Source organism: Metasolibacillus sp. FSL K6-0083 (assembly GCF_038630865.1).
Taxonomy (GTDB): domain Bacteria; phylum Bacillota; class Bacilli; order Bacillales_A; family Planococcaceae; genus Metasolibacillus; species Metasolibacillus fluoroglycofenilyticus.
Genome location: NZ_CP152046.1, coordinates 1,614,801 through 1,672,471, shown reverse-complemented (window position 1 = coordinate 1,672,471; position 57,671 = coordinate 1,614,801). Strand labels below are relative to the sequence as shown.

General features: G+C 38.3%; 44 protein-coding genes and 1 pseudogene (2 of these 45 cut by a window edge). 34 read left to right on the top strand and 11 right to left on the bottom strand.

Translation table 11 applies throughout. The features are described 5' to 3' along the window. The 5 genes and pseudogenes from MHB51_RS07945 to MHB51_RS07925 all read left to right on the top strand — a co-directional run. Nucleotides 1–537, top strand: partial view of an ABC transporter permease gene (locus MHB51_RS07945; protein ID WP_342472963.1) — the 3' portion only. 474 nt of this gene lie to the left of the window's left edge; only the last 537 of its 1,011 coding nucleotides appear in the window; the start codon falls outside the window, past its left edge; the stop codon is at nucleotides 535–537. Between the two features lie 154 nt (nucleotides 538–691). Beyond that, complete coding sequence (locus MHB51_RS07940; protein WP_342559339.1) at nucleotides 692–3,760, top strand: efflux RND transporter permease subunit; 3,069 nt, start codon at nucleotides 692–694, stop codon at nucleotides 3,758–3,760. Nucleotides 3,761–4,037: 277 nt separating this feature from the next. Further along, complete coding sequence (locus tag MHB51_RS07935; protein WP_066169483.1) at nucleotides 4,038–4,802, top strand: TerC family protein; 765 nt, start codon at nucleotides 4,038–4,040, stop codon at nucleotides 4,800–4,802. Between the two features lie 207 nt (nucleotides 4,803–5,009). Continuing rightward, nucleotides 5,010–6,359: a TrkH family potassium uptake protein gene (locus tag MHB51_RS07930; RefSeq protein WP_066169486.1), complete on the top strand. Its 1,350-nt coding sequence runs from the start codon at nucleotides 5,010–5,012 to the stop codon at nucleotides 6,357–6,359. A 305-nt stretch (nucleotides 6,360–6,664) separates the two neighbouring features. Continuing rightward, nucleotides 6,665–7,249: pseudogene (locus MHB51_RS07925) on the top strand (transposase); the annotation flags it as partial. A 210-nt stretch (nucleotides 7,250–7,459) separates the two neighbouring features. Here the strand turns inward: MHB51_RS07925 and MHB51_RS07920 are convergent. Continuing rightward, entirely contained in the window at nucleotides 7,460–9,199 is a 1,740-nt protein-coding gene (locus MHB51_RS07920) for a B12-binding domain-containing radical SAM protein (protein WP_107942181.1), read from the bottom strand. A gap of 472 nt (nucleotides 9,200–9,671) precedes the next feature. Here MHB51_RS07920 and MHB51_RS07915 point away from each other — a divergent pair, with 472 nt between their 5' ends. Next, on the top strand, nucleotides 9,672–11,075 hold the full coding sequence (locus MHB51_RS07915) for an ATP-binding protein (protein ID WP_066169490.1): 1,404 nt from the start codon (nucleotides 9,672–9,674) through the stop codon (nucleotides 11,073–11,075). 385 nt (nucleotides 11,076–11,460) lie between these two features. Further along, nucleotides 11,461–11,907, top strand: a complete 447-nt coding sequence (locus MHB51_RS07910) for a MarR family transcriptional regulator (RefSeq protein ID WP_066169493.1) — start codon at nucleotides 11,461–11,463, stop codon at nucleotides 11,905–11,907. Between the two features lie 248 nt (nucleotides 11,908–12,155). Here the strand turns inward: MHB51_RS07910 and MHB51_RS07905 are convergent, their stop codons facing one another. The 3 genes from MHB51_RS07905 to MHB51_RS07895 all read right to left on the bottom strand — a co-directional run bounded on the left by MHB51_RS07905 (nucleotide 12,156) and on the right by MHB51_RS07895 (nucleotide 13,909). After that, nucleotides 12,156–12,845: a hypothetical protein gene (locus MHB51_RS07905; RefSeq protein ID WP_342472961.1), complete on the bottom strand. Its 690-nt coding sequence runs from the start codon at nucleotides 12,843–12,845 to the stop codon at nucleotides 12,156–12,158. Between the two features lie 64 nt (nucleotides 12,846–12,909). Then, nucleotides 12,910–13,521: a type II CAAX endopeptidase family protein gene (locus MHB51_RS07900; RefSeq protein ID WP_066169498.1), complete on the bottom strand. Its 612-nt coding sequence runs from the start codon at nucleotides 13,519–13,521 to the stop codon at nucleotides 12,910–12,912. Between the two features lie 211 nt (nucleotides 13,522–13,732). After that, entirely contained in the window at nucleotides 13,733–13,909 is a 177-nt protein-coding gene (locus MHB51_RS07895; protein WP_066169499.1) for a DUF2187 family protein, read from the bottom strand. 235 nt (nucleotides 13,910–14,144) lie between these two features. On the opposite strand from MHB51_RS07895, the gene MHB51_RS07890 reads away from it, so the two are divergent. From MHB51_RS07890 to MHB51_RS07765, 26 genes are all read left to right on the top strand, one after another. Beyond that, nucleotides 14,145–14,333, top strand: a complete 189-nt coding sequence (locus MHB51_RS07890) for a hypothetical protein (RefSeq protein ID WP_066169503.1) — start codon at nucleotides 14,145–14,147, stop codon at nucleotides 14,331–14,333. A gap of 36 nt (nucleotides 14,334–14,369) precedes the next feature. Next, the gene (locus tag MHB51_RS07885; RefSeq protein ID WP_066169505.1) at nucleotides 14,370–14,555 is read left to right on the top strand and encodes an aspartyl-phosphate phosphatase Spo0E family protein; all 186 of its coding nucleotides are present in this window, start codon (nucleotides 14,370–14,372) and stop codon (nucleotides 14,553–14,555) included. A 346-nt stretch (nucleotides 14,556–14,901) separates the two neighbouring features. Further along, complete coding sequence (locus MHB51_RS07880; RefSeq protein WP_107942184.1) at nucleotides 14,902–15,774, top strand: NAD(P)-dependent oxidoreductase; 873 nt, start codon at nucleotides 14,902–14,904, stop codon at nucleotides 15,772–15,774. Between the two features lie 371 nt (nucleotides 15,775–16,145). Then, nucleotides 16,146–16,919, top strand: a complete 774-nt coding sequence (locus MHB51_RS07875) for a DeoR/GlpR family DNA-binding transcription regulator (RefSeq protein ID WP_107942185.1) — start codon at nucleotides 16,146–16,148, stop codon at nucleotides 16,917–16,919. Beyond that, nucleotides 16,913–18,205, top strand: coding sequence for a four-carbon acid sugar kinase family protein (locus MHB51_RS07870; protein ID WP_342559338.1), 1,293 nt, complete (start codon nucleotides 16,913–16,915; stop codon nucleotides 18,203–18,205). Before MHB51_RS07875 ends, MHB51_RS07870 begins: the two co-directional genes overlap by 7 nt. Before the next feature lie 313 nt (nucleotides 18,206–18,518). Then, the gene (gene pdxA / locus MHB51_RS07865; RefSeq protein WP_342559337.1) at nucleotides 18,519–19,532 is read left to right on the top strand and encodes a 4-hydroxythreonine-4-phosphate dehydrogenase PdxA; all 1,014 of its coding nucleotides are present in this window, start codon (nucleotides 18,519–18,521) and stop codon (nucleotides 19,530–19,532) included. Nucleotides 19,533–19,646: 114 nt separating this feature from the next. Then, a complete protein-coding gene (locus tag MHB51_RS07860; RefSeq protein ID WP_107942187.1) occupies nucleotides 19,647–21,032 on the top strand; it encodes a gluconate:H+ symporter in 1,386 nt (461 codons plus the stop codon). Between the two features lie 250 nt (nucleotides 21,033–21,282). Beyond that, entirely contained in the window at nucleotides 21,283–22,185 is a 903-nt protein-coding gene (locus MHB51_RS07855) for a chemotaxis protein (protein ID WP_066169515.1), read from the top strand. A 472-nt stretch (nucleotides 22,186–22,657) separates the two neighbouring features. After that, entirely contained in the window at nucleotides 22,658–24,202 is a 1,545-nt protein-coding gene (locus MHB51_RS07850; RefSeq protein ID WP_342559336.1) for a Ppx/GppA family phosphatase, read from the top strand. Between the two features lie 26 nt (nucleotides 24,203–24,228). Continuing rightward, nucleotides 24,229–26,373 carry an RNA degradosome polyphosphate kinase gene (locus MHB51_RS07845; protein ID WP_154098236.1) on the top strand — a complete coding sequence of 715 codons (2,145 nt, stop codon included), beginning with the start codon at nucleotides 24,229–24,231 and terminating at the stop codon, nucleotides 26,371–26,373. 42 nt (nucleotides 26,374–26,415) lie between these two features. Then, nucleotides 26,416–28,059, top strand: a complete 1,644-nt coding sequence (locus MHB51_RS07840) for a bifunctional diguanylate cyclase/phosphodiesterase (RefSeq protein WP_066169524.1) — start codon at nucleotides 26,416–26,418, stop codon at nucleotides 28,057–28,059. Between the two features lie 448 nt (nucleotides 28,060–28,507). Further along, complete coding sequence (gene fadH / locus MHB51_RS07835) at nucleotides 28,508–29,275, top strand: 2,4-dienoyl-CoA reductase (RefSeq protein WP_066169526.1); 768 nt, start codon at nucleotides 28,508–28,510, stop codon at nucleotides 29,273–29,275. A gap of 90 nt (nucleotides 29,276–29,365) precedes the next feature. Then, nucleotides 29,366–29,608, top strand: coding sequence for a short-chain dehydrogenase (locus MHB51_RS07830; RefSeq protein ID WP_066169527.1), 243 nt, complete (start codon nucleotides 29,366–29,368; stop codon nucleotides 29,606–29,608). Nucleotides 29,609–29,768: 160 nt separating this feature from the next. Continuing rightward, nucleotides 29,769–30,212 carry a cyclic-di-AMP-binding protein CbpB gene (gene cbpB / locus MHB51_RS07825; protein WP_066169530.1) on the top strand — a complete coding sequence of 148 codons (444 nt, stop codon included), beginning with the start codon at nucleotides 29,769–29,771 and terminating at the stop codon, nucleotides 30,210–30,212. A gap of 78 nt (nucleotides 30,213–30,290) precedes the next feature. Continuing rightward, a complete protein-coding gene (locus MHB51_RS07820) occupies nucleotides 30,291–31,178 on the top strand; it encodes a LysR family transcriptional regulator (protein WP_066169532.1) in 888 nt (295 codons plus the stop codon). Between the two features lie 345 nt (nucleotides 31,179–31,523). Next, entirely contained in the window at nucleotides 31,524–31,835 is a 312-nt protein-coding gene (locus MHB51_RS07815; RefSeq protein ID WP_342559335.1) for a hypothetical protein, read from the top strand. Nucleotides 31,836–31,944: 109 nt separating this feature from the next. Then, nucleotides 31,945–34,416, top strand: a complete 2,472-nt coding sequence (locus tag MHB51_RS07810) for a hypothetical protein (RefSeq protein WP_342559334.1) — start codon at nucleotides 31,945–31,947, stop codon at nucleotides 34,414–34,416. Then, nucleotides 34,416–35,282 (top strand): ABC transporter ATP-binding protein, encoded by an 867-nt coding sequence (locus MHB51_RS07805; protein ID WP_342559333.1) that lies wholly within the window; start codon nucleotides 34,416–34,418, stop codon nucleotides 35,280–35,282. Before MHB51_RS07810 ends, MHB51_RS07805 begins: the two co-directional genes overlap by 1 nt. A gap of 439 nt (nucleotides 35,283–35,721) precedes the next feature. Then, nucleotides 35,722–38,121 carry a hypothetical protein gene (locus MHB51_RS07800; RefSeq protein ID WP_107942192.1) on the top strand — a complete coding sequence of 800 codons (2,400 nt, stop codon included), beginning with the start codon at nucleotides 35,722–35,724 and terminating at the stop codon, nucleotides 38,119–38,121. Beyond that, complete coding sequence (locus MHB51_RS07795; RefSeq protein ID WP_066169538.1) at nucleotides 38,121–39,056, top strand: ABC transporter ATP-binding protein; 936 nt, start codon at nucleotides 38,121–38,123, stop codon at nucleotides 39,054–39,056. The genes MHB51_RS07800 and MHB51_RS07795 overlap by 1 nt, the downstream gene beginning before the upstream one ends. Next, complete coding sequence (locus MHB51_RS07790; RefSeq protein WP_082799091.1) at nucleotides 39,053–39,898, top strand: ABC transporter permease; 846 nt, start codon at nucleotides 39,053–39,055, stop codon at nucleotides 39,896–39,898. The genes MHB51_RS07795 and MHB51_RS07790 overlap by 4 nt, the downstream gene beginning before the upstream one ends. A gap of 12 nt (nucleotides 39,899–39,910) precedes the next feature. Further along, complete coding sequence (locus MHB51_RS07785; protein WP_342559332.1) at nucleotides 39,911–41,389, top strand: hypothetical protein; 1,479 nt, start codon at nucleotides 39,911–39,913, stop codon at nucleotides 41,387–41,389. A gap of 11 nt (nucleotides 41,390–41,400) precedes the next feature. Further along, the gene (locus MHB51_RS07780) at nucleotides 41,401–42,396 is read left to right on the top strand and encodes a MoxR family ATPase (protein WP_066169544.1); all 996 of its coding nucleotides are present in this window, start codon (nucleotides 41,401–41,403) and stop codon (nucleotides 42,394–42,396) included. After that, nucleotides 42,393–43,268, top strand: coding sequence for a DUF58 domain-containing protein (locus MHB51_RS07775; RefSeq protein ID WP_342559331.1), 876 nt, complete (start codon nucleotides 42,393–42,395; stop codon nucleotides 43,266–43,268). Before MHB51_RS07780 ends, MHB51_RS07775 begins: the two co-directional genes overlap by 4 nt. 10 nt (nucleotides 43,269–43,278) lie before the next feature. Further along, nucleotides 43,279–45,024 (top strand): VWA domain-containing protein, encoded by a 1,746-nt coding sequence (locus MHB51_RS07770; protein ID WP_342559330.1) that lies wholly within the window; start codon nucleotides 43,279–43,281, stop codon nucleotides 45,022–45,024. Then, nucleotides 45,008–47,602 carry a VWA domain-containing protein gene (locus MHB51_RS07765; RefSeq protein ID WP_342559329.1) on the top strand — a complete coding sequence of 865 codons (2,595 nt, stop codon included), beginning with the start codon at nucleotides 45,008–45,010 and terminating at the stop codon, nucleotides 47,600–47,602. Before MHB51_RS07770 ends, MHB51_RS07765 begins: the two co-directional genes overlap by 17 nt. Before the next feature lie 223 nt (nucleotides 47,603–47,825). On the opposite strand, the gene MHB51_RS07760 is transcribed toward MHB51_RS07765, so the two are convergent. From MHB51_RS07760 to MHB51_RS07750, 3 genes are all read right to left on the bottom strand, one after another. Further along, on the bottom strand, nucleotides 47,826–48,338 hold the full coding sequence (locus MHB51_RS07760; protein ID WP_342559328.1) for a hypothetical protein: 513 nt from the start codon (nucleotides 48,336–48,338) through the stop codon (nucleotides 47,826–47,828). Nucleotides 48,339–48,377: 39 nt separating this feature from the next. Continuing rightward, nucleotides 48,378–48,710 carry a redox protein gene (locus MHB51_RS07755; RefSeq protein ID WP_342472936.1) on the bottom strand — a complete coding sequence of 111 codons (333 nt, stop codon included), beginning with the start codon at nucleotides 48,708–48,710 and terminating at the stop codon, nucleotides 48,378–48,380. Nucleotides 48,711–48,878: 168 nt separating this feature from the next. After that, nucleotides 48,879–50,066: an MFS transporter gene (locus MHB51_RS07750; RefSeq protein WP_066169556.1), complete on the bottom strand. Its 1,188-nt coding sequence runs from the start codon at nucleotides 50,064–50,066 to the stop codon at nucleotides 48,879–48,881. Nucleotides 50,067–50,272: 206 nt separating this feature from the next. Between MHB51_RS07750 and MHB51_RS07745 the strand changes: the two genes are divergently transcribed. Further along, nucleotides 50,273–54,775, top strand: coding sequence for an S-layer homology domain-containing protein (locus MHB51_RS07745; protein WP_342559327.1), 4,503 nt, complete (start codon nucleotides 50,273–50,275; stop codon nucleotides 54,773–54,775). Between the two features lie 46 nt (nucleotides 54,776–54,821). Here the strand turns inward: MHB51_RS07745 and MHB51_RS07740 are convergent, their stop codons facing one another. The 4 genes in view from MHB51_RS07740 to MHB51_RS07725 are tightly spaced (at most 3 nt apart) and all read right to left on the bottom strand, a layout consistent with a single transcriptional unit that may run on beyond the window. Continuing rightward, complete coding sequence (locus MHB51_RS07740; protein ID WP_342559326.1) at nucleotides 54,822–55,898, bottom strand: ABC transporter substrate-binding protein; 1,077 nt, start codon at nucleotides 55,896–55,898, stop codon at nucleotides 54,822–54,824. Between the two features lie 3 nt (nucleotides 55,899–55,901). After that, nucleotides 55,902–56,696, bottom strand: coding sequence for an ABC transporter permease (locus MHB51_RS07735; protein WP_066170293.1), 795 nt, complete (start codon nucleotides 56,694–56,696; stop codon nucleotides 55,902–55,904). Further along, nucleotides 56,696–57,502: an ABC transporter permease gene (locus MHB51_RS07730; protein ID WP_066169564.1), complete on the bottom strand. Its 807-nt coding sequence runs from the start codon at nucleotides 57,500–57,502 to the stop codon at nucleotides 56,696–56,698. The genes MHB51_RS07735 and MHB51_RS07730 overlap by 1 nt, the downstream gene beginning before the upstream one ends. Then, on the bottom strand, nucleotides 57,492–57,671 hold the final stretch of the coding sequence (locus MHB51_RS07725; RefSeq protein ID WP_066169566.1) for an ABC transporter ATP-binding protein. It continues 927 nt past the right edge of the window; 180 of the gene's 1,107 nt are visible here — the last part of the coding sequence; its start codon lies beyond the right edge, outside the window; the stop codon is at nucleotides 57,492–57,494. The genes MHB51_RS07730 and MHB51_RS07725 overlap by 11 nt, the downstream gene beginning before the upstream one ends.

The window sequence follows — 57,671 nt, the reverse complement described above, 5'->3', positions numbered from 1 at the left end:
GCTCCATTTCCAGCAAGCTTTAGTTTTATAGGTAGTGGATTTATTGGTTCAATTCCATTTGTTGTGATTTTAATGGTTTTACTCTACGTGATATTTTACTTTGTTTTGGTGAAATTCCCATTTGGTCGATATGTATATGCGGTTGGAAGTAATATTAAGGCTGCTCAATTATCAGGTATTAACGTAGCACGTGTAAAAACATTAGTATTTGTTATTACTGGTATGTTGGCTGCTTTAGCAGGTATTATTTTGTCCTCACGTCTAATGTCTGGAAACCCAACTGTTGCAAACGGTTGGGAACTAGATGTTATTGCTGCTGTTATTATTGGAGGGACTAGCTTAGCGGGGGGAAGAGGTTCAATTGTTGGAACATTTATTGGTGCTTTATTTATTGCAATTTTAAGTAATGGAATGGTATTAATCGGCGTATCTTCCTACATGCAATTAGTTGTAAAAGGGTCGATTATCGTCATTGCCGTAATTATAAATGCAATTCAAATTTATGGTGTCAGAGGAATGCAAAAAGATATTAGTTAATAAATCAAACTAATCAAATACTTTTCTTTTTATTAAAACTAAGCACGGGCATAATTGCCTGTGCTTTTTTAGACAGGTAATCACGCACATCATGTCGAATAAATACGAAACAAGAAGGTGAAAATAGAGTAACTGAGATGAAGGAGTATTATGCATGAGAATAACTGAGTTTTCTGTGAAACGTCCTGTTTTTACCATAGTAACGATGGCGCTCGTTATCATTTTAGGATTTGTTTCACTGTTTAAAATACCTGTAACCCTTATACCTAATTTGAATCCGCCCATTGGTGTTGTAGTGGCAAGCTATCCTGCTGCTAGCCCGCTTGAGGTGAGTGAAAAAGTGACGAAGCCTTTGGAGAGTAGCTTGGCAACATTACCTGGTATTAAGCGGCTACAATCTACAGCGCAAGAAGGGGCTAATTTAACGATTATTGAATTTAGCTGGACGACTGATATGAATGTGATGCAGATGGAAATCATGCAACGTTTAGAAATGGTAACACTACCAGATGGGGTTGGAAAGCCGAGCTTTATGAAGTTCGACCCATCGCAGTTTCCGATTATTCAATTAGGCTTACAGGCAGAGAGCGCGGATGTCGATATACGACAAATGGCGGAGGCGTTAGAGCAGGAGCTGAAGCGAACAGAAGGCGTAGCGAGCATTAATGTATCAGGGAAAATTGTAGAGGAAATTAGCATTGTATTAGATGCTGGACAATTGGAAGCAAAGGGATTAACGCAAACAGATATTATCCAGCTTATTCAGGCTAATAATATTTCTTTGCCTGGTGAAACAGTATCTATAGATGGACAGCAATTAACAACGCGTATTGTTAGTTTGTTGACTTCCCCTGAACAAATAGCCGAGCTTATTGTTTCGGTGAATCCGTTGACAGGTGAAGCATTACTGCTGCGAGATATTGCCACAGTAGCGCGAAGCGAACAGCCGCAAACGACAATTACACGCGCTAATGATTATCCAGCACTATTAATTTCAGTACTCCAACAATCGGATGCCAATACGGCGCAAGTATCGGACGCCTTTCAAGAGGCTTTAGAAAAGCTATTGGCACAGCCTCAATATGCGGATGTTACAGCACATTTATTATTTGACCAAGGTGATTATGTGAGAATTGCCATTGATAATATCGCATCATCGCTATTATTTGGTGGTATCTTTGCAATGCTCGTCTTATTTGTTTTTTTACGAGGCTTGATTAGCCCTTTAATTGTCGGTATTGCAATTCCTTACTCAGTGATTGTGACGTTCGTTCTCATTTATTTTGCTGATTTTACGTTGAATATTATGACACTCGGGGCTCTTGCGTTAGGCATCGGGATGCTTGTGGATAACGCTATTGTTGTTATTGAAAATATTGAGCGTCATATGGCACTAGGCAAATCACCGAGAGAGGCGACTTTATATGGAACGAAGGAAGTAAGCCTTGCTATTATTGCATCGACATTAACGACGGTAGCTGTTTTTTTACCAGTTGTCTTTATTTCAGGCTTAATTGGGCAAATTTTCACCGAGTTTGCCTTGACGATTGCCTTTAGCTTATTTGCTTCGTTAGTTGTTGCATTAACAGTTGTGCCGATGCTAGCTAGTCATTTATTAAAGCCGAAAATGACGAACTTAATAGAGCGACGTCAGCAATCGAAATTTTATCAAGCTTATGAAAAACTTATTCGCTGGGGCTTATATAACCGAGCGCTCGTATTAATAACGACTGCATTATTATTTGCAGTGACTAGCTTTATGCTTTATCGTACGGGAACAGAATTTATACCTTCAACGGATGAGGGCTATGTTTCATTGCAAGTACAGTTGAAAAATGGCGCTTCTATCGAACAAACCGAGAGTGTCGTAGCGGATATTGAAGATTATATACAGCCGCTTCAGGAAGTGGATGTTGTCGTCAGCGTAATTGGTGGCAATCAGCAATCTATATCGCGCGGTACAGTTAGGGCAAACGAGGCAGAGCTTTACATTAAGCTTGTGCCAATTGCTGAGCGCAACAACTCAATTTTTGAGCTTGTTGAAGTGATGGAGCAGGATTTAGCAGCTATTATAGGAGAGCGTGCAGAAATGAAATTTTCATTAGCCTCATCCTCTGGTTCAACCCCAAATACATTGACATTTCGTGTTACCGATACAAATGAGGCGCGATTACAGGAAGCCGTGCTAGCGATTCAACAAGCTGTAGGAGAAATTGATACAGTGAGCGAAGTGACGACAGATTTAGATAGCATTGTAGAGGAGGTTCAGATAGAGGTAAACTCGAAGAAGGCAAAGGATTATGGTCTATTACCTGCTCAAATTGCACAGGCGGTAGGCAGCATGACACGCGGTCTTTATACGACGCAAATTATTGCAGAGGATGGCGTTGTACTACCTGTGACAACAGGTTTCGGTGATGCATTTAATACGAATATTGAAGCGTTAAAAAACATGAAGCTACGCACCCCAGCAGGTCTTTTTGTCGAATTAGAAGATGTTGCGACGATTGAGCTAGCGCAAAGAGCGACAGCTATTAGACGTTCAGACCAAGCTTCGGCTGTAGCCTTTTTCGTTAAATATGCAACGACGGAATCATTAAGTGGCATTTCATCAAAGGTTGATAAAGCAATCGCCACTGTAGCATTGAATGACGCAACACGCATAATATTTAGTGGAGATAGAGAGTTATTTGATAGTGCAAAAAACGATATGATATTGGCAATACTACTTGCGGTTGTTTTAGTGTATATCGTTATGGCAGCACAATTTGAATCATTGAAATATCCGTTCGTTATGCTATTTAGTGTGCCATTAATGGTGATAGGAGTCGCTCTCGCTCTATTTATGACAAATACGCTGCTTGGTATAACAGCAATTATTGGTATATTAGTGCTTGTAGGAATTGTTGTGAATAATGGCATTGTACTTGTAGATTATATTAATCAGCAAAAAGAGCAGGGACAGCCATCTTTTGAGGCGATTTTAAGCGCTTGTCGTGACCGCTTACGTCCGATTTTAATGACCGCTTTAACAACAATGCTTGGCTTAATTCCGCTTGCATTAGGTATAGGAGAGGGAACAGAGCTAAATCAGCCAATGGCGATTGTTGTGATTGGTGGATTATTCGCATCGACACTGCTCACTTTATTAATTGTACCGATTATTTATAGCCTAATGGATAAAGAAACACGCCATTTAAAGAAATCTGTTGCAAAAATATAGTATTTCACTTATACTAAGTACACATTAAAATATCCATTGACATTATGTCAAAGGGGAGTAGCTATAAGTATTGATAGGACTGTTGAATCTAACAGCAGCCTACAACTAACTTACTTCACATTCGTCATTACATGGCTCTGCCATCGGGTGTGATAGCAATGAAATTTGCTTAGCAAGACCTTTGCCTGCTTTTTAGGCATAGGTCTTTTTTGTTGCCTTAAAAAGGTATTCGAAGTGCATGAAAATGGGTATACAATAACTAGAGGAGGAACTGATGATGGAAGCAATCTTATTAGAATATGCATGGGTACTTTTAGTCCTTGTCGTATTAGAAGGTTTACTTGCAGCAGATAACGCAGTGGTTATGGCGGTTATGGTCAAACATTTACCACAGGAACAACAAAAGAAAGCACTATTTTATGGATTATTTGGAGCGTTTATTTTCAGGTTCGCAGCATTGTTTTTAATTACAGTTTTAGTGAACTATTGGCAAATTCAAGCGCTTGGTGCAGCATATTTATTATTTATCTCATTCAAACATATTTATGATGCGAAGTTTAAGAAAGATAAGGATGAGGAGCAGGTAAAGGAAAAGAAAGGCTCTGGCTTCTGGATGACTGTTGTGAAAGTAGAGCTAGCCGATATTGCATTCGCTATCGATTCAATGCTTGCAGCAGTAGCAATTGCAGTAACATTACCGCATTTAACAGAATATCACATTGGCGGTATCAATGCGGGGCAGTTCTCTGTTATGTTCCTAGGTGGTCTAATCGGTTTAATCATCATGCGTTTTGCAGCACAATGGTTTGTGAAAATCTTGAACAAGCTCCCATCACTTGAAACAGCCGCCTTTTTAATTGTTGGCTGGGTAGGAGTAAAATTAGTCGTGTTAACATTAGCGCATGAAAAAGTGGCATTAATCCCTCATGATTTCCCTCATTCAACGGTGTGGAAGGCGACATTCTGGATTGTGCTAGTTGCGATTGCAGCAGGTGGCTATTTCTTCAGTGTAGCAAAAAACAAAAAACAACAAATTTCTTAAACAATAAAAAGCAACTGTCGAGCAAAGAACAAAAACTTTACGGCAGTTGTTTTTTTATTGTTAGAATAGTTAATGAAAATTGCAGATAACTCACCAGTGAACATTTTTGAAAGAAGTTGAAATATACCATCACTTTCCTATTGCCCCTTTTCTTTTTTCGTTACATTGTCTATACTAATGACTACCTAAAGAAGGAAGGGCATTTAGATGAAAAAGAAAAAAAAGCAACTAAGATTAGTTACGCCATTCCAATTGCTTGTGTCGTATTATTTTATAGCAATTGCTACATCGTTTTTTTTGCTGCGACTCCCGGGGGTACATCGAGAAGGGATAGAGGTAGCTTATTTAGATACATTATTTACAGCGGTTAGTGCAGTAAGTGTTACGGGTTTAACTGTTTTTGATATTTCGGAAACATATACGACATTTGGACTTGTTATGCTTCTTATCGTTTTGCAGTTGGGTGCTATTGGCATTATGTCACTTGGGACATTTATTTGGCTGCTTGTTGGGAAGCGCATTGGTATGCGTGAAAGACAGTTGATTATGATTGACCATAATCAATACAAATTATCTGGGGTTGTTCAATTAATTCGTGAGATTGTAAAAATATTATTTTTCATTGAAGCTGCTGGTGCGATAATTTTAACTTTGCACTTTCAACGTTATTTTGATACGTGGCAGGAAGCTTTAATACATGGTGTTTTTACATCGATTTCAGCAACGACAAATGGCGGCTTTGACATTACAGGTATGAGTTTGCAGCCGTTTCATTTAGATTATTTCGTTCAATTTGTAACCATGCTATTAATTGTGCTTGGAGCAATTGGCTTCCCTGTTTTAATTGAATTAAAGATTTTTTTAACAAAAAAAGACCGGACATTCCGATTCAGTCTGTTTACTAAAATTACGACAGCGACATATGGGATATTATTTATTATCGGCTCATTAGGCATTCTAGCGCTTGAGAGCTTTCACTCATTTAAAGGGATGACTTGGCATGAGGCTTTATTTTCCGCCATGTATCATTCGGTATCGACACGCTCAGCAGGCTTGACAACCTATGATGTGCAAACATTCGGTGAGGCGACAGACCTTTTTATGAGCTTTTTAATGTTTATTGGGGCATCCCCTAGCTCTGTTGGTGGAGGAATTCGTACAACCACTTTTGCTATAGCTATTTTATTTTTAATTACGTATGCAAATGGTCGAGAAGAAATTCAAGTGTTTGGGCGGGAAATTCATATGATTGATGTATTCCGTTCCTTTGTTGTGATTACATTGGCGCTTTTCATGGTGTTTTTGGCTGCCATTATGCTGCTTATTTCGGAGCCTCATGCAACGGCTACACAGCTAATTTTTGAAATTACATCAGCGTTCGGGACATGTGGAATGTCACTTGGCATTACGAGTGATTTATCGACATTTGGAAAAATCGTTATTATGATTTTAATGTTTATTGGTCGTGTTGGGTTAATTTCATTTTTATATACTTTAGGTGGCAATACGAAGAAATTAAAATACCATTATCCCAAGGAACGCGTAATAATTGGCTGAAAAAAGGCTAGCCAGATTTTTCTAGGCCACTGAAAAAGTCCCCATGAATCGGTATTACGCTAAAACGGTTGATTTCCGTTCCGGGCGCACGCTTTCCGTGGGGCGGGCGGTGAGCCTCCTCGGTCGCTTCGCTCCACTGCGGGGTCTCACCTGTCCCGCTAATCCCACAGGAGTCGGCGCCCTACACTCCAATCAACGAAATAGCTTTCATAGAGATAAAATAATACTTTAAAAACAGCGACTCATTCCTAATTTAAATTGGGAATACATCGCTGTTTTATTATATAGTAGCGTTATCAAATGTAAAGAGTCAGGAAACAGGTATGGAAATTGACACAGTGATTGGGGATGCAGCTTATTCAGAGAAGGATAATATTCGCTATGCGAAAGAAAACGAGCTTCAATTAGTATCGAAATTAAATCCGCGAATCACACATGGAAGTCGTGCTAAAGAAGATGAGTTTGAATTCAATAAAGATGCAGGGATGTATGTTTGTAAAGCAGGGCATATGGCTATTCGAACAGCACGGACAGGAAAGAAAAACCAAGGGCAAAACCAAGCACAAACTTACTACTTTGATATTGAAAAATGTAAGGTTTGCCCGTTACGTGAAGGTTGTTACAAGGAAGGTGCGAAAAGTAAAACCTATTCCGTAACGATTAAATCAACAGAACATGAAGAGCAGGAAGCGTTTCAAAATAGCGATGAATTTAAAGAAAAAGCAACATCGCGCTATAAAATTGAGGCGAAAAATAGTGAGTTGAAACATAGACACGGGTATGAAACAGCCAATTCCGCGGGTCTATTTGGTATGCAGATACAAGGAGCAACAACCATATTCGCCATGAATCTCAAAAGAATTATAACCTTAATGAAGGGAGCAGAGTAAGAAATACCACTGAAAAAGGAGTTAATTCGTTCAAATTTGAACGAATTAACTCCTTTTTAACATTACATTCACTTATAAGTTGAAAAAACGTAAGTTTTTCAGTGGCCTAGATTTTTCTGGTTAGCCTTTTTTGAAGTTGCTAATAGAACAAAAAAGTTACCTAATAAATGATGAACATTTCAATCAAACAGCAGCGCGACAGCCTTTTTTCTACAGTGCCTTAATATCTGCAAAATAGGGTTGCTGACCTTGACGGAAATAAGTGAATAAATAGCCCTTGTGCTTTGTGATTTGACCATTAACGAAATCGCCATAAGAAATCGTTGCTGGAATGATGAGCGAGTGCTTGAATAAATCACGCTCGGTTATTCCCATTGCCGCAAACTCTTGTCCTGCGATAGCAGGGTTTTGGCGGAGCTGTGCATAAATATTTTTTTGCTCTACGTCATCTACTCGCTTATTCCACCAAATTTTACGCGGTTGGAATTGCTGCTCCTGTAAGTAATCAAGCTGCATAATATTTTGTACAATATCTAAATCGACGTTTGGTACTGTTTGTAAAAATTCTAGCAAGCGGCGGAACAGATCTTCTAGCTGATGCCCGATACGAGACCAGCCACGTGTTTCCCAATATGTACCGAAGCTTTGGAAAAAGTCAAACGGAGTTTCGAACACTTCAGTTACTAAATATTCAATTGTGAAATCCATACGATGAGCATTCCAATATTTCTCAAGTACGTCCTCGGCATGCTTAATACGAACGATATCATCAAACGTTAGCACATTATTTGAAAAAATTTCGTATGGGGCAATGTCGACGTATGTGTAACCGTATTTTTTAGCTTCTAGGCGTAGACCGGTCCCACGTAATAGCTTTAAAAACCCTAATTGCAATTCTTCGGGGCGCATGGCAAAAACATCGTTAAATGTGTCGCGGAAGGAAGCGTAATCCTCCTCTGGTAGACCAGCAATTAAATCTAAATGTTGAGCGATTTTGCCGCCTTCCTTGACCATCGTAACAGTGCGTTTTAATTTTTCAAAGTTTTGTCGACGTTTGACAAGCTCATTTGTTAAATCGTTTGTCGACTGTACACCGATTTCAAAACGGAACAAGCCTTTTGGCGCATTGTCATTTAAAAATTGAATTACTTCTGGACGCATAATATCCGCCGTTATTTCAAATTGAAACACAACGCCAGGCTTGTGCTCATCAATTAAAAATTGAAACATTTCCATTGCGTAGCTACGGCTAATATTGAAGGTACGGTCTACAAATTTAATTGTTTTCGCACCATGCTCCATTAAAAAGCGAATATCCTCTTTTATTTTTTCGCGATTAAAATAACGCACACCTACTTCGATGCTCGATAAACAAAACTGGCATTGGAAAGGGCAACCACGACTTGTTTCAATATATTGGATACGCTTGCCAAGATGAGGTAAATCTTCAGCAAAGCGGAATGGTGATGCGAGCTCACGCAAATCAATTTTTGCTGGTTGTGCGTGGATTTTTACTTTGCCTTCTGCTAAATAGCAAATACCACGTACATCTTCTAAAGGAATTTTGCCATTGAAATAATGCATTAATTCCTTAAAGGAAGTCTCCCCTTCCCCCATAACGATGAAATCAATTTCAGTATGATTTTTTAGCCAATGATGCACGTCATAAGATACTTCAGGTCCACCTAAAATAACTTTCGTATTAGGCAAAACAGTTTTTAACATTTTCACTACATGCAGCGTTTCTTCAATGTTCCAAATATAACAACTAAAGCCCACGATATCAGGCTGCTTTTGGAATAAATCTGAAACGATATTAAATGCGGGGTCTTTAATTGTATATTCAGCAAGCTCTGGTATAAATTCAGGGTAGGCACTTGCTTTTAAGTAGCGAATTGCTAAATTCGTATGAATATATTTGGCGTTTAATGTTGCTAATACAATTTTCATAATTTCTCTCCTCTTCACATTTATCCTTGTATTAACAGGCTGTAAGATTCCCACATAAAAATATGAAGTGGGAGGACGGTCTGTAAAACTCGAATAGTGAAGCTTCCAATCCCTACGGACAGAAGATTCACTTTATCATTGTAGCAGTGTATCAAAAAGGCGACAACTTACTAGTTTTTTGAGATATGTAAGTGAAAAGTTATTTGTTCAATTACAACTCTGTACCATCAAAACTTTTGAAAGATTCAATTTAATTTAGTTAAAATTTGGACACTTGCTCAATTAAATGTTAAATTAGTATTTAACTATAAGATAAAAAATATTTGCTAAATTAAAATAAAATGTCTTTATTGCTAAATAATTTTTCGGAAAATATAGAATATTAGGTAATAAAAATGTAATATAGTTAATAGGATATAAATAGCATACTAATTGATAGCGCGATTACTTTACAACAGGAGGTTCGTTTTCTTTGAGTTATATTGATATTTCTAAGCTTGATAGACTCTTTGACGAGTGTAAAGAGTCGATGATTGTCATGCACGAATCAGGTCAAATTCAAAAAATGAATCAAGAAGCAGCGCAGTTATTAAGTTGGAATCATATGGTAGAGCAGCTGATGCTTGATGAAATGTCCAGTGCAACATGGGATGCTTTTATGAAACAGGTGAAGTATTCAGGAATAGCGTTTTGTAATGTAAACATTATTGTAGAAAATAATACAATTTCTACTAGTGCATTTGGTTGTTATTTTGAAAAAGAACAATCCATTATCGTATGGCTAAGTCCAAATTTCAATGAGGACGAGTTATTCACTAAAGATATTCTATGCTCTATTATAGACTGTGCGTGCTACGATGCAATTTTGTCGGACAAGCAAGGCTATATTATAGGGATGACACAGGGTGCTTTAGAAATTTTAGGGTATAAAAATGAACAAACATATGAACAGTTGTTGTGCGACTTAGGCTTTTCAAAGCAGCAAATTTTTGAGTATCTTGAAAATATTGATCATAGCTCAACAGGCACTATCATTTTTGAGCGTAGTATTGCTGAGAAGGCAATGACTTATGAACTGACAGCACTCGCTATCAGTTCTACGAATATAATTGTTACAATATTTAAAGAGGTGACTGCTGAAATAAAGGACACACATCTGGAAGAAGAAAAAATACTGTCGAACTTAAACGAGCTTGTTGCGACAATTGTCCATGAAATACGAAATCCAATGACTTCTTTAAAGGGCTTTTTAGAATTATTAAAGTTGAATATGAGTGAAGATGGCAAGCAATACTTTTCAATTATTGATGCTGAATTTGAGCGCCTAGAGCTTATTTTAGAGGACTTCTTATATTTATCGAAGCCACCTAAATATGCGATGGAAGAGATTTCTTTAGTGGAAGCTATTCAACAAATTGTTGACCTTATGCAGCCACAAGCAATTCAAAGCAATATTTTATTAATGCTTCAATATTCTTTAGTTGATGAATTCAAAATGCTAGGGAATGAAGTGCGTTTAAAGCAGTTGCTTATAAATGTTATTAAAAATGCAATTGAAGTAATGCCATTAGGTGGAACTATCACAATTGCTTTAGGCTATAATGTGGAAGGCAATATTGAGTTAACTATTAAAGATGAAGGCTACGGAATGAGTGAGGAAACGATGCAAGGGTTATTTACACCTTTCTTCACTACAAAGAAGCAAGGTTCTGGGCTTGGTCTACCTCTTGTCAAGAAAATTATTGAGGAGCATAATGGCGATATTAATGTTTGGAGCAAGGAAGGCATAGGTACAGAATTCACCTTTACGATTCCTGTTGATCCATATAAATATGTAATGAATATTCCATTACATGAATCGATAAGCCTAACTTGATGATTTCAGAAAGAGGCTGCGGTAAAGTCAGATACCAGTCTGATTTTACCGCAGCTTCTTGGTCGTAGTTATCAATACTAAGAGAAAGTATCTATTAAATTACGCTATCTTAAAAGCCCTATTTTTAGAAAATAAGATTAAAAAATTGGACAAGGCTCTCAAGCAATAGCTATAATGCTTTGTATATATTATCTTGCTTCAGCAATGTTTTTTCAGCATGCAATTTAAAAACATGCTGAAGCAGGATAAAGCCCCGAGCGAATGTCACAGGTTTTTAAAGATGGCTGGATGACGAAAAATAGTCAGTCGTTGTTACAGAAGGTGACGTTATTGGATAAACGATAGCTTGCGGAGGCGTAATTGATTTCAGATAAGGATGGATTACATGGCTTCAGAAGAAATTAAACAATCATTAAAATTATTTATTGTACTATCACGTGCGTATAAAGCAATTAATGAAATAACGAATGACTTTTGCCAAAAAAGCGGGTTGAATCAAACTGAATTTGCGGTATTAGAGCTTTTATATCATAAAGGGAGACAGCCATTACAGCATATTGGGAATAAAATATTATTAGCAAGTGGCTCGATTACTTATGTGGTAGATAAGCTTGAAAAAAGAGGGTACTTAAAACGTGTATCTTGTGCAGAAGATCGCCGTGTAACGTATGCGGAAATTACAGAGGCAGGCTCCGACTTTATGGCAGAACTATTTCCTCAGCATGAGAAAAATTTGCATGAATTAGTAAGTGTATTATCCCCAGAGGAAAAGGAGCAAGCAATTGAGCTACTAAAGAAATTAGGCTTATCAGTGAAAGATTTATCATACTAAAGGGAGGCGTCTGAAAAGACGTTCACTTTAGTGTTTGCCACCTTTTATTCTTTTTTAGTTAATATTTTAATAAAAAATAATAAAGGGCGTGTCTGAAAAGTTATTTTGAGACACGCCCTTTGCGATGAGGATAAGGATAGTGGCGATTTATTGTGATTACTGTAGGAGTACATCTTCTATGTGTCGAAAGCAAAGGCTGTCCAAAATGCCGGCTATGCTCGGCTTTTTGGACAGTCTACATCTTTTCATTATTTAATTGTTAAGCCCATTTGTGCTAACGCATCTTTTAAATCGGCTTGATTATCAAAAATCGTTAAGCGAATAAAATTATCGGGCAATTCATATAAAAGCGTCAGTACCGTTTCGCCTTCCAATTCTACGTAAAATGTCTGCATATTTGTAATTTGCTCATTTAATTGAATCGGAGATAAATCGTATTCACTATAGCCCTCTTCAGGAGCAATGGCATTTACTGCATCACTTGTATTTGTGAGTAATTCATCAAATGCTATGTCTGCTTTTGGAAACGCTTCGATACGCATTGATACATCTGGATCGATATCCGCCATTACGATATCTCGACCGGGCTCTTCAGCAGTAATTGTAAAGCCGTCCATTAAGTTTATAGAATAATCTTGCTGAGGGCTTTTTACATTAATTGTTGAACCTTTTATTTCCTGATTATTGGATTTATACGTAATTGATTGCGCGTTGCTAGATGAATTTTCTTCTGGTGTGCTGATTTCTGAATTTTCTTCTTCATCCTCATTTTCTTCTACTGTACCATCAACGTCTATTTCCTCTTGATTGTTAGGTTCTTCATTTGTTGCACCATTCGAATCAATGTTTGGCGATGGTTCTTCTGTTTTTGACTCTGTATTGCATGCTGCTAATAATAGAGCAGTTAAAATAGAGAGAATTAATAAATATTTTTTCATTTAACATTCCTCCTTACAGTATAAGGACGTACTTAATTAAAATAAGTTTCCTGCAAAAAAGCAATTATGTGAGTGGTAAAACTAAGAATAATAATAAAACAAAGACAACATGAGATACAATAATTAGCGGTAAGCTTTTTTTCCATTCATATAGAGCGCCCCATAATAGCCCTGCAACAAAGGCTGCGATTACACCGGGGATGAAGCCACTAATAGCGACCGAAATAGAGAAGAGGGCAGCAGTAATAATAACCGCATAGCTACTTTTAACAAATCGCTTTAATTGTTGTTGAACAAAGCCCCGCCAAAACATTTCCTCTCCAACAACGATAATAAAGATAAGTAGTAAATAATGCCAAACTGTAGATGGTCCATATTTTCCTAAGAAGCTAGCAATTTGTTGCGAAGTATTCGGACTTATTAGTGGCAATATTAAATAGCCTGCTTTGACGATACCATATGTGATTGTGCCATAACCAATACCGAATATTAAATATTGCCATGTAGGTAAGCTATCTTCAAATTTTTCTGTTACGAGTGAAATGGCAATACCGACTAATAAAGTGAATGTGTATAAATACCAGAAAATCGTTTTTTCAGAAAATGTATAAAACAGCATTGCGTACATGAAAATTAAAGAAAGCAACAGTACTGGAGCTTGTTTAATGAATTTCATAAAATGTATCAACCTCCTAACGTAATACTAACAAAAAAACTCCCCTTCATCATCAATTTTATGACGAAAGGGAGTTTTTCTAAACAATGTAGGTATAGTAATTGTAAATAATGCCATAATATAATACTAAACAAGGCTTATAAGAGCCGATTGTAGCAAACCTTGTGGCATTCGATAAACATATTGAAACAGCAAAGAAACATGTGCTGAATCAAGATAAAATTTTATAGCGTTTATGGTTAACGACTGTTTTTTCTTCTATTTCTAGGTCCGTGAAATTTTCCATAATGGTTAAGTCAACGATAACAGAATTCTCATTTACTTTTTCAACAATACCTTGTAAGCCATCCTTAAATTCAATGATATTTCCAACTTCGGCAATTTTCACAGGCAGTCAACTCCTTTAATGACTTCATAATTCACGTCATTACCATAACTGTTTTTAAGAATAACATAATAATAGTATAGAAATCAATTATATCGGTAAGGCTTGTATTATTTTACTAAAATGTGTTAAATAGAGCTGTATTTTGTAGGGAAATATTGTATAATAGCAATAAAATGATTTTAAAGTAAATGAACCTGGAAAAAGAAATTTATTTTGAAGGAGATATGAATTTTCCATGGAAGTATATAGAAAAATGATTAATGATTTAAGAAATCGGGAAGTACAATCAATAGAAATAGAAAAAAGTGATTTTTTAGCTTTTCGCCAAATTTTAGTAAGTGAGCCTGATTTTAAACATTTTAGAGGAGAGGCAAAGCAGGGAGGCAATATTATATTTACTTATTTAGATATTGCTAGAACATAGGCAAGTTATTTGGATCAATGAATAGGGGGGACAAAAGTGGAGGAAGGTATTTTAAAGCAGCTTGAACGCACGCGTGAACAGATGATTCGTTCGGGGATTGAAAACGGACTGCGAAATGCCAAAACAATTCGCTTGAGTAGACAACTAGATCGATTGATGAACAAATATGCAAAGCAAAAGCAAGAAAATCAAAATATGTTAGATGATCAATTAATGAATTAAAATATAATTTTTATAAATCATGTTTAACTTTATGAAATCGTGGGAATAGTATGAATGAACACAGCAACATTCTCATTTCCCCCTTTTTGAGTAGAAGCAAATTCAAGCTTCTGCTCTTTTTTTGTTTAGCTACTATAATAATTCCTCTTTTTGCAGTACAGTATAGAGGAGAGAATTGTCCAAAAAGATATAACTATTTTTAGCGTAACAAAAATTTACTTTTTATTGAATGTCTATCTTTTTTAGATGGCGAGCATTTCTACAAAATAGAAAAGAGTTGTTACAAGAAGCGGGATGCTAGCCTGCTTTTTATGACAAGCCTAGAAATTATGAGGAGGATTTGATTATGGCAACAATTGGGTTTATTGGAACGGGTGTTATGGGGGCGAGCATCGTTAAGCATTTATTAAATGCTGGACACGAAGTAACTGTTTATTCAAGGACAAAAGCAAAAACATTGCCGTTAATAGAGCTAGGGGCGGAATGGGCAGATTCACCCGCACAGGCGGCGGTAAACAAAGAGGTTATTTTTACAATGGTCGGTTATCCACAAGATGTAGAGGAAGTGTATTGCGGAGCTAACGGTATTTTATCAACGGCGAAAAAAGGTGCAATTATCGTAGACATGACAACATCTGAACCAACGTTAGCCAAAAAATTGTACACGCTAGCACTAGAAAAGGGTATACATAGTATTGATGCACCGGTATCTGGAGGCGATATTGGAGCGCAGAACGGCACGCTATCAATTATGGTTGGTGGTAATCAAAATATTGTGGAGTCGATTCGCCCAATCTTAGAGGCATTCGGAGGAAATATCGTATACCAAGGACAGGCTGGTGCAGGTCAGCATACAAAAATGTGTAATCAAATCGCTATTGCAGGTGGAATGCTAGGCACATGTGAAGCCATTATTTATGGTTTGCAGGCTGGTTTGACGATGGAGGAAGTATTAAAATCGATTTCATCAGGAGCAGCTGGTTCATGGTCACTTTCCAATTTAGCGCCACGTATTTTAAAAGAAGATTTAGAACCAGGCTTTTATATAAAGCATTTTATAAAAGATATGAAAATTGCTTTAGATGAGGCTGAAAAAATGAATTTACAATTACCGGGTTTACACTTAGCGAAAAAAATGTACGATGTTTTATTAACAGAGGGATATGGGGACAAAGGAACACAGGCATTAATCAAATATTATCAAATGCATGCTAATTAAATGAATGGGAGGAGAGCTATCCGAAAAGCGGCGCGTTGGCGCACTTTTCAGATGGCTCTCTGCTGTTTTGTTGGAATTTGTCACGATTCAGCAGAAAACTCTCACCTTCACAGATGGCGAGATGAATGCTTTTATTCAGTGAGTGTTCAAACATCTGCCGAATCATGATAAAGCCCCCGGCGGATGTCACAGATTTTTTCGAGCTTGCTCGAAAAATCTGGATGCAATTACGCCGAGGCGTAATTGATAGTATTATAAGATAAAAAATATGTTCGAAATGAACATATAAATAAAAAACTATTGATTATTTTGTTTGAAACGAACATAATATAATTATTAGTTGTTCGAAATTACCGAAGGGAGTACTTTTTATGCAACCAAAAGATCGAAGAGAGCTGATTTTGGAACAATTAAATGTCAATGAGAAAATAGAAATCGATCAGTTAGTGGAGCAATTAAATGTTTCCGCTATGACGATTCGACGAGACTTAAATATTTTAGAGGCAGAAGAGAAAATTATTCGCACACACGGTGGTGCGGTGTTAAACAAGCCTCTTGTTAACGAAGTTTCATTTCAAATTAAAGAAACAAAATATAGCCAGCAAAAAAAGCGAATTGCTCAAACTGCTTTGCAATATATAAAGGATCATTCTACGATTTTGCTCGATGCAGGAACAACAAATTTGGAAATTGCAAAGCGTCTAAAAGGTAAGCGTAATTTAACTGTTCTAACAAATGATATACGCATTGCAGTTGAATTGATGGATTCGGATATTAAGGTAATAGTGACTGGTGGAGAATTACAAAATAATACAGGTGCAATTTTCGGTCCTTTGACAGAGCAAGTATTGAAAAATATTCATGTAGATCAGTTTTTCTTAGGCTCCCATGCGGTTCATATAGATGCTGGAATTACTGCGCCAACATTTGAAAAGGCTTCTATGAAGCAATTAATGATTGAATGTGCTGAAGCAACTTTGCTTGTAGTAGATTCAAGTAAATTTGATCAAAAATCATTAGCAAAAGTTTGTGATTTATTTAGCATAGATGGAATTATTACAGATGACGGAATACCAGCTCATTATATGGAAACATTAAAAGAGAAATGTGAAGTGATAATTGCAGAAGGAGGGGAAGAATGGTGAAAATTGGCGTCATTGCAGATGATTTAACAGGAGCAAATGCAACGGGTGTTCGTTTGACAAAATCAGGATTTCAAACATCTACGATGGTACATTTTAATCAAATGCCTCCTCATACACAGCGTTCGGTTTGTGTAGATACGGATAGCCGATATGCAGATAGTAATGTAGCAAAGATGCGCGTTTCAAAAGTGCTTGAAAACTTGTCTGCATGGGGAGTAGAAGTTGTTTGTAAAAGAATTGATAGCACGGTAAGAGGAAATATTGGTGTCGAGATTGATACGGTACTTGATTACCTTGGTGAAACAGCAATTGCGGTTATTGCACCGTCCTTTCCAGATTCGGGACGTGTAGTGTCTGGAGGCTATTTATTGGTAAATGGTATACCTTTACAAGCAACTGACGTAGCAAAAGACCCTGTGGCTCCTTTAACGCAATCTTACGTACCAAATATTGTGGAAAAACAAAGCAAATATAAAGTCACCCATCTAGGTTTAAATATCGTGCTAGAAGGCGAGAAAACATTAGCGCAAGCCTTCGAGCAATCAATCGCTGTAGGAAGTCGCGTTTTTGTAGTAGACGCAGTGATAAACGAGGATATTGAAATAATTGCGAATGCTATGGCAATGTTAAAAAATCAACAAATGATTCCATGTGACCCAGGTCCATTGACAGCAGCATATTCAAAAGCCTATTTCAGTAATGCGTTATCTAATAAAAAATTTATCGTAACAGTGGGGAGCGTGACAACGAATAGCGCAAATCAGCTCCATTATTTACTTGAAAAAACAGATGCACAGCCAATTTATGTGGAAACAGCACAATTAACTGGAAGTGTGGAGCTTTGGGAACAGGAAGTACAAAAGGTTGTCGATATGGCGCTCAAGGAAATGCAGCAGCAGGAAATTATTATTATCACTACTTATATTCCCGGCTCAGAGCCATTAAATCTAAAGGATATTGCACAGCAACAAGGTATGACCCAGGAATTTTTAGCTAAAAGAATCGCGGATGGTTTAGGGAAAATTACAAGACTTGTCATTGAAAAAAGCGAGTTTGAAATTGGCGGTTGCTTTTCAAGTGGTGGTGATGTTACAGCCTCCATTTGTTCAATTGGCGGAGCAGAGGGTATTAAATTAAATGATGAAGTATTACCGTTAATTGCCTATGGCCAATTTATTGGGGGACATTTCGATGGTATCCCACTTGTAACAAAAGGCGGTATGGCAGGCGATAAAAAGGCGATTTATACAAGTGTACGCCATTTAATTGCCATGTCATCTAATTAACTTAGATGCTGGTGATGGCGTTTTAGTATAAGGTTTAGCGGTGTTTCTGCTTAGTGAAAGAGAAGAAGCAAAAATTTTTTTAATAGAAAGTCAAGTGTGTTGATTATATAAGTATTGTCTATAAATTAGCGTGTTTTTTAGGGAGAAACGCTTTTTATTAGGCATTTACCGAAATAAATTCGTTGAAGCCGCATCACGAGGAAAGCGACCCCTCAGTTGAAATTAATGAATTGTTAAGTATTATTTGTAAAATAAAGGTTAATCAATACGCATGATAAAAAACTTTAAAGCGAAAAATTAGGAGGAATAAAACATGGCAAACGAAAGAGCGATTATTGGGATTCCAATGGGAGATCCAGCAGGCATTGGACCAGAAATTACGATGAAATCTTTAACAAAAGCTGATATATACGATGTGTGTAAGCCGCTCGTAATTGGCGACACAGCAGTGCTTAAAAAAGCAATTGCAATCGTAGGAGCTAATTTGCAAATTAATGAAGTAAATAAACCATCTGAGGGCAAATATGAGCTTGGTACCGTAGATGTGATTAACTTAAATAATATTAATATTGATGAATTACAATATGGCGAGGTGTCGGCGCAAGGTGGGCAAGGGGCATTCGAATATATTAAAAAAGCGGTGGAGCTTGCCATGGCGGATGAAGTACAAGCAATTGCAACAACACCTATTAATAAAGAGTCTTTACAGGCTGCCAAAGTCCCATATATTGGACATACTGAAATGCTGGAAGATTTAGCAGGTTCACAGGACCCATTAACAATGTTTGAAGTAAAAGGAATGAGAATTTTCTTCTTAACTCGTCACCTTTCATTAAAGGATGCAATTGACCAAATGACGAAGGAGCGTGTACGTGATTATTTAATTCGCTGCGACAAGGCGTTACAACGCTTAGGTGTAGAAAATCGCCGCTTTGCAGTAGCAGGCTTAAACCCACATAGCGGTGAAAATGGATTATTTGGTTGGGAAGAAGTAAAAGAAATTAAACCGGGTATTGAAGCTGCTGTCGTGGAAGGTATTGATGCAGTTGGTCCAGTGCCAGCGGACTCTGTATTCTTCCAAGCATTAAACGGAAAGTATGATGCGGTATTATCTCTTTACCATGACCAAGGACATATTGCAGCAAAAATGACAGACTTCCACCGTACAATTTCCATTACAAATGGCTTGCCATTTTTACGTACATCTGTTGACCACGGTACGGCATTTGATATCGCAGGGAAAAATGTTGCTGAAAGTGTCAGCATGGAAGAATGTATTAAAGTTGCAGCACAATATGCACCTAATTTTACAAAAAATAATTTATAATTTTGCATTTAGATGGCATTCTTCTCGATGAGTGGAGCTGTCTGAAATATTATTTTCAGATAGCTCCATTTCATTGAACAACAATGAAAACACTTACATTTAAGGGGGATTATGATGGACACAGTATCAGGTACTCAGTTAATGGCCGGGCTTTTACTCGGTGTTATCGCTTTAATTTTATTAGTATTAAAAACGAAAGTTCACGCATTTGTAGCGTTACTTATTGCAGCATCTATCGCAGGGATTGTAGGTGGAATGGCGCCAGCAGCTGTCGCAGATACAATTTCAGCAGGTTTTGGTAGTACGCTTGCCTCTGTCGGTATTATTATCGGTTTAGGTGTAATGATGGGACGAATACTTGAGGTTTCGGGCGCTGCTGAAACGCTAGCCTATGCTTTAATTCGCTTTGTTGGAAAAAAGAAAGAGGAATGGGCGATGGGAATTGCAGGGTTTATCGTATCAATTCCAATTTTCGTTGACTCAGCATTTATTATTTTAAATCCATTAGTAAAATCATTATCAAAGAAAACAGGAAAATCTGTTATTGCTATTGGTGTTGCACTGGCTTCAGGTCTTGTTATTACGCATTCACTTGTGCCGCCAACACCTGGACCACTTGGTGTTGCTGGAATCTTTGGCGTAGACATTGGGATTATGATTGGTCTCGGTTTATTATTCGGTATACCATTGATGATTGTCGGTATTCTTTATGCAAAATGGTTAGGCAATAAAATTTATCAATTACCAGATGAAACATCTGAAACAGGCTTTATTCGTCCAAAGGAAAAGGTTGGTTATTCTGAATTACTCGATGCAATAGATGAAAGGGAGCAAACAAAGGAACTACCTTCATTAATGTTATCCTTATTGCCTATTTTAGTTCCAATTATCTTAATATTCTTAAATACAACTTTGGCTGCGTTAGAATTAGTAGATGGCTTTTACGGTATTTTAATCTTTTTAGGTAAGCCAATTATCGCAGTTGCTATCGGTTTATTATTCGCAATATACGGCTTGGCGAGAAATCTTTCGCGCTCAGAAACGCTTGAGCGTATGGAGGAAGGCATTCAGTCGGCAGGTATTATTATTCTTGTCACAGGGGCAGGAGGGGCATTAGGCTTCGTATTACGTGAAAATGGTGCTGGTGACTATATTGCCAATTTAATTGCTGAATTACCATTGCCAGCATTTTTAATTCCGTTCTTCGTCGCTTCACTCGTTCGCCTTGTGCAAGGAAGTGGTACTGTGGCGATGATTACGGCTGCCTCTATTTCAGCACCGATTTTATCGCAAATGGATGTTAATATGGCACTGGCTGCTCAAGCAGCGGCGATGGGGGCATTAGTATTTTCATACTTTAATGATAGCCTTTTCTGGGTTGTAAACCGTATGTCAGGTATTACTAATGTGAGAGAGCAAATTTTAGTTTGGTCGGTTCCCACGACATTAATGTGGTTTACAGGTTTAATCGTTTTATTAATTGCTAATATGTTTATGTAATTTTGGAGTTGTCTGAAAGTAGCACGCTATTTTCAGACAACTCTTTATTCTTTTAATTTCTAAAAGAGCGAGTAAAGTAAAATTTTCAATTGTATTAGTAATAAGATTTACCCTTTCTAGATAGTTCAATTTAAGCATGCTTAAAAAAGTATAGTAATTGTAAAAATTAAAAACGGTGATATGACAAATAGCCTTGCTGTGATACAATTGGAGTATAAAAATAGGGGCTTTAAGAGAGGGGCGAGCGACCTTGGATCATAAAGGTATTTTATTAGAAAGTGGTACTAATGAATTAGAAATCGTTGAATTTGAAGTGGCCAATAATAAGTTTGGAATTAACGTTATTAAAGTGAAAGAAATCATTCAACCGATACCTGTCACATTTATTCCACATGCTCACGCGCATGTAGAAGGGATTATTCAACTGCGCGGTGAGGTGCTGCCTGTTGTCGATATGTTAAAGGTATTAGGGCTGAATCATTTACAACATGGTCCACAGCAAAAATATATCGTTGCGGAGTTTAATAAGCAGCGCGTCGTATTCCATGTGGACAATGTGACACAAATTCATCGCATTTCATGGAATCAAATTGAAAAGCCGTCCGATATGTATCAAGGTGGAGTTTCGCAAGTTATTGGTGTTATTAAGCATAATGATGAGATGATTCTACTGCTTGATTTTGAAAGAATTATGGTAGATATTAACCCAGATTCAGGTATAAGCGTGGAGGCAGTGAAAAAATTAGGTAAGCGCGAGCGTTCCGAAAAGAAAATTATTATTGCGGAGGACTCACCATTACTGCGTAAGCTCCTACATGATACGATGCATGAAGCTGGCTACGATAATATTGATTTTTTTGAAAATGGACAAGACGCTTTAAATTATTTAGAAGCGTTAGCTAGGGCTGGCGGAAATATCGCTGAACATGTACAGCTAGTCATTACAGATATTGAAATGCCACAGATGGATGGACATCATTTAACGAAGCGAATTAAAACACATCCTGATTTAAAGATATTACCTGTTATTATATTCTCTAGCTTAATTACAGATGATTTGCGACATAAAGGAGATCAGGTTGGTGCCGAGGATCAAATTTCAAAGCCAGAAATCGCAGAGCTAATTTTACGTGTAGATCAATTTATTTTGTAGTGAGCACCTATCATTGATACGTAAATGAAAAGTCGGATGCTTACATAAAGGTATTCCGACTTTTTTATCTTGATAAAGCGGTAATTTTACGGCAAGTAACCGTAGAAGCACATCATTTTGGTATATAAAGCAAGGCGAAAGGTACATAATTTCTAGTGGTTGTTTCAAACAACGAACTTCTCCTCAGTGTAGTGAAAAATGAGCTTACGCTTATTTTAAATTCAAAAATAGGCTGCTAAACCTAGTGTTTATCCCTTTTCAAAGAACCCTTTTGCAAGTGAATTCTTTGAAGCAGCACTACCGAAATTATCCAAAATGCAAGCTATCCCGGCTTTTTGGACATCTACATTAACAAAGACGTAGTAGATTCAAATGACGAATCAAAAATAATTGACGGATAAGTAGCTATTTCGCATAAAAAATGTTAAAGCATATGACGAATAATTTGAATAGATGAAAAGGAGCGAGATTTATGAAAGATATGCGAACAGCGATTATTGATATTGGTTCAAATACTGTCCGTCTCGTTATGTATCGTTATAGCAAGGATGAAGGTTTACGAGAATTCGGAAATATGAAAAAGGTTGCAAGACTGCGTACATATATTTTACCAAGTGGCGAAATGTCTGAGGAAGGCATTCAATTATTACAGGATTTATTGCAGTCATTTAAACAAATTTTAGAGGATTATAATATTAAGGACATTAAAATTGCGGCAACTGCTGCAGTGCGTCAGGCGACGAATAATACGGAAATTGTACAAAGAATGCAACAGCAGCTTGGAATGACGGTGGATGTTTTATCTGAGGAAGAGGAGGCATACTTTGGCTTTCTAGCTGTTGTTAATTCAATGTCTACACCATCAGCAGTAACAATCGATATAGGCGGTGGTTCTACAGAAATTACTTTATTTAAAAACAAAAAGCTACTTAAAACACATAGCTTTCCATTTGGAACAGTATCGCTCAAGCAAAACTATGTCAAAAACACAATTATTACGGAGGAAGAAAAGAAGCGATTGCGCAGTTTCCTACGTCAGCAATTTATGTCATTGCCATGGATTGTGGATGTGACTTTACCCATTATCGGAATCGGGGGAAGTAGCCGGAATATTGGACAGGTATATCAGCAAAAAATAGATTATCCGATTTCAGACGTACATCATTTTGAAATGACGAAGCAAAATATTGACACATTGAAATTGGAGCTTGGAAGTATGAGCTATGAGCAACTGAAAAACTTAGATGGCCTATCTGCAGATCGCGCGGATATTATTGTGCTTGCACTTGAAGCATTTGCCGCATTAATGGAAGTGGTGAACTCGAAGCATTTCCAAATAAGTAAAAAAGGCCTGCGTGAAGGCTTAATTATTAATCGAGTTGCAGGCAGTAATGTGACCGCCTTCGATAAATATAATGTATTTAATATTAATGCTCGCCGCATCGCCTTTGAGTATGGGCGCTCCGAAGAAGAAGTCATACTACTAAGTAATTTAGCAGAGCAATTATATCGAGAGGTCTGTCATTTAGAAGTGTTTCATTATAATGAAGCCCATTTGGAGCTTATTAAACGTGCCGCCAAGCTATATGCGATAGGCGAGTATATTGAGCTTGATTCAGCAAGCCAGCACACGTTTTACTTAATTGCCAATCAGGCTATACCAGGGATAACACAAATAGAGCGAATGAAAATAGCGTTATTAGCTTCTTATAAAAATAAAGAGTATTTTGAGCGCTTTGTACAGCCGTTTTCTAACTGGTTTTCCAAGGAAGAACAGAAGGATTTACGTGATTTCGGCGCAATTTTAAAGTTTGTTTATGGCTTGAATATTTCGAAAAGAAACGCGGCTAGCAGAGTGACACTTGAAAAAACAGATGAAGAAATCGTCTGTATCGTCACAACAAAGAGAAACGCTGTTGCAGAGGAATATCAAGCGAATAGACATAAAAAGCATCTTGAACGCTTATTTAAGTGCGATTTAAAAATTAAATTTGAAGTGGAAGGGTGGAACGAATAATGCCAGCAAATTTTAGTACAGAGCAAATGAATAATAATCATGAAAATGTAGATACTAACATATCGAACGAAGCTTTACTTGAAGAGATTAGTAAGCCTGAATATTATAATAATCGCGAGTTAAGTTGGCTAGCATTTAATGAACGTGTACTAGAAGAAGCAGAAGATATTACGAACCCACTACTTGAACGTTTAAAATTTTTAGCCATTTTTAGTTCTAACTTGGATGAGTTTTTTATGGTGCGTGTAGCAGGTCTGCAAGATCAAGTAAGAGCAGGTTTTCATAAGGCAGAGAATAAATCTGGTTTAACACCTAAAGAGCAATTAACAAAAATTGCCGAGCGCACACAGGCATTGGTTCGTCGTCAAATGGAAGTGTATCGCCACCTAATTGATGAGCTGCTGTCGAAAGAAAATGTTTTTATTCGCGATTTAAAGTTATTGACTAGTGAGCAAAAGAAATACATTCATGAGCTATTCGAAGAAACGATTTTCCCTGTACTGACACCAGTTGCAGTAGATGCTTATCGTCCTTTTCCAACTCTTTTAGGTCGTACACAAAACCTGCTTGTTATGCTAGAAAATAACAATGATACAGAGTTGGAGCATTTCGATAAAGTTGCCATCGTTCAAGTGCCATCTGTGTTAGAACGTGTTATTCAAGTACCTAGCAATAATGGTGAGACGGTGTATGTCTTGCTTGAAGATGTGATTATGAGCCAAATTGATAAGCTGTTCTATGGCTACAAAGTGAAATCCTCACAGGCTTTCCGTTTAACTCGTAATGCAGATTTAACGATTCACGAAGAAGGCGCACAAGACTTATTAGTGGAAATCGAAAAAGAGTTGAAGAAGCGCAAGTGGGGCGTTGGAAGCCGTCTAGAAGTTCGAGATGGTGAAATGGCCGACGATGTGCTTGAATATTTATTAGAGGAATTTGAAATCGAAGAATCTGACGTATTTAAAATTGACGGACCACTTGATTTAACATTTATGTTTTCCTTTGTTAAAGCTATTTCTGAGGGGCGCGAACATTTAATGTACGAAAGCTTTATTCCACAGCCACCACAAGATTTAAGCTCCGAGGAGAATTTATTCGAAAAGGCTCTAGTGCAAGATTTATTTTTCCATCATCCGTATGAATCATTTGTGCCGATTGTTGATTTTATTACAGAAGCAGCGAATGACCCATCCGTTCTAGCAATTAAACAAACATTGTATCGAGTAAGTGGAAACTCTCCAGTTATTCAAGCGTTGAAGCAGGCCGCAGAAAACGGCAAGCAGGTAACAGTTTTAGTAGAGTTAAAAGCTCGCTTTGATGAGGAAAATAATGTGCATTGGGCAAAGTTACTTGAGCAGGCAGGCTGCTTAGTTATTTATGGGATGAATAATTTAAAAACCCATTCTAAAATTACATTGGTTGTGCGCAGACGACTTGGGAAAATTGAGCGCTTTGTACATTTAGGAACAGGAAACTACAATGACGCAACAGCTAAAATTTATACGGATATGGGCATTATTACATCGCATAAAGAATTCGGTATTGATGCAACGAACTTCTTTAATTATTTAAGCGGTTATACGGAAAAGCCACAATTCCATCATTTAGTTGTATCGCCTTATGATATTCGAGATGAATTTATTAAGTTAATTGATGAGGAAATCCGTAGTCATAAAAAGTACGGCAATGGCTCTATAAAAGCGAAAATGAATTCATTAACAGATAAGGACTTAATGGTAAAGCTTTATGAGGCTTCAATAGTGGGAGTGAAAATTGAGTTAATTATTCGTGGTATTTGCTGCTTGCGTCCAGGAATAAAAGGTGTGAGCGAAAATATTTGCGTAACGAGTATTGTCGGACGCTTTTTAGAGCATTCACGCATTTTTTGGTTCCATCACAACGGGGAAAACAAACTATTTTTATCGTCTGCAGATATGATGACGCGCAATATGGTGAATCGTGTAGAAATTTTATTCCCAATTTATTCAATGGATATTAAACAACGCATTATGGATATTATGGACTTGCAATTAGAAGATAATCAAAAGGCGCGTATTCAAGATGCAAATGGCAAATATCATTATAAAGAAGGATATACGGGCGTAGAGCGCATTAACAGTCAGGAGCTATTTTTAAAAGAAGCGATTGGTACAGTCAAACTTGAGGAATAGGCAGACGCGAAATAACATTTGTCTGGAGGATTCGAGAACAACATGATGAAGCAGAATATGAGCAATTTGCTCGAAAGAATTATTCAACTAAATCCATTTGATGCAATTGTAGTTTTACAACACACTGAGCAACAATATGTTGTTCAGTGTGCGAATTGTAAAGCAGTCCATTTATTTAATTGTTCATTTAACGAGGGAATGGATGCCGAGCAGTTTTTTCATCAAATAAATTGGCCTGAAGTAAAGCAGTTCATTTTACAAAATGACCAAGAAATAAAAAGAATTAGAATTGATGATGCAGAAATAGCGGTTGTATTACAAACAATTATAGAGCAGGACGAGGAATACATTGTTGTTATTATGCGCTCTTTAGTTGCATCACCGATTATAGATGAACAAAGTTTGCATATTATGGGCTCAGCCTATTACGATGAATTAACAGAGCTTTACAATCGACGTGCACTAAATAAGCAATGGACAGATGAAGATAATTTCAAAAAAACATCGAATATTGCATTACTACTTGTGGATTTAGACCGCTTTAAAAAATTTAACGAATCTTTAGGCAAACAGCGCTCAGATCAATTATTATTTGAGGTTAGTGAGCGCTTTAAAGGCTTGCGTAGTGAGTATTGTGAAGTGTTTCGACATAACGGGGATGAGTTTGTAATCATTTTCCATTATGAAGAGTTAGATGAAGTAGAGACGATTGCATACAATATTTTACAAAGTTTGCAAGAGCCGTTTATTGTAGATAATCAAGAATATTTTATTACTGCTTCAGTAGGAATCTCCTTAGCGACAATTGAAGAAAGAGATTTAGATATATTGCTTCATCAAGCTGATCAAGCTTTGTTCTATATGAAAAATAATGGAAGAGGACATTATTGTTATTATAGTGAGGAATTAAATCATTATTTCCCTAACGAAGCTCTAATGGAAGCCCATTTACACAGAGCAATTGAATTAAACGAATTTACGATTTATTTTCAGCCACAAGTGAATTTAGAAACAAATAAAATTGATAGCTTTGAAGCACTTATCCGCTGGAAAAATAGAAAATTTGGTATGGTATCACCAGCTCAATTTATTCCAATTGCTGAATCTTCTGGTCTGATTATTAGTATTGGTGAGTGGGTTTTAGAACGCGTTTGCCGATATCAAAAAGAGTGGCGAGAGTGTGGCTTTAAACCGGTGCGCATCGCTGTTAATATTTCACCAAAGCAGTTCAAGCAAAAGGATTTTGTAAATCGCGTTGCAGCATTATTAACAGAGTATAATATTGAACCACGCTATTTAGAACTTGAAATTACGGAAAGCTCCATGTCAGATTTATATGAAACAACATCTATTTTACGTCGCTTAAAAGAGCTCGGTGTATATGTATCGGTTGATGACTTTGGTACAGGCTATTCATCGCTCAGCTATTTAAAGGAGTATCCAATCGATATTATCAAAATAGATCAGTCGTTTATTACAGATATTGAGAAGGATCAAAAAAATAAAGCGATTGTCGAAACAATTATTTTATTAGCCCAAAACCTAGGGCTAGAAGTGATTGCTGAAGGCGTAGAGGAAACTGCACAGGAGCAATTTTTAAGGGAAAGCAACTGTCAAAAAGTGCAGGGCTACTTGTACAACCGCCCATTACCAGCTGAGCAAATAGTGGAGCAATATTTTCACTAAACTGTTCAATTTAAAAGCAATAATAAAGCTAGGCAGACAAATTTCAAATGAGATAGGCCTAGCTTTAACTTCTTTCAACACATGTATTCTGCAACGAGATAAAATCAATTTCAATGTGTGTCCAAACACCCGCTATCAAAGAGGAACCAATCTAAGAACATCGCATACTAGCATAACGACTAAGTGAGCATAAGCTCCGGCGGATGTCACAGATTTTGAAGAAAGGCTGCGTGATGCAGGTCAGTTAACTGCTGACATATGTGGAGGTGGTCTTCCACCAATTTAGCTCAAAAAATCTGAGTAAGAGTTAGCTGAGGCATAATTGATAATTGCAGTATATTTTTGGATTTGCCCGTAGTAATATATAAGTAAGTGTAGCAAATAAATTTTTTGTTGCACAAAATATGAATGATAATTCATTCATTATCTATTACAAGGGGGCGTATGTATGTTACAGCATAAAACAATTATTATTACAGGTGGCTCTAGTGGGATGGGGCTAGCTATGGCAAAGCAATTTGTACAAGATGGGGCAAATGTCATTATTACAGGACGAGATGTAGAGCGCTTAACAAAGGCAAAGGAAGAAATAAAAAGCTTTGGCGACACTATCGAAATATTTCAAATGGATGTTCGCGAGCCGGAGCATGTGAAGGCAATGTTGTCCTTCTCAATTGAAAAATTTGGACAGGTAGATGGACTTGTTAATAATGCGGCGGGGAATTTTTTAGTGAGAGCTGAAAATTTATCACCAAATGGCTGGAAGGCAGTAATCGATATTGTATTAAATGGTACTTTTTATTGCTCCTCTGAACTAGGTCGCTACTGGATTGAAAATAATATTAAAGGCTCCATTCTAAATATGGTTGCAACGTACGCATGGGGAGCAGGTGCAGGGGTTATTCATTCCGCTGCTGCTAAAGCAGGTGTCTTATCGTTGACGCGCTCTCTAGCAGTTGAATGGGGGGGACAATATGGCATTCGCGTAAATGCCATTGCACCAGGACCAATTGAACGCACGGGTGGAGCTGATAAGCTTTGGGAATCAGAGGAGCAAGCACGACGTACAATTGAATCTGTACCATTAAAACGTCTTGGCACGCCAGAAGAAATTGCTAATTTAGCGACATTTATATTATCTGATAAAGCAGCGTATATGAACGGTGAATGTGTCACTTTAGATGGTGGCGCGTGGCTAAATCAATTTCCGTTTTAGGTGAGAATTAACACTTTAGACCTACTTTGAAAATTGAATAAATTTTAGCTGGATAAGCTCATACTAAATGAAACGAAAGGAGTGTTTCTGTTGGGCATGTGGCTTTATCCAGCTATTTTTGTCGGTGTACTCTTGCTTGCTTGGAGTTATTATGCAACGGTGCGTATTGCAAAAGAAACGGAAAGACAGTCTACTATTGAAGACACGCCAATAAATGAGGCAATAAAAGACCATCCATTTCTTTTAAATCCGATTATCGTTATGTATTTTATTATGAACTTGTTTCTAGGCATTATTATATTTTATTACTGGGCAACTACTGGCTCTTACTGAGGGGATGTCTGAAAAGCAACCTAACACGCTGCTTTTCAGACATCCTATTTTTACATGGCAACTTCTCCGACCTTCACATAGTCATAATGAAATAAAGTGTGATATGATAGTAGTAAGGGTGCGATTCTAGTGAAAGAACGCAAAAAGGAGTTATGATGTCATGATTTCAATTAATAATAAAGCTATACTTGAGATGCCAATTGCTGAATTAGTCATTCCGGCGGAAAAGGTTGCGCATGTTCAAAGTGGCAACAGTGCAGAGCATGCCCTGTTAGTTTTGACAAAAACAGGTTATTCATCGGTGCCGGTATTAGATGTGAAATACCGATTACAAGGTTTGCTTAGTACGAAGATGATTACAGAGGAAATTTTGGGACTAGAGCGTATTGAATATGATCGACTTGGGTCAATTCGAGTAGAGGATGTCATGGATCAAGACGTTGCCTATTTAAAAATAACGGATACATTTCGACGAGCATTAGATTTAGTAATTAATCATGCTTTTCTATGTGTAATAGAGGAAGATGGGACATTTGCCGGCATTATGACGCGCCGAGTTATTTTAAAGCAATTAAAAAAACATATCTATTCAAGTGAAATATAGGCAGAAATCGGGGGTGTCGGGAGAGAAAGTTTTCCTGACACCCCCTATAAGTCTACTTAAAGAATTAGGGGTGAAACGATGACCGCGACGGAGGCTGAAATTATTAAAATATTAGCGGAAGAGCGCAATATGAGAAAAGCGGCAGAGCGTTTATTTTTAACGCAGCCAGCACTATCTCAAAGACTACAGTCGATTGAAAAAGATTGGGGCATACAGCTATTTTTGCGTTCTCCAAAAGGCTTATCCCCGACACCGGCTGGTGAGCTTGTTATTCAATATGCGATTGATTCAATTGCGAAGCGAGAGGAAATTTTCGAAATGATTCAGGCACTAAATTCGAAAGTCCATGGTACGTTAAAAATCGCTTGTGCATCTATTGTAGGGCAAAATTGGCTACCGAAAGTGTTGAAGGATTTTGTCACTCAATATCCAGATGCGAAAATTTCGTTAATGACAGGTTGGAGCTCAGAAATTGTGAAGGCGCTTTATGAGGGCGAGGCACATGTTGGCATTGTACGTGGGCAAGTTGATTGGAAGGGCAAAAAACTGCATTTATTCCGAGACATGATGTATTTTGTGGATACTGAGATTACGAACTTAAAGGAAATTGAAACGACAGACCGCCCATTCATCCAATTTAAAAGTGACTCAAATTACTATCAGGAAATTCAGCAATGGTGGCAGCGACATTTTCATTCCAATCCCCGCCATCAAATTGTCGTCGACCAAATTGAAACATGCAAGCAAATGGTAATGAACGGTATTGGTTACGCAATATTGCCATCCATTACACTGAATGGCGCGGAGCATATGAACAAAATGCCGTTAACAAATACAGAAAACGATTTAGGGCTAACACGAGATACTTGGTTGATTGGCTATGAATCTTCCTTTGAGTTGCGTCAAGTAGCTGCATTTGTAGAAGTCGTGCAAGACCATGCAAGATGCTTATATGAATATAAGTGAGAGAGCGTCCAAAATGCCGTGCAATAGCTAGCATTTTGGACGCTTTTAATGATGTTTTGATAAAATGTACGGTTAGTTTTCTTTGAACAGCGGCACTTTTTAGGTCCAACGTAGCGATTCGCTCATAAACTATGAAAATTCGCTCGTAAAACACTTAAATTCGCTCACAAAATCTCAAGGGATTTCAGTGGAGTTTTGATAAAATATATGCCCATTAAAAATGTTTTTACATTGACAAAAAAGTATTTATATGGGAATATCGGGTTGTGGGAATTTTTGGCCAATATTCATCACTTTAATGGAAATTTTAAGTTTTGAAAATTATCAATGTATGGAGGAGAATTTATGAGAAAATTTAAAATGTTAAGTTTGAGTTTAATCACAGCCTTCACATTCAGCGTGCCTACAACACTTTTAAGCGTTCAAGCTTCTGAAAATTTAGAGCAGGAAATAGCGCCAGTAGCAGATACAATTTTCGTTTCAAGAACTCTAACAACATATACAAGAGCCCTATGGGTAACTGAGTCTAGAAATGGAAAAACATATTCAGGCTATATTTATTATAACGGTAAAATAGATATATATGGACGATATATTTTAGAGGGTTACATCTCTGCAGGTCCACATGCAGAACCATACGTTCTAGAATTTGATTAATTTATAAACGATTAAACTTTTAATATCCTCTTTAAGTATTCATTATTGTCAAACAATATAGCTTAAAGGGGATGTTTTATAAATAGCTAAAAAATCTGGGGGGGAATAAATGAAAGCTGTGGTCCATTTTATTATGAAGGGAATCATGAAAAGCAAATATACTTTATTTCTACCAATCATAATCATTGTATTAATCATTTCTTTATTCATCATTAATCAGACTCAATCAGGAACAACTCAGCGAGAGCTAGAAGAAACCTTTCAAAATCGAAAAATCACTGTGGATTTTTTAATTGGGAGGGCGCTTGGCAAAGAAAGGCATGTTGGCTTAACAGCGGAGCAGCGACAATCACTAGCGAGTTTGCTAATACAGGAGGAGCACTTAAAGGAAATTTCAAACAAGCTTAAGGAAAATGATTTAGAAATTGCTTCAGCACATCTAGCCTATATAAATGAATATGAAAAGTATATTCATCTTGATTCCATTCCTTACAATAATAAAAATTTATTAGAAATTGAACAACGGAAGGCAGAAAAATTGATAGAACATGGTTTGCCTTACACGGAGCAAATGACACCATTTAACACAGCATTGTTTACAAAACAGCTATTCCAACTATTATTCAGCCCTGTGACAGCCTTATTATTTCTGCTCATTTTTTGCTATAAATATTTGTTTGATAGGGAGAATCGATTATTCGATTTTTTTAAAATGAATTCTTTATCTTCTACAGTAGCACATTATAGTTACTTAATTCCTTTTTTACTAGCTATGATTATGTACATAGTGGTAGCAGGTGCTTTATCATTATTGCCACCACTCATCATGGGCAATATAAATACGCTTTATTACCCAATTGAAGTAGCTGTTGGGACTTCTATCATCATGGTACCTGTATGGAAGTGGTTAGTTTTCCTTCCGATTAGCTGGAGTTTTTTTGTTGTATTATTATTAATTTTGGCAATTTGTTTACTAAAACAGCGTGTTTCTTTAGGCATGACCTTAGCGTTTATAAGTATGCTACTGATTATCGGCTATGTTACTTCACTACATTATGGTTTTTATATGATTAACCCAATTCACTTACTAATCTCATATGAAGCAAATTTATTGACTACCCATCGTTATATTAGCTATTTAATAGGGATGTTTATCTTACTTATCTTAAGTTTTATTATTTCTTATCCAGTTATGAAATCGCAATGGATTCGTTTCAAAATAGCTGCTTTTTATATGAACAAAAAACAATACCACTTCCAAAATAGGTGGAAGCTTATTCAATTTGAACATTTGAAAAAGAAACGTAAAGGGCATATTCTATTAACACTCATCCTGTTATTAGGTATTATGGGTGGTACTGTCGTTGTAGTGAATCAGCAATTTCAAGCAATTCCTATAAAGGCATTGAGCACAATTGAAGGTTTCCAAAACTTCTTAATCGAACTTCGTACAAGTTGGGAAATATCTGAAGAGGATTTTGAATTGGAAAAGGAAATGCAACTGCAATCAGGTGAAGAAATAGAAGCTTTAGAGAAAAATCCTTATACTGCTATCGTTAATGATTTGAGTGATAGCTACAATATGTTGGAAAATTTAAAAAACGAGATTGATTCTCATGATTTCCCTGAAAAATTTAGGGCAGCATTGAAGTCATTAGATGCACCAACATATAAAGAAATAGATGGTGCATTATGGACTGTAACTGTGATGGCATCTGAAGAACAGCAAAATATTTTAGATGAAAAAGGAATAACAGCATGGCCACTTGGGCATCAATGGATTTCTAATTTTAATACTCCAAGCAATGCAACTAGTAGTGACCAGTATAAAGCCTTGCATCTCTTGGAGGAGAGAAATACAAAATACGGAAATAGTAGCTTATTTTCCATCTATAAATATTTAGATTGGAACATCATGCTATTCGTGTTAGCCATTTTCGTGCTATTGCTATGGACAGCAATGTCTGATGAAAGGCAATGGAATCTGTCAATTAATTTTTTAACTACGAAGCCGATTCGCTACAAATACATTTATATGACGAAATGGTTGTATAATATTGTAATTGCTTATAGCTTGTTATTGATAAGTGGTGCTTGTATCTTCTTCCTAAGCACTATGATTGGTGGTTTAGGTGAATATGAATATCCTATTTTAGTCTATGCAACGGATAAAATCCACGATAATTATTTTTATTCAATAATAGATGACACCTCTTTTTACTTTGAAAATTTATCCACATTAATTTTGAGAAGTGGTTTGTTAATTGTTGCGCAAATTTTCTTTTTAAATAGCTTGTTTAGCTTGATTGGAAAATGGATGAAAAACCATTATGCCACAATTATTATGACAATAATTGTAGTAGTTATAGGTTATTTTTTGGCAAACCATTATATTGCTATGAACGGTATGCACATCAATCCGTTCGTTTATTTCGATACATGGAATATTGTGGATGGTTGGAAATCTATTTTGGCAAATGATACAAAAGTGAATTACCTTAATGGGAGTATTATTTTGCTGATTGGCGGAAGCATACTGTTTTGTATAGGACTTCTATCTAGCAGGAAGGGGGCATTATAATGGTATTACAAGTCAATGAACTGAGAAAAAAGTATAAAAATAAAACTGTCCTACAAAATATCTCCTTTTTTATCAATGCAGGAGAAATTATCGGTCTCGTTGGGCCGAATGGAGCAGGGAAAACTACTTTAATGCGTTCTATACTTGCATTAGAGGATATTGAAAATGGCAAAATTACGGTGAAAGATATCCCTAATACTCAGCCTGATTTTTTTAAATATGTTTCTTTTTTACCGAGTGATAATTACTTATATATGCACCTAACTGGCTATGACCATTTATCTTTTGTAGCAAATATTTATAATTTAGCGCAAAAGGAAATAAATGAGGTCATTGATTTAATCGGTATGCGTTCCTATGTCAATCAGCCTGTGAAATCATACTCCTACGGAATGAGACAGCATCTATTCATTGCTTTAAGCATATTAACGAAGCCACTTATTATTTTAATGGATGAGCCATTTAACGGGCTTGATCCAACGAGTATTATTGAGTTAAAACAATTAATTCGCACATTACATTCACAAGGAATAAGTATTTTTATATCAACACACAATTTGGATATATTAGAGGATTTAACAAATACAATTTGGTTTATTAAAGATGGGGAATTGTTTACAAAGGATATTATATCAAGCATAGATGCACGGTATGAAATTGAATTTTCATATAATCACAGCATAGAGCAACTGCTAAAAAATATTCAACTTCCTTTTCAAATGAATGGCAATTTTCTACTTACAGACCCAGCATATAATATGGAGAAATATCTTGAATGGCTATTAAAAAATGGTGTACAAATTAAATCAGTCAATCGTAGTAAACAAAATTTAGAAGATGTCTATAGGTATTTTTACGATGTGTAATTCTGACATTTTCGACGCTTTTAATGATGTTTTGATAAAATATGCGGTTAGTTTTCTTTGAACAGCGGCACTTTTTAGGTCCAACGTAGCGATTCGCTCATAAACTATGAAAATTCGCTCGTAAAACACTTAAATTTGCTCATAGAACTTCAAAACTTGTTCGGAAGCTGAATCAACACTTCTCGTAGCGTCCCAAAAGGCTTTCAGTAGCCGCCTTTTGGGACGTTTTTCATGATATTTTTTTGTGCTTCTACTTTTCCTCATGTAACAAAGTACTTCACAGTTCGTCTAATAATATAAATACCAACTCGTTATTTTCATTATGAAAATGAAGCTTTTCTTAAGAATTTCTGAAAATTTCATAATAATTGGAACTAATGGGGTTTAAAAACGTATAATTATTGATAGTAACCAATGAATATGAAGAGGGGTTGAGCTTTTGAGACGTGTAAAAATAGCGGCATACATACTCGTAGTGATGCTGATGGTTAGCTTGTTTTTACCAGCTGGACAAGCTAGCGCGGCACCAGCTTTAGAGGTGGATGCGAAGGCAGGCATTAACGGTAAGGCGAAGCATATGCAGCCTGCACCTTTATATGTAACAGTTAAAAATACTGGAGATGATTTCAATGGGGATATGGTTGTCAATGCGTCGTATTCCTATGAAGCAGCCTCAGCCCTTGTTATCCCTATTTCGATAGCAAGTGGTGAGGAAAAAACATTTGAATTATATTTGAATGGCTTATCAGATTATAGTTATTCAGAGGAAGAAATATTCACCTTTTTTGAAGGCGGGATTGAAAAGGATAAGAAAATAAAATATAAAGGGACAAAGCGACTACAAACGAATTTTTTAGACCCGATGTCGACATTTGTTTTTACTGTAACGGATAGCAGTGATCGCTTAAGTGAATATTTAAAACTATCGCAATTTTCACCAAACTATCAAACGGAAGTAATACATTTGAATCAAATCAAAGGGTATACATTGCCTGAGGATGCATTGGGCTTAGCGATGGCTAATATTATTGTCTTGGATGAAGTGTCCGTTGCAGATTTATCACAAAAGCAGCAGCAAGCATTGTTGAAATGGGTGCAGGATGGCGGCACACTTGTGATTGGTGCGATGGAGCAAATAAATACGGCTGCAGGCATTTTTCAAGATTATTTGCCATTAACATTATCGAATGAAATGCTGACGGTTTCGGCAGAGACATTGTCAACATTATCAAATGGTGGAACTTTTACAGATTCAATTCAAGCATATGCAAATACTCTAAATAATGATAGTACTGCTGTGCTTGCGGATGAAGGAACAGTTTTAGCTGCTAGGAAAAAAGTCGGTAGTGGTGAAGTAATTCAAACAGCATTTTCATTAGGAGACCAACCGCTTGCATCGATGGATGGTTACGCAGCATTAACAGCGAAAATGTTAAACATTCAGAAGTTTTCTAATTATAATTCGGGAATGTATTATCAATCACCATTTGAACAAATTATGTATGACTTACGCTCAGTGAATGAATTATTCCCATCATTTGAGGTTTCAATGGGCTTCACATTGATTGTCATTGTTATTTATATTATTTTAATTGGGCCTATTCTTTACTTTATTTTAAGAAAATTAGATAAGCGTGAACATGCTTGGTGGGTTATTCCTGTCATATCTGTTGTTGTGTCAATTGCGCTCTTCATTATAGGGGCACAGGGACGTATTATGCAGCCGCAAGTACAGCAATCTGCCGTTTATAAAGTAAACGAGGATAATAGTTTAAATGGTTACTATATCGAATCCATCTTAACAAATCGTAGCGGTGATTTTGTCGTCAATGCAAATAATAATACAACGGCAATTGCTATGCGCAATTATGGTGGTGGCTTTGCAGGTGGTCGTTCAGGTAATTTATATGAAAACTCGTATATTAAGGAACACGCAGATGGTACGACGTTAACAATGCGCAATTTAAGCTATTGGTCTGTACAATCATTTATGGGTACAACAACTGCGCAAGATGTTGGGAAAATGGATATTGATTTAACTTTAAAAAATGAAAAAATTACAGGGACAATTAAAAATAACTTCCCATTTGATTTAAAGGATGTCATGCTACATTCGGGCTTAAAGGTAGTAAATTTAGGTGATATTGAAGCGAATGGTACGCTTACTGTCGACAAAGATGTGAAATTAACAACATTGCAAAAGCCGACCTACTACAACCGATATAATTATACTTATCCAACAGCGAAAGAGGATATAGACCCTATTCGAATTGAGCGTTTACAAGCGATGACAAGTACTGTAACTGAACAAGAGGAGCAACCAATCATTAGCGCATGGGCAGAGCAAGCACTTGTAGGTGTTGAGCTTGAGACTGGTGCTAATATGTCGACGATTTCTTATTTCGTACAGCCCTTTGAAGGTAAAGTAGAGTTATCAGGACCATTTACAATAAAGCAAAGTAACTTAAATTATGAGCTACTTCCTCTAGCGGTAAATGGCTATTACGAGCTATATGATAAACAAGTGAATAAATGGTATTTATCTGATGGTACGTATGAATTAATCGTTTCATTGCCACATAATTTTATGCAGCATATTGAGCGACTAGATGAAATTCATATTGCTAATAAAGATACGATTAATATGAAGCTAACGGTTTGGAATAACAGCACAAATGCCTATGAGCCTTTGGAAGAAGCGCGCACGGCAATAACAGCCAATGCTGACGATTACATTAATGAATTTGGTGAAATTCGTTTAGAGCTTGCATTTTCAACAAATCAGGGGGCACTTGAAACGACATTACCGAATGTTGAGCTGAAAGGAGTGGCGAAATAATGATTGAAATTCAAAATTTGACGAAAAAATACGGCTCCTTTATCGCTTTAGATCAATTAAATTTGTCATTAGCAGAGGGAACCGTGTTCGGTTTTGTAGGCGCAAATGGCGCAGGTAAATCAACAACCTTCTCCATTTTAGCAACATTGCTTTCACCGACTTCGGGAGATGCTATTATTAATGGAAAGAGCGTCGTAAAGGAGCCGAAGGAGGTGCGTAAGCAAATTGGCTATATGCCAGACTTTTTTGGTGTATATGACCAGTTAAAGGTAGATGAATATTTAGACTTTTATGGTGCAAGCTACGGCATTCAAGTAGCGGAGCGCGCGCTGTTAATTCCACAGCTATTAGAGCTAGTCAATTTAACGAGCAAACGCTATGAATATGTTGACTTATTATCGCGTGGTATGAAGCAGCGATTATGTTTAGCAAGAGCCTTAATTCATGACCCTAAGGTGCTTATTTTAGATGAACCGGCATCTGGACTAGACCCACGTGCAAGAGTGGAAATGCGTGATATTTTGCGCAATTTAAAAACGATGGGGAAGACAATTTTAATTTCCTCGCATATCTTACCTGAGCTGGCGGAAATGTGTGATGAAATCGGTGTAATTGATAATGGGAAGCTGATTGCACATGGAAATGTAGCGACAATTCAAGCGCAGCTACAGGGTGAAAAGCGCATTGTGGTAAAAGTGACGGACCGTTTAAATGAAGTGCGTGCTTTTTTAGAGGAAGACCCGCAAATATCTACAATTGATATTATTGAAAGTAAGCTGGAACTTGAATTTAATTACCGCGGAACGGATGCGGAGCAGGTAGCATTGCTAAAGAAGGCAATTTTAGCGGATTTACCGATTTATGCTTTAACGGAAGAAGAAAAAGACTTGGAGGATGTCTTCATGGCAATTACGAAAGGGGCGGATGCAGAGTGATGGAACGCTTATATAATCCAGTATTTGTAAAGGAGCTGAAGTTGCGCTTCCGTTCCTTTAAAAGCTTCTCAGGTTTAATGTTTTATTTGGCAGTATTAGTGATTTTTATTGCAGGCTTCCTATTAATTACAACAGGCTTTACAGGCAAGGGCTTCTTCAGACCTGATACGAGCTTTGCGATGTTTGCCGTGCTAACAATTATTCAAATGGCACTTGTTTTATTTATTACACCGAGCTTAACAGCAGGTGCAATTAGCAGTGAACGAGAAAAGCAAACATTAAATATTTTATTAACGACAACACAAAGCTCCACGCAAATTGTAGTAGGTAAATTATTATCATCAGTGTCGTTTCTTGTATTAATGCTTATTGCAGGCTTGCCTTTATATAGCTTAGTTTTCTTATTTGGTGGTGTCTCGCCATCGCAAATTGCATCTATCTTTTTATTTTATTTATTAACAGTTATAGCAGTTGGTAGTATCGGCGTGATGTTTTCGACAATTACGAAAAAAACAATTGTCGCGATGATTGCTACATATGGCTCCATTATTTTTTTAGGAGGCATAACAGCATTTTTCTTCTTCGTCACGATTGCGTTTAGTCAAATGATGGTCCCGACAGGCACATCGAGCTCCTTTATGGCTTATTTATGGGCAGCAATTAATCCGGGTGCTTTAATACTAACATTAATTGAGCCAGAAATGGGCAGACAATTAGCGGAGTTGTCAGGCATTAAGCTACCTGTTTGGGTAACGTATTTAATTTTTTATAGTGTGATTATTTTATTTACTTTAACGGTTGCAATCAAAAAATTGCGTGCCAATATGAAGAGCAATCGATAAGGAGGAATGGACATGGAGCAGCGTAAGCAATTACGAAGCTATATTCAACGTGCAAAAAGAAGTTTACGACTAGAAAAAAGCATACCGCTTGCGCAATATGGCTTGTTTTTTGCATTGCTTGCGAGCGCTTCAATCATGATTATTTCAAGATTGTTCGTCTGGCCGTATTATCGCCAAACAGCTTTTCTAGCGTTTGTTGCCTGTTTTATTGTAACGCTTATCATCATTTGGTGGAAGCGAGTACGTGAACAGGAGGCTTTGTTTAAGCTAGATAGTTATTTTGCTCATAATGAACTTGTGACGTCGCTATCTTTTAAAAATGACAAGGAGCCGCTTGTGCAATCATTGCTGCAAAAGGCGATACGCAATATGGAGCAAGCATTTGCGGCATTTAAGCAACGCGAAAAGCAATTGTTTCGCCCGAAAGCGCTAATTGGCGTTATCGTTACTGTTTGTTTACTGGCTGTGATGTATATGTTCCCTGCCAAGTCACAAATGGAAGCGATTGAAGTGGAAAAAGAGCAGGCAGTAATAGAGGATATTAAAAAAGAAGTTGCGCAGTTGGAAAAAAAAGCAGAGTCAAAAGAAGTAAAAGAGCAATTGAAGGAATTGCAAAATAAATTGAAAGAAGCGACGACGGCGGAGGAAGCTTTGCGTGAGATGGTGAAAAAGCAAAAAGAGCTGGCGCTAAAGGAGCAGCAACTAAAGGATAAGCAGACAGCTACACAAAATGCTGGCGATGCAAGCGATGGCTTAACCGCTCAAGAGGTAGAACAGTTGAAGGAGCTGGCACAAACACAGCAGCAATTGACGAAAAACGCCAACGCTACACAGGCTGCGATGGGGAATCTAGGAAAACCTTTAAGTAAATCGCTACAAAATGCAATTGCAGCAGCAAATAATTCCAATGCGAATGCTGCAAATCAAAACAATCAGCAAGGTCAGGCTGGTCAACAAGGTCAAGCGGGACAGCCAGGGCAACAAGGCAAATCTGGTCAGCAGGGGCAGTCAGGTCAACAAGGACAGGGTCAAGGTCAGGGACAAGGCCAAGGTCAGGGCCAAGGTCAAGGTCAAGGACAAGGACAAGGTCAGGGACAAGGACAAGGACAAGGCCAAGGACAAGGTCAGGGACAAGGACAAGGACAAGGACAAGGTCAAGGACAAGGTCAAGGACAAGGTCAAGGTCAAGGTCAAGGACAGGGACAAGGCTCTGGTGCAGGAACAGGTCAAGGAAGCCGAGATTTATTAACAATCCCTAATCGAATAGGTGGACAAGGCGAGACAACTGTTGATGGTGGTGCATTAGGTCAAGGTTCGCATGTTTCAGAGCAAGAGGCAGATGGTCCTGTTGTGAAAGGAACGGTTCGCCCATATGAAGAGGTGATTGGCACGTATAAAGATAGCTATTTGGAAAGCTCAGAGCGTTTGCAATTACCAAAAGATTTACAGTCAGTTGTGCAATCCTATTTTACGTCAATCGAGTCGCGCTAGGAGGAATTTTCATGGCATTTTCAGAACAGCAGTACACGGAAATGAGTAAAAAATTACAGCAAGTAAAGGAAGAAATTCATCGCTTTATTGTCGGTCAGGAGGAAGCGATTGACTATACATTATATGCAGTGCTAGCAGATGGTCATGCATTGCTAGAAGGTTTGCCAGGCTTAGGGAAAACGATGTTAATCCGTACAATTTCAGAGGTTCTAGATTTGTCATTTTCACGTATTCAGTTTACGCCAGATTTAATGCCCGCAGACATTACAGGAACGAGCATGATTGAGCGAACGCCAGATGGCAAACAGCAATTTATTTTTCAGCCAGGTCCTATTTTTAGTCAAATGGTGTTAGCAGATGAAATTAACCGTGCAACACCGAAAACGCAAAGTGCCTTGCTGGAGGCGATGGGTGAAAAAACGGTAACGATTTTAGGAGATACGAAAAAGATGGCTAAGCCGTTTTTCGTTTTGGCTACCCAAAACCCGATTGAAATGGAAGGGACATATCCACTGCCAGAGGCACAAATGGACCGTTTCCTCTGTAAAATACTCGTACCCTATCCATCGAAGCAAGAGTTAATGGAAATTATGAAACGCACAACTGGCGCTGCAGAAATTAGTTTACAAAAAATAATGGATGCACAGCAGCTTGTTGAGGCACAGCATATGGTCAAGGAAGTATTGGTAGCTGAGGAGATGCTAGAGTATGCAACAGAGCTTATTGTGGCGACGCATCCAGAAGGTGAATTTGCCCTTGAGGAAGTAAAGCAATATGCGTTGTATGGCAGCGGTCCTCGTGGATTGCAAAGTTTAATTAAGCTCGCCAAGGCACGAGCGTTAATGAATGGTCGTTTTCATGTGTCAGTAGCGGATATTAAGACGGTTGCGAAGCCTGTATTGCGTCATCGTATGCTGTTGAATTATGAAGGGGAGGCTTCTGGTAAGACAGCAGACGATATTATCGACATTATTTTAGAAAAAGTGCAGCAAGGTGTTAGCAAGTGAGCAATAAATATGTCTTACCGGAAGATTGGCTCGTAAAAATCGGCCGCTTCCAAGTAGCAACGGCCTCCAAATTACGTGGGCAGCATAAAGGCTCGCACCGTTCGCAACGCTTCGGGGCATCGCTCGATTTTTCAGATTTTCGTGAATATCACTTAGGAGACGATGTTAGGCAGGTAGATTGGAATGTTTTCGCAAGAACTGAAAAGTATTTTATTAAACGCTTTTTAGATGAACAAGAAATGCGTGTTCATATTTTACTAGATACGACAAAATCGATGGGGGCAGAAACGAAATGGCTTTTTGCAAGGCAAATAGCCACATCGCTAGGTTTAATGGTGCTTGGACGTGATGATCGACTCTCCTTTTCTTATTTACAGGAAGAGCTAGTCCCACCGTTTCGTCGTAAAGGAGCCACATATAGACGCGCCTTTCTACAAATCGTTTCTGCAATTGAGCAGGCAAATTATAGCGAGCGCTTTGCACAGGGTGCTTTAAGAGCATTGCCGAAAGATAGTACCATATTATTTATTATTACAGATGGTCTAGAGCCTATTGAAGAATGGGAGCAGTTATTAAAACGGCTGCCACGCTTTGCTGGAGATGTACGCATCATCCAAATTATTACAGAGGAAGAGCTAGCTCCACATTATGCAGGCGATGTTCGACTTTTAGATAGCGAAACAGGAAATGATGTTAATGTAACGATGTCGAGAAAGGTATTAGACACATATTCAGAAAGACGCTTATTACATGAGCAACAATTTGATGCAATTTGCCATCGCTTCGGTGTTCGCAAATTGCAATTAAAGGTGGAGGATGGCTTACAGCACGCCATATTCCATCAATTATTGAAAGCACATTGGATTAGGTGAGGTGAGCCGTATGGGCTTTAGTCAAATTATTTATAGCTGGACGGCCATCTTTCCGGTTATTGTCCTACTGTATTATTTCTTCCGTAAAAAATATACCGAACAGCCTGTATCCTCGACTCTTTTTTGGTCAGAAATTATGCAGGAGACGCGTGTATCACCCTATTTAAAGCACTTACAAAAAAATGCTTTGCTCTATTTACAATTGCTCGCATTACTACTACTGATGCTTGCTTTGATGAACCCATTTATTACGAAATCGAAAATTGCTGGGGCACAAGTAGTGTTTATCGTTGATACGTCAGCGACAATGCTTGCGGGGAAAGAGCAATCAACATTCGAGCAACATAAAGAGGAGATGCTAGCGTTAGTTCATGAATTAAACGGTAGACCTGTGACTCTTATTACGACAGGGCATGCTCCAACAGCTGTATTACAGCAGGAAGCGAATACCAATGCGGTTGAGCAGGCAATTCAAGCATTACAAGTCACATATGAAACAGCTCAAATGCACAAATCACTTGATGTGGCGCAAGCCTTTATTGGAGATGTGCCGACATCGGTTTATATTTTTACGGATGCGCTTGATAAAATGCAGCTACCAATTGAAAAAGATACAGTGCAGTGGATTGTGAAAGGGGCAGCCAAAGATTTAAAAAATATTGCCATTACACGTTTTGCTGCGACGACAGACGGACAACATGCAATGGCACTTGTGCAGCTCCGCAATGATACGAAAGAACAGCAACAGGCAGTATTAACATTGTATGATGCGGATAATAAAGAGCTTGTTCGTGAGGAAATTGCTTTACCGCCGAAGGAAGTCATTGCAAAAACCTTTAAAAACTTAGCGGTGACAAGTACGATGACAGCTAAAATTGCTGTGCAAGATGATTATGTAGTTGATAATACGCAAACAGCATTATTGCAAACAGCTAGCGCGGCGCTAATAGTAGATCAAAACTTGCATCAGCTTATTCAAAAAGGATTTCAGGCAATACAGCCAAATGTCAAAATGGCTCCAGCTTTGCAACTTGCTGATAATAAAGATGCAATTATCGTAACGAATCAAACGTCCCTCTTAGGGCAAACAAAAAAACCTATCGTTTTGTTTGGTAGGGACGACACAGAAAAATTTGAAGCAGCAGGGAATGTAAAGACAACGAATGATGCACTATTTGCCTTTAGCGACTTAAAAGATGTCTATGTAAGCGCATTGTATGAGGGCTTTGAGAGCTATAAAACGATTGCTTCCGTTGGGGAGAAGCCATTTATCCAACTTTCCTCTGAGGGAGATATTATTGTTTTAGCGGATATTGAAGATACCGATTGGCCATTGCATCCGTCATTCCCACTGTTTTTATGGAGTGTGGAGCAGCAGCTAGTAGAATCCTCTAGCTCACTTGGTATTTTTGCACCGAATGAGGAACGAGTAGTGGCATTAGCACAGGGAGATTGGTCTGTCTATTCACAGGAAGATGAATTCTTATCAACTGTTACCAATGGTATTTTAACAGCCCCAATGAAGCCGGGAGCCTATATCGCGCGTTCAGCTGATGAGGCGAAACGCTTCATCGTGCAATTGCAGGCACAGGAGCGCATCATCGAAGAAGGGACAAGCTATACAATTGGCGCGTTACCAGATGATGGTGGAGAGGAAATGTCGAAATCATCCATTGTGCCATGGATTATCGTGCTTGCTTTACTATTGTTAATTGTGGAATGGGAGGTGCAACGACGTCGTGGATTTACGAATTGATATACCGCTTGCATTGTTATTATTACTTCCACTATTAATTTATTTTATTTGGACATATTGGCGAGAGCGAGAGCGTCTGAAAAAAAGCCATATTGTTGTGTTAGGGATTCGAATTGTAGCAGCTTGCTGTCTTGTTTTTGCACTTGCAAGTCCCTATATTTTATTACCGATTAAAGAGCAGCAAATCATTTTTTTAGTTGATCGTTCAGCCTCAATGAATACAACAGAGCAGGAGCTTACTGATTTTATTGTGGAAAGCTTAAAGGAGAAAAAAAATGACCAAGCAGTAGGTATTTATTCCTTTGCTTCAAATATGCAAACGGAAGCGATGTTAGCGGCTGATTTAAAGGAAGTACCAAAGTTTACCGCACTAAAAAATAATGGTGAAACGAATATTGAACAAAGCTTGCAAATTGCTACAGGGATTGTTGATCCGCAAAAGGCAACGCGCTTTGTCCTCTTAACAGATGGGAATGAAACGAAGGGGGATGTGTTAGAATTTGCGAGCAAGCTCAAAGGTTCTACAATAAGCGTCGATGTCGTGCCATTTCAGCAAAAAGTGACTAATGACGTATCATTGAAAAGCTTTGTGACACCGCAAATTGCATATGCTGGCGAACAACAGCAACTCGTAACAGAAATTTACGCAACCGAAGCTGGGCAAGGAGAGCTTTTATTATACGAAAATGACCAGCTTATTCACCGAGAAGCAGTTGAATTGACAGAGGGCTCCAATGTTTTTACTTATAAGCATAGTATGAAATCAGAAGGTCTTGTAAAATATGAGGCTGTTGTACAAGTTGGAGAAGATGCGATTTATGAAAATAATAAGTTGACAAGTATAACGATGGTACAAAGTGAGCCGCGCCTGTTAATTGTTAATGGCTATGACACGGCATCGCCAATAGCTGCTGCATTAGGCCAGCATGCTATTAACTACGATGTGGTCGCAGCTAACAGCTTACCAAACGACCTTTCAAGCTATTTGCAATATAATGCCATTATTTTTGATAATGTATCAGGGCATTTAGTCGGAGAAGCAAAAATGCTCGTTATTGAGCAGGCTGTAAAAAACTTCGGTGTAGGCTTTGCGATGATTGGTGGAGAAAATAGCTTTGGCTTAGGGGGCTATTTTAAAACACCAATTGAAGCATTATTACCTGTTGAAATGGAGATAAAGGGCAAGGAGCAGCTCCCTTCATTAGGTCTTGTTATTGTGCTTGACCGTTCTGGGAGCATGTACGGCAATAAGCTAGAGCTTGCTAAGGAAGCGGCGGCACGTTCTGTAGAATTGCTACGTGAGGAGGATACACTAGGCTTTATCGCCTTTGATGACCGTCCGTGGGAAATTATCGAAACAGGTCCGTTAGGTAGTAAGGAGGATGCTGTCGATACGATATTATCGGTGACACCGGGTGGTGGTACAGAAATTTATAGCTCATTATCGCTAGCCTATGAAAATTTAGCTGATTTACAATTACAGCGCAAACATATTATTTTATTAACAGATGGTCAATCCCAGTCTGGTAATTATGAGGAGCTAATTGAAGAAGGCAAAAATAATAATATTACGCTATCAACCGTAGCGATTGGTAGTGACGCAGATGGTGCGTTATTACAACAGCTAAGTGAAATGGGAAGTGGACGCTTTTATGATGTAATTGATGAGCAAATGATTCCTTCGATTTTATCGCGCGAAACAGCGATGATTTCACGCACTTATATTGAGGATAACCCATTTTATCCTACGATTTATAATGCGCTAGGCTGGAATGCGTTGTTCGCGCAAGGTGTACCAGAGATGAATGCCTATATCGGAACGACAGCAAAGCAAGGAGCGATTGTAGTGGCAGAAAGCGCAAAGGAAGATCCTGTGCTTGCGCAATGGCAATATGGCTTAGGGAAAACTTTTGCCTTTACGTCTGATTCAACGGGAAAATGGACAGGCGACTTTGCGAGATGGCAGGATTGGGGAATGTTTTGGCAAACGATGCTATCACAAATGCTCCCAAGCTATAATGATATCGCCTACGATGTACGTTTAGAGGCAGACGGTACCTTTATGATTACAGACCCGACAAATGAGGCCGCTTTTTTAGATATTGTTGCTGTCAATGAAGCAGGAGAAGAGCTGGAAACACAACTTGAGATGATTTCCGCATCCCAAGTAAGGGCGACGGTGGAGGCAGAGCAAGGACTTATTTTCTTCCGCATTGCGGATGAGGAGCAGGCCATTTACCAGGCTGGTTTAACTGTTCCATACAGTGCAGAGTACGAGTTAAGGCCTGTCAATGACAGGTTAGTGGAAGAATTGACGGAGCGAACAGGCGGTGCTATTTTGAAGGAGCCAGCCGAAATTTTCCGCGACTTCACAACGAAGGGCGCGGAGCGTCAAAATATTGCTACATGGCTATTATTAGCAGGTATGCTATTATTCTTTATTGATATTACACTACGTCGTTTTGGCTGGGGTTTTTTCGTTAAGCCGAGAAAGGACGCAACGATTGTAGAGCAAAAGCCTGTACAGGCAGAGGATACAAATGTTGCCCAGCTTTTAAAAGGAATGAAGAAAAGGTAAGGAGGGCGTCCAACAAGCCGTGCAGTTGCCGGCTTTTGGACGCTTTTATGTGGTGTTTTGATCAAATGAAAATAGAGGGAGTTTTCTTTGAAAACAATAGAAACATTGGTTTCAGAGGTATCTCTTAAGGAAAAGCAACGAAAATCCTTTGTGGTAAATACTACGAGAGGACAATAAAAGAAACAACTATTTAGCTAAAGCAGCTGACTTTTAAAATATTACTTTAGCCCTTGCTTGCTGCCAATTGTTGCATCACTTCCCGCTGCTGTTGCGCTTCTTTTTTAGCCACAAGAAATTGTTCAACAAGCGCAATATTTGCTTCCATTTTTTGCACTTGTCCTGTTGATATAATGCTATTGCTTTTATAGGTGTTCAGTTGCTGCTCTAAATTGCCTTTAGCTGCAGTAAGTGACTGCAGCATGCTGTTTTGCATTTTTGTTTGTAAAAAGCTTTCTGCTGTCACACCGTTTTGATTATGCGTGTCAAGAAATGGATGAATGCCCTCCGGTATTTGTGTGCCAGATAAAAGTCCTTTTCCGAGCGCCACAGAGCCAGCATAAGAGAACATGTTGAACATCGATTCAGATTGCGTTTTCTGCTGCTTTTTATCGCGTGCATTAAACACATCCAATAAAGAATCATAAAAATCTTTGCCGTCTTCATTAATAAAGCGAGCATCTTTCGTTGTTGACCATTGACTGGCTAATAGTTGTGCATTTGCAATAGGATTTGTCATTAGCATCCCTCCTACTATTGCTATCGGTATTAATTTTCATTATTGAAATAGCCAGCTCCAAATGATGGCGATTCCTCTCCCAGCAAAATAGAATGCGAGAATAGCACCGATAATAATAAATAAACAGCTAAATAGTACGCCATACATAAGCCTTTTTGGAGAAGGAATTTTGCGATTTCCCCATTCCTTTGGGTTGTCACTTGCTACAGTATGAACCTTCCCGCAATTTGGGCATGCCTCTATAAATAAACGATTTTCAATTGTTTTCCCATTGATACGTGCAACTTGAACAGACAAATTAGCTGTGGCAAAGTCGATTGTAAATGATTCTCCACATTGCTCACATTGTTGTATCACTTTTTTCGCTTCCAATAATAGTCATCCTTTAAGTTATAGTTAGGGGCTTTTAATGCGCTGCTAAAACCGAACAACGGATTTTTTTAGGCTATAACTAACGATTCGCTCATAAAGTATGGAAAATCGCTCAGAAAGCCCCGAAAATCGCTCATAATATACTTGAATTCGCTCATAAATCTTAGTTTATTCACTTGGCTGCATTAAATGTGGGGCTTTGCGTGTTGTCCACATAAAGGCTAGCAGCAAGCAAGCGAGTAAAATTAATGTTCCGAACATATAAGGTGCATCCATATTCCAATCAAATAAAGTACCAGCAAGGGCAGGTCCTACCATATTGCCTAAGCTCATATAAGCATTATTCATACCTGCAGCATAGCCTTGCCCTTCACCCGCCAGCTTTGATACGAGCGTATTGACTGCAGGGCGAATAAATGTTGTGGCAATTGAGAACAATGTAGCGACAGTTAAAATAATAAAGAAACCACTAATATAAATCATTAAAAGCATTGTAATGGCTGCAACGAATAAATTGATAAGAATGACTTTCATTTCACCGAAGCGTTTAAACAATCGGTCGATGACAAACATTTGCAAAACCACTCCTGCAAAGCCGCCTACAGTTAATACGATGGCAATATCTGTAGGCGTATAGTGGAATTTATAGCCTAAATAAATGGCCATTGTCGCTTGGAAATTAGCGATGCCGAAGCTAAAAGTAAAAATAACGATTAGCACAACGAAGTAAGGCATTTTTACGGAATTCGCTAATTGTTTAAATAGGTTTTCCTTTTTCATCTGCTGTCTTAATTGCACGGCTACATTTGGTAAAACAAAATAGGAAATAAGTGCAGTGGCTAACGCAAAGCCACCTGCGATGTAAAATGGAAAATGTAAGTTAACCTTTGCTAAAAACCCACCAATTCCAGGTCCAATTGTGAAGCCTAATGACATGGCAGCGCCTAGCATCCCCATGCCTTTTCCTCGCTCCTCCACTGTTGTAATATCAGCAACATAAGCCATTGTCGGTGCCATGATTAGTGCAGCACCAAGCCCAGCTAAAAAGCGTGCGACAAAAAGCATCCAAACCTGTGTAGCAAGCCCGAAGAAAATTTGCGCACAGCCATAAATAACAAGACCTATAATAATAAATATTTTACGGCCATGACGATCCGATAACTCGCCTGCAATAGGAGAAAATAAAAATTGAGCGAGAGCAAAACCAGCAATAAGAAAGCCTAGTACTTGTCCGCCAACCCCAAAAAGCAATAAATAATCAGGCATTACAGGAATGATAATCCCAATGCCTCCCATTGTAATAAATAAGCTAAACATTAATATGTATAATGCGGATTTATTCGTTTGTTGTGTCATATTGAGTCCATCCTTTCAGTTCAATTTAGTCTACCATAAGGGACGATGAACAGCTATTAATTAAGATTGTAGCAGTGTCATCAATTAGTTCATTTTCGGCATAAAAAATTATGAATATGAGAAAGTATTTTTGATTTTTTAACCTAATTTTAACCTTATGTCTATATAGTCTATTTATGAGAAAACAAATGAAGGAGGATAGTAATATGCAACAAAAAAACAAGCAAATATTAGCACTTATCGCCATTATAGTATTGCTAGTACAAACTGTATTTAGTAGTTTATCAGTTATGGCGGTAAGTACCACCTCTACACTACAGGTTACGATGACCACAGATGGCAAGTCGTATGTAGAAGGCGATATAGCGACAGGCCCTGTAGCCATTCAAGTGACCTCAACTTCCACGGACAGTGCCACGGTAGAATTTTCACAAGACGGGCAAGCATGGCAGCCTTTTGATGTAACAAAACAATTTATTGTAGAAGATATTGGTGAGCATTTTCTATGGTTTCGTCTAACGAAATCAAGCGAGATACAAAAATACACAATTCGCATCGCACAGCCAATGCTTCAAACAATGGCTAATGGGGGAAGTGTAGTGACGCATTATCCACAAGCGGATGTCATGTCAATGGAAGGAAGTGTCGGTTATGATGGCGTGTACGACAATGATTTTTCCCAAAGACTATATGTCGGTATGAGTCATGAAGCTCCTGATTTTCTGAATACAAGAAATAAAAGTGCCTTCCGTTTCAAGCTAGATGCGGAGAAGAAGGCTGTAGCTGCAACTTTGGATTTATATGTTAAGTTTGTAGATGGCGTGAATCCGGGGTATCCGTTATTTATAGATGTTTACGGTTCCCCGAACAATAATCTTACTAATGCTGATGGACCATTAAGTACATTCCCTACGGTCGAAGCAGGAGCTGCTTCGGTACGTTATACCGCTCCGACAGATGGCAGTGGCAGGCCGGTAACACCGCCGGGAGGTAGGATCACACTAGATGTAACTGATATGGTTACGGCATATACAGACTATACAGACCGGGATATTACGCTTGTTGCAGTAGGCAATGAGTTGAGTCCGCTTAATGGACGGTTCTTTATTTATTCGGCTGAATATCCGACCGTATCGGTACGGCCACAGTTAACGGTTACTTATGCAGACAACCAGCCACCAATCGGAACTTTGTCTGTTCAACAAGGAACGCATACGAATAATTCTACTGTTACGCTTGATATTGCCGCATCCGATGCCGAGGGAGATACAGTGACGGCTATGAGATTTACGGAAGATTTGGAAAATTGGCCATCTGTATGGGAAAACTTCACTAATTCAAAGTCGTTCCAGCTATCGCCGGGGGATGGTAACAAGACTATTTATATGCAGTTGAAGGACAGCCAGAATGGAATTTCGGCTATTTACAGAGCATCAGTTTATTTGGATACGTCTGCGCCAACTGGAACAGTGCAGATTAATGATGGCGCCATTTTTACTAATTCGACAGCCGTTAACCTAAGTTTGACCTATGCGGATGGTGCAGCAACCGGATCGAAAGAAATGCGGTTCTCGAATAATTCCCTTGATCCCTTTTCGTGGGGAGCATGGCAACCATTTCATCCGTCGGCCTCGTGGAATATTGTCAGTCAAGAGGGAGAGAATACTGTTTACGTCCAATTCAGAGATGCTGCGGGCAATATTAGTTCGAGCATAATCAGTGATACGATTATTCTCGATATAACGGGACCTTCTGGAACAATCATGATTGAGGAAGGTGCTTTGAAGACAGCAAATAACAATGTCAACCTTACAATCAATTATAGCGACAATTTTTCTGTCGTGCATATGCGATTGCGCAATGAGAACCAGCCTGCGGGTTCTGGTGTATGGGAATACGCTTCGGCATCCAAAATCTGGACGCTTTCTGGCGGGCAAGGAACTAAAACCGTATATGTAGAATTTCGTGATGCCGCAGGCAATGTAAGCACAGCAGTAAGTGCAAGTATTGAATTGGATACGATGCCTCCTCAAGTAGTTGGGGTAGTAAATGGCGGACTCTATAACAGCGCAGTCACGTTTAGCTTCAATGAAGGAGTAGCAACACTGAACGGTGCCTCTGTAACCTCTCCTTATATGGTCACAGGTGAAGGCGACTATACGCTCATTGTTACAGACGATGTCGGTAATGCAACGACTGTTTCATTTAAGATTGATCGGACACCACCAGATGGGGAGGTTACGATAAATAACGGTATTCAGTGGACGAACAACGTCAATGTCACATTGATGCTATCGGGCTTGAGTTCGGATACTCATCAATTGCAAATAACGAATAATCCAGCGGACTTCACTGATCATGGTGGCTGGTTGCCTATAGCGGCAACGATAAGTTGGACCTTAACGCCGGGGGATGGCGAGAAAACGGTATATGTCCGCTTTAAGGACAGGGCAGGCAATATTAGCGGTATTGTAAGGGATTCGATAACACTTCTGACCGCAGTGCCAACTGGAACGGTAACAATTGATAATGGGGCTACATGGGCAGTCACAACAGCAGTAGAGCTTGCTTTTGATAACCTTAGCGACCATATTGCAGAATTCCAAGTATCAAATTTGAATGGAGACTGGGGCACAGCGGTTTGGACGCCGATTGTGCCAGTATATAATTGGAATCTTGCAACAGGAGATGGCGATAAAACGATTTATGTGCGTTTCCGTGATAGGGCGGGGAATATCGGAAACGCAGTTAGTGCTACAATCAAGCTAGATATGGAAGCACCGACAGGGACCGTTGTAATTAATGGTGGAAACGAGTGGACAATAGATACAGATGTAACATTATCGTTTGCGGGAATCAGTCCAGATGCGGAAGCAATGCAAATATCGAATGATGCTGATACGTGGCCAGTTACATGGGAAAATATCACATCAACATACAGTTGGAGTCTGTCAACAGGTGATGGTGTAAAGACAGTTTATGTCCGCTTCCGTGATGGAGCGGGTAATATCGGAAACGCAGTTAGTGCTACAATCAAGCTAGATATGGAAGCACCGACCGGAACCGTTATAATTAATGGTGGCAACGAGTGGACGATGGATACAGATGTAACATTATCGTTTACAGGAGTTAGCCTTGATGCGAAAACAATGCAAGTATCGAATGATGCTGGTACATGGCCGTCTACATGGGAAAGTATCGCATCAACGTACAACTGGAACCTTGAAGCGGGAGATGGTGTAAAGACAGTTTATGTCCGCTTTAAAGATGAAGTAGGAAATATAAGTAATGCCATAAGCCAGACAATTAAATTGGATACGGAAGCACCGACCGGAGCCTTTGTAATTAATGATGGGAGAGAGTGGACGATGGATACGGATGTAACTTTATCGTTCACGGGAATCAGCCCAGATGCGGAAGGAATGCAAATATCGAATGATGCTGGTACATGGCCAGCTACATGGGAAAATATCACACCAACATACGATTGGAGTCTGCCAACAGGTGATGGTGCAAAGACAGTTTATGTCCGTTTCCGTGATGGAGCGGGTAATATCGGAAACGCAGTTAGTGCTACAATCAAGCTAGATACGGTAGCACCAACGGGAAGCTTTATAATAAATAGCGGAGACGAGTCGACGAAGGATAAAAATGTAACACTATCGTTTGTTGAAGTCAGTGCGGATGCAGAAGCAATGCAAGTATCAAATGAAGCTAATACATGGTCGTCTGCATGGGAAAATATTGCATTATCGTACAATTGGAATTTGACAGCAGGGAACGGTATGAAGACGGTCTATGTCCGCTTTCGAGATAAGGCGGGGAATATCAGCCCCCCAATTAGTGCTACAATCAAGTTTGCTGTGCCACCAACAGGAGGCAATACAACGCCACCCTCAATATCAAATGGCAATGGTGATTTGGCATCAGCACCTGTTCAAATTACATTGCGTACAAATGGTGGTACAGCACTAACACCAATTGAACTTGCCTATAATACAAAAATAAATGACTTGCCTATCCCAACAAGAGAAGGTTACCGTTTTGACGGTTGGTATGAAGATGAGGCACTGACAAAGCCTTGGGAGGAAGATACGCTCGTCAAAGAGAGCATAACACTTTATGCAAAATGGACAGCATTGTCATTGGAAGAACAAGAAGTACCGCAGGAGCCACAGCGACCTGAGCCAGTCGTGATATTGAGTGATATAGCACAACATTGGGCGAAAGAGATGATTGAGGAACTAGTGGCACAAGGTATTATTCAAGGCTATGAAGACGGCACTTTCCGCCCGAATGAACCAATCAGTCGCATGCATGTGGCAGCCTTACTAACAAGAGCATTTCCTTTTGAACAAGTAAGGGAAGCAAGCCAATTTTCAGATGTGGCGACAACGCACACATATTATGAGGCGGTACGTGCATTACAGCAAGCAGGAATCATTGATGGCACAAATGGGGCTTTCCTACCAACAGAAAATATGACACGTGCACAGTTGGCAAAAGTGCTGGTTGGTGTACTTGGATTGACACCAGAGGGCACAAGCTCGTTCCTTGATGTGGATAGCAAGCATTGGAGTGCGGAATATATTGCAACATTAGAGCGTGAAGGAATTGCACTAGGTGATGGTGGGAAATTCCATCCAAATGCACCTGTGACAAGAGTACAATTTGTAGCGTTTTTATATCGCATTATGCAAAGAGAGTAATATTAAAAGGAAGCTTGTTTGGGATTTTCCCCAAACAAGCTTCTTTTTAATTCATATTCATCTTAAACTCTAAAAACAATTCATTATATTTGCCTAGCCATTCAAGACCAAGGTTTTCGTATACTTCAAGATGCTCGCGTGTTTCCTCATCGGGATAATAACGTTCATCTTCTACGACTTCGGGGTCCAGTAGCTCCATGGCTGCTGCGTTTGGTGTAGAGTAGCCGACATAGTCTGTATTTTGGGCGTTAACTTCTGCGTCTAGCATAAAGTTAATGAAGGCATGTGCCCCCTCAATATTTCTTGCTGTTTTTGGGATAACAAAGTTGTCGAACCATAAATTTGAACCTTCCTCCGGTACAGCGTAGGTTAAATCCTCATTTTCATACATCATGTCTGCGGCTTGCCCTGACCAAGTTAAAGCAACAGCTGCTTCATTATTAATCATTAAAGGGGTAATTTCGTCACCGATAATCGCTTTTACATTTGGTGCAAGAGAAATTAACTTATTTGTTGCAGCCCGAAGGATTTTATCATCCTTTGTGTTTAAAGATTCTCCAATTGAATTTAAGCCCATACCTATTACTTCACGTGCCCCATCAACGAGAAAGACTTTATTTTTTAATGAAGGGTGCCATAAATCTTCCCAAGATTCAAAGGATAATTCATCTCCAATTATAGTAGGGTTATAAACAATCCCGACTGTTCCCCAAAAATACGGTAGTGAATATTCATTGCCCGGATCGAATGGTAAATTTAAAAAATATGGGTCAATATTTTGCAAGTTCGGTATTTTTGAGTGATCTAAAGGAATGAGTAAATCCTTTTCTTTCATCATTTCAATTGTATACTCAGAAGGGGTTGCTATGTCATAAGCTGAACCACCTTGTTGAATTTTCGTTAACATTGCCTCATTTGAATCAAATGTCTCATAAATTACATGGATACCTGTCTCTTGTTCAAATTGTTTAATTAAGTCTGGGTCGATATATTCTCCCCAGTTGAAAACAGTTAGTGTATCCTTGCCCCCTTTGCCACCAGTGACTTGCAATTGATTGACGGCTAAAAATAGTAGAGCACAAGTAATAATAATCGCAATTGTAGCTTGAAGTAACTGTTTCATTCGTTAGCGTCCCACCTTTGCTTGTTTTGAGCGACTATTAACAAAATAGTAGCCGATGACAACAAGTACTGTAATGACGAAAATTAAACCAGAAATCGCGTTAATTGTTAAAGTAATCCCAGTGCGTGCCATAGAATAAATTTCTACAGACAATGTGCTAAAGCCATTTCCTGTCACGAAAAATGTAACGGCGAAATCATCTAATGAATAAGTCAAGGCCATGAAAAATCCAGCGAAAATACCCGGAGAAATATAAGGTAAAATAACGCGCATTAAAACATCGCGCTTTGTTGCACCTAAATCACGCGCCGCATCAATTAAAGATGTATTCATTTCGAGTAGCTTTGGCAACACCATGAGCACAACAATCGGCACGCTGAAGGCGATATGTGAGATTAGCACAGATGTAAAGCCTAATTTTATCCCAATAAAGGTAAATAAAATTAAGAAGCTAGCACCAATAATAACGTCTGGGCTCACAATTAAGACGTTATTGAAAGAAAGCAGTACACTGCGCATTTTAGCATTTTTAACAGATACGATGCCAATAGCGCCAAATGTGCCAATGACCGTTGCAAGCAAGCCTGAAAGTAGCGCAACTAAAATCGTATTAATTAAAATGATAATTAGGCGTGAATCACCGAAGACTGCGGCATAATGCTCTAGTGTAAAAGATTCAAATTCATTCATATTACCTGCGCTATTGAACGAATAAAAAATAAGGTAAAGGATTGGTGCATATAAAATGGCGAAAACAAGAACTAAATAAATTTTAGAAGCGGGCGATAGCTTTTCCATCATACGCGACCTCCCTTCGATTTTTTCCCTGTGAATAACATAATTAAAACCATAATAAAGATTAAGAATACGGCAATCGTTGAACCCATTCCCCAGTTTTGTGACACAAGGAATTGCTGCTCAATTGCTGTCCCGAGCGTAATAACACGGTTTCCCGCAATCAGTCGTGTAATCATAAATAGTGACAGCGCTGGAATGAATGTCACTTGAATACCTGATTTCACGCCATCGATTGTTAATGGGAAAATCACGCGACGGAAAGTTGTAAAACTTGATGCACCAAGGTCACGTGCCGCATAAACAAGTGTTGGGTTTAATTTATCAAGCGAGTTGAAAATGGGAATAATCATAAACGGTATGAAAATATAAACTGATACGAACACAAAGCTAAAATCAGTAAATAAAATCTGCTGCGGATCAAAGCCAAATACTTCAATCATTGCGTTCACAGGCCCGTATAAACCAAAAATACCGATAAAGGCATAAGTTTTTAATAATAAATTAATCCAAGAAGGAATAATGATGAGCATAAGCCATAGATGCTTATGCTTCGTTTTCGTCAATAAATAGGCAACAGGATATGATACGAGCAATGTGAAAAATGTAATTAAGAAGGCGTACCAAAAGCTAGATAGCGTCATTTTCAAATAAACAGTTGAGAAAAACGCAGCATAGTTGCCTAATGTAAAATTGCCTTCTAAGTCTTGTAAAGAATAATAAATAATTAAGGCAATGGGTGCAATAACAAATAGTGCAATCCAAATAACATAAGGAAATAATGCACTTTTTGAATTTTTAGTTTGCATCATCATCATCTCCATATGATTCAAGTCGCTTGTCGAAATCTTCCTCTGTTTCGTTTAAGCGCATAACATGAATAGCTTCTGGATCAAAATCTAAGCCGATTTTTTGTCCCACCTCAGCTTTTTTCAATGAGTGGACAAGCCATTCATTCCCATCTTGGTCGTATGTTGA

Bases quoted from the DNA above. Each gene is read 5' to 3' on its own strand.
- MHB51_RS07940 (WP_342559339.1), top strand. From the start codon at position 692: ATGAGAATAACTGAGTTTTCTGTGAAACGTCCTGTTTTTACCATAGTA.
- MHB51_RS07935 (WP_066169483.1), top strand. From the start codon at position 4,038: ATGGAAGCAATCTTATTAGAATATGCATGGGTACTTTTAGTCCTTGTC.
- MHB51_RS07930 (WP_066169486.1), top strand. From the start codon at position 5,010: ATGAAAAAGAAAAAAAAGCAACTAAGATTAGTTACGCCATTCCAATTG.
- MHB51_RS07920 (WP_107942181.1), bottom strand. From the start codon at position 9,199: ATGAAAATTGTATTAGCAACATTAAACGCCAAATATATTCATACGAAT.
- MHB51_RS07910 (WP_066169493.1), top strand. From the start codon at position 11,461: ATGGCTTCAGAAGAAATTAAACAATCATTAAAATTATTTATTGTACTA.
- MHB51_RS07905 (WP_342472961.1), bottom strand. From the start codon at position 12,845: ATGAAAAAATATTTATTAATTCTCTCTATTTTAACTGCTCTATTATTA.
- MHB51_RS07900 (WP_066169498.1), bottom strand. From the start codon at position 13,521: ATGAAATTCATTAAACAAGCTCCAGTACTGTTGCTTTCTTTAATTTTC.
- MHB51_RS07890 (WP_066169503.1), top strand. From the start codon at position 14,145: ATGGAAGTATATAGAAAAATGATTAATGATTTAAGAAATCGGGAAGTA.
- MHB51_RS07880 (WP_107942184.1), top strand. From the start codon at position 14,902: ATGGCAACAATTGGGTTTATTGGAACGGGTGTTATGGGGGCGAGCATC.
- MHB51_RS07875 (WP_107942185.1), top strand. From the start codon at position 16,146: ATGCAACCAAAAGATCGAAGAGAGCTGATTTTGGAACAATTAAATGTC.
- MHB51_RS07870 (WP_342559338.1), top strand. From the start codon at position 16,913: ATGGTGAAAATTGGCGTCATTGCAGATGATTTAACAGGAGCAAATGCA.
- pdxA (WP_342559337.1), top strand. From the start codon at position 18,519: ATGGCAAACGAAAGAGCGATTATTGGGATTCCAATGGGAGATCCAGCA.
- MHB51_RS07860 (WP_107942187.1), top strand. From the start codon at position 19,647: ATGGACACAGTATCAGGTACTCAGTTAATGGCCGGGCTTTTACTCGGT.
- MHB51_RS07850 (WP_342559336.1), top strand. From the start codon at position 22,658: ATGAAAGATATGCGAACAGCGATTATTGATATTGGTTCAAATACTGTC.
- MHB51_RS07845 (WP_154098236.1), top strand. From the start codon at position 24,229: ATGAATAATAATCATGAAAATGTAGATACTAACATATCGAACGAAGCT.
- MHB51_RS07840 (WP_066169524.1), top strand. From the start codon at position 26,416: ATGATGAAGCAGAATATGAGCAATTTGCTCGAAAGAATTATTCAACTA.
- fadH (WP_066169526.1), top strand. From the start codon at position 28,508: ATGTTACAGCATAAAACAATTATTATTACAGGTGGCTCTAGTGGGATG.
- cbpB (WP_066169530.1), top strand. From the start codon at position 29,769: ATGATTTCAATTAATAATAAAGCTATACTTGAGATGCCAATTGCTGAA.
- MHB51_RS07820 (WP_066169532.1), top strand. From the start codon at position 30,291: ATGACCGCGACGGAGGCTGAAATTATTAAAATATTAGCGGAAGAGCGC.
- MHB51_RS07815 (WP_342559335.1), top strand. From the start codon at position 31,524: ATGAGAAAATTTAAAATGTTAAGTTTGAGTTTAATCACAGCCTTCACA.
- MHB51_RS07810 (WP_342559334.1), top strand. From the start codon at position 31,945: ATGAAAGCTGTGGTCCATTTTATTATGAAGGGAATCATGAAAAGCAAA.
- MHB51_RS07805 (WP_342559333.1), top strand. From the start codon at position 34,416: ATGGTATTACAAGTCAATGAACTGAGAAAAAAGTATAAAAATAAAACT.
- MHB51_RS07795 (WP_066169538.1), top strand. From the start codon at position 38,121: ATGATTGAAATTCAAAATTTGACGAAAAAATACGGCTCCTTTATCGCT.
- MHB51_RS07785 (WP_342559332.1), top strand. From the start codon at position 39,911: ATGGAGCAGCGTAAGCAATTACGAAGCTATATTCAACGTGCAAAAAGA.
- MHB51_RS07780 (WP_066169544.1), top strand. From the start codon at position 41,401: ATGGCATTTTCAGAACAGCAGTACACGGAAATGAGTAAAAAATTACAG.
- MHB51_RS07770 (WP_342559330.1), top strand. From the start codon at position 43,279: ATGGGCTTTAGTCAAATTATTTATAGCTGGACGGCCATCTTTCCGGTT.
- MHB51_RS07760 (WP_342559328.1), bottom strand. From the start codon at position 48,338: ATGACAAATCCTATTGCAAATGCACAACTATTAGCCAGTCAATGGTCA.
- MHB51_RS07750 (WP_066169556.1), bottom strand. From the start codon at position 50,066: ATGACACAACAAACGAATAAATCCGCATTATACATATTAATGTTTAGC.
- MHB51_RS07745 (WP_342559327.1), top strand. From the start codon at position 50,273: ATGCAACAAAAAAACAAGCAAATATTAGCACTTATCGCCATTATAGTA.
- MHB51_RS07740 (WP_342559326.1), bottom strand. From the start codon at position 55,898: ATGAAACAGTTACTTCAAGCTACAATTGCGATTATTATTACTTGTGCT.
- MHB51_RS07735 (WP_066170293.1), bottom strand. From the start codon at position 56,696: ATGGAAAAGCTATCGCCCGCTTCTAAAATTTATTTAGTTCTTGTTTTC.
- MHB51_RS07730 (WP_066169564.1), bottom strand. From the start codon at position 57,502: ATGCAAACTAAAAATTCAAAAAGTGCATTATTTCCTTATGTTATTTGG.